At 71.0% G+C, this 43,706-nt stretch carries 31 protein-coding genes (1 of these 31 only partly in view); 17 read left to right on the forward strand and 14 right to left on the reverse strand.

The features are described from left to right. A protein-coding gene (locus ACFFRH_RS24175; protein ID WP_386159662.1) for an acyltransferase family protein crosses the window boundary here: on the forward strand, positions 1-477 show its 3' portion. Its footprint begins 735 nt before the window's first position; only the last 477 of its 1,212 coding nucleotides appear in the window; its start codon lies beyond the left edge, outside the window; it ends in the stop codon at positions 475-477. 9 nt (positions 478-486) lie between these two features. Here ACFFRH_RS24175 and ACFFRH_RS24180 read toward each other — a convergent pair whose 3' ends face one another. Further along, positions 487-1,323 carry a polysaccharide deacetylase family protein gene (locus ACFFRH_RS24180; RefSeq protein WP_344748303.1) on the reverse strand — a complete coding sequence of 279 codons (837 nt, stop codon included), beginning with the start codon at positions 1,321-1,323 and terminating at the stop codon, positions 487-489. A gap of 368 nt (positions 1,324-1,691) precedes the next feature. Here ACFFRH_RS24180 and ACFFRH_RS24185 point away from each other — a divergent pair, with 368 nt between their 5' ends. Then, complete coding sequence (locus ACFFRH_RS24185) at positions 1,692-3,323, forward strand: hypothetical protein (RefSeq protein ID WP_344748304.1); 1,632 nt, start codon at positions 1,692-1,694, stop codon at positions 3,321-3,323. A 99-nt stretch (positions 3,324-3,422) separates the two neighbouring features. Here ACFFRH_RS24185 and ACFFRH_RS24190 read toward each other — a convergent pair whose 3' ends face one another. From ACFFRH_RS24190 to ACFFRH_RS24200, 3 genes are all read right to left on the reverse strand, one after another. Further along, positions 3,423-4,550, reverse strand: coding sequence for a glycosyltransferase (locus ACFFRH_RS24190; RefSeq protein ID WP_386159666.1), 1,128 nt, complete (start codon positions 4,548-4,550; stop codon positions 3,423-3,425). Between the two features lie 206 nt (positions 4,551-4,756). Further along, a complete protein-coding gene (locus tag ACFFRH_RS24195) occupies positions 4,757-7,639 on the reverse strand; it encodes a CDP-glycerol:glycerophosphate glycerophosphotransferase (RefSeq protein ID WP_386159669.1) in 2,883 nt (960 codons plus the stop codon). 177 nt (positions 7,640-7,816) lie between these two features. Continuing rightward, the gene (locus ACFFRH_RS24200; RefSeq protein ID WP_386159672.1) at positions 7,817-9,433 is read right to left on the reverse strand and encodes an NAD(P)/FAD-dependent oxidoreductase; all 1,617 of its coding nucleotides are present in this window, start codon (positions 9,431-9,433) and stop codon (positions 7,817-7,819) included. A gap of 531 nt (positions 9,434-9,964) precedes the next feature. Between ACFFRH_RS24200 and ACFFRH_RS24205 the strand changes: the two genes are divergently transcribed. The 4 genes from ACFFRH_RS24205 to ACFFRH_RS24220 all read left to right on the forward strand — a co-directional run bounded on the left by ACFFRH_RS24205 (position 9,965) and on the right by ACFFRH_RS24220 (position 16,834). Beyond that, complete coding sequence (locus ACFFRH_RS24205) at positions 9,965-13,477, forward strand: bifunctional glycosyltransferase/CDP-glycerol:glycerophosphate glycerophosphotransferase (protein WP_386159675.1); 3,513 nt, start codon at positions 9,965-9,967, stop codon at positions 13,475-13,477. 271 nt (positions 13,478-13,748) lie between these two features. Further along, the gene (locus tag ACFFRH_RS24210) at positions 13,749-14,753 is read left to right on the forward strand and encodes a CDP-alcohol phosphatidyltransferase family protein (RefSeq protein WP_386159678.1); all 1,005 of its coding nucleotides are present in this window, start codon (positions 13,749-13,751) and stop codon (positions 14,751-14,753) included. 25 nt (positions 14,754-14,778) lie between these two features. Beyond that, positions 14,779-15,789: a sulfotransferase family protein gene (locus ACFFRH_RS24215; RefSeq protein ID WP_386159681.1), complete on the forward strand. Its 1,011-nt coding sequence runs from the start codon at positions 14,779-14,781 to the stop codon at positions 15,787-15,789. Between the two features lies 1 nt (position 15,790). Beyond that, entirely contained in the window at positions 15,791-16,834 is a 1,044-nt protein-coding gene (locus ACFFRH_RS24220) for a sulfotransferase family protein (protein WP_386159684.1), read from the forward strand. 62 nt (positions 16,835-16,896) lie between these two features. On the opposite strand, the gene ACFFRH_RS24225 is transcribed toward ACFFRH_RS24220, so the two are convergent. Next, complete coding sequence (locus ACFFRH_RS24225) at positions 16,897-18,015, reverse strand: glycosyltransferase (protein WP_386159687.1); 1,119 nt, start codon at positions 18,013-18,015, stop codon at positions 16,897-16,899. Between the two features lie 50 nt (positions 18,016-18,065). After that, a complete protein-coding gene (locus ACFFRH_RS24230; protein WP_386159690.1) occupies positions 18,066-20,885 on the reverse strand; it encodes a bifunctional glycosyltransferase/CDP-glycerol:glycerophosphate glycerophosphotransferase in 2,820 nt (939 codons plus the stop codon). A 297-nt stretch (positions 20,886-21,182) separates the two neighbouring features. Between ACFFRH_RS24230 and ACFFRH_RS24235 the strand changes: the two genes are divergently transcribed. Further along, the gene (locus tag ACFFRH_RS24235; protein ID WP_344746260.1) at positions 21,183-23,597 is read left to right on the forward strand and encodes an FdhF/YdeP family oxidoreductase; all 2,415 of its coding nucleotides are present in this window, start codon (positions 21,183-21,185) and stop codon (positions 23,595-23,597) included. Positions 23,598-23,643: 46 nt separating this feature from the next. Here the strand turns inward: ACFFRH_RS24235 and ACFFRH_RS24240 are convergent, their stop codons facing one another. The 4 genes from ACFFRH_RS24240 to ACFFRH_RS24255 form a co-directional block, all read right to left on the reverse strand. Beyond that, positions 23,644-24,786: an SRPBCC family protein gene (locus tag ACFFRH_RS24240; RefSeq protein ID WP_344746261.1), complete on the reverse strand. Its 1,143-nt coding sequence runs from the start codon at positions 24,784-24,786 to the stop codon at positions 23,644-23,646. A 697-nt stretch (positions 24,787-25,483) separates the two neighbouring features. Further along, the gene (locus ACFFRH_RS24245) at positions 25,484-25,993 is read right to left on the reverse strand and encodes an SSI family serine proteinase inhibitor (RefSeq protein ID WP_386159695.1); all 510 of its coding nucleotides are present in this window, start codon (positions 25,991-25,993) and stop codon (positions 25,484-25,486) included. Positions 25,994-26,340: 347 nt separating this feature from the next. Beyond that, entirely contained in the window at positions 26,341-26,547 is a 207-nt protein-coding gene (locus ACFFRH_RS24250) for a hypothetical protein (RefSeq protein ID WP_344746251.1), read from the reverse strand. Further along, positions 26,537-28,153, reverse strand: a complete 1,617-nt coding sequence (locus tag ACFFRH_RS24255) for a PspC domain-containing protein (RefSeq protein WP_344746250.1) — start codon at positions 28,151-28,153, stop codon at positions 26,537-26,539. The genes ACFFRH_RS24250 and ACFFRH_RS24255 overlap by 11 nt, the downstream gene beginning before the upstream one ends. A 141-nt stretch (positions 28,154-28,294) precedes the next feature. Here ACFFRH_RS24255 and ACFFRH_RS24260 point away from each other — a divergent pair, with 141 nt between their 5' ends. The 6 genes from ACFFRH_RS24260 to ACFFRH_RS24285 all read left to right on the forward strand — a co-directional run bounded on the left by ACFFRH_RS24260 (position 28,295) and on the right by ACFFRH_RS24285 (position 34,532). Then, on the forward strand, positions 28,295-29,509 hold the full coding sequence (locus ACFFRH_RS24260) for an ATP-binding protein (protein ID WP_386159699.1): 1,215 nt from the start codon (positions 28,295-28,297) through the stop codon (positions 29,507-29,509). Between the two features lie 139 nt (positions 29,510-29,648). After that, positions 29,649-30,287, forward strand: coding sequence for a response regulator (locus ACFFRH_RS24265; RefSeq protein ID WP_350970858.1), 639 nt, complete (start codon positions 29,649-29,651; stop codon positions 30,285-30,287). A gap of 66 nt (positions 30,288-30,353) precedes the next feature. Next, entirely contained in the window at positions 30,354-31,823 is a 1,470-nt protein-coding gene (locus ACFFRH_RS24270; RefSeq protein ID WP_386159703.1) for a glutamate-cysteine ligase family protein, read from the forward strand. A gap of 256 nt (positions 31,824-32,079) precedes the next feature. Further along, positions 32,080-32,754 (forward strand): neutral zinc metallopeptidase, encoded by a 675-nt coding sequence (locus tag ACFFRH_RS24275; protein WP_386159706.1) that lies wholly within the window; start codon positions 32,080-32,082, stop codon positions 32,752-32,754. A 328-nt stretch (positions 32,755-33,082) separates the two neighbouring features. Then, the gene (locus ACFFRH_RS24280; protein ID WP_386159709.1) at positions 33,083-33,346 is read left to right on the forward strand and encodes a WhiB family transcriptional regulator; all 264 of its coding nucleotides are present in this window, start codon (positions 33,083-33,085) and stop codon (positions 33,344-33,346) included. A gap of 118 nt (positions 33,347-33,464) precedes the next feature. Further along, positions 33,465-34,532 (forward strand): CPBP family intramembrane glutamic endopeptidase, encoded by a 1,068-nt coding sequence (locus tag ACFFRH_RS24285; protein ID WP_386159744.1) that lies wholly within the window; start codon positions 33,465-33,467, stop codon positions 34,530-34,532. On the opposite strand, the gene ACFFRH_RS24290 is transcribed toward ACFFRH_RS24285, so the two are convergent. Both ACFFRH_RS24290 and ACFFRH_RS24295 read right to left on the reverse strand, forming a co-directional pair. Next, on the reverse strand, positions 34,421-35,266 hold the full coding sequence (locus ACFFRH_RS24290; protein WP_386159712.1) for an ABC transporter permease: 846 nt from the start codon (positions 35,264-35,266) through the stop codon (positions 34,421-34,423). The genes ACFFRH_RS24285 and ACFFRH_RS24290 overlap by 112 nt on opposite strands. A 286-nt stretch (positions 35,267-35,552) precedes the next feature. Further along, a complete protein-coding gene (locus tag ACFFRH_RS24295; protein ID WP_344746242.1) occupies positions 35,553-36,272 on the reverse strand; it encodes a PIG-L deacetylase family protein in 720 nt (239 codons plus the stop codon). A 116-nt stretch (positions 36,273-36,388) separates the two neighbouring features. On the opposite strand from ACFFRH_RS24295, the gene pcrA reads away from it, so the two are divergent. Continuing rightward, complete coding sequence (gene pcrA, locus ACFFRH_RS24300; protein ID WP_386159715.1) at positions 36,389-38,653, forward strand: DNA helicase PcrA; 2,265 nt, start codon at positions 36,389-36,391, stop codon at positions 38,651-38,653. A 64-nt stretch (positions 38,654-38,717) separates the two neighbouring features. On the opposite strand, the gene ACFFRH_RS24305 is transcribed toward pcrA, so the two are convergent. Both ACFFRH_RS24305 and ACFFRH_RS24310 read right to left on the reverse strand, forming a co-directional pair. Then, on the reverse strand, positions 38,718-39,629 hold the full coding sequence (locus ACFFRH_RS24305) for a hypothetical protein (protein WP_344746241.1): 912 nt from the start codon (positions 39,627-39,629) through the stop codon (positions 38,718-38,720). Positions 39,630-39,904: 275 nt separating this feature from the next. Continuing rightward, positions 39,905-40,900, reverse strand: coding sequence for a hypothetical protein (locus ACFFRH_RS24310; protein WP_344746240.1), 996 nt, complete (start codon positions 40,898-40,900; stop codon positions 39,905-39,907). A 343-nt stretch (positions 40,901-41,243) separates the two neighbouring features. Here ACFFRH_RS24310 and icmB point away from each other — a divergent pair, with 343 nt between their 5' ends. The 3 genes from icmB to ACFFRH_RS24325 form a co-directional block, all read left to right on the forward strand. After that, positions 41,244-41,651: a coenzyme B12-dependent isobutyryl CoA mutase small subunit gene (gene icmB / locus ACFFRH_RS24315; RefSeq protein ID WP_344746239.1), complete on the forward strand. Its 408-nt coding sequence runs from the start codon at positions 41,244-41,246 to the stop codon at positions 41,649-41,651. Between the two features lie 384 nt (positions 41,652-42,035). After that, positions 42,036-43,217 (forward strand): ADP-forming succinate--CoA ligase subunit beta, encoded by a 1,182-nt coding sequence (gene sucC / locus ACFFRH_RS24320; RefSeq protein WP_344746238.1) that lies wholly within the window; start codon positions 42,036-42,038, stop codon positions 43,215-43,217. Then, a partial coding sequence (locus ACFFRH_RS24325; RefSeq protein WP_386159720.1) for a CoA-binding protein occupies positions 43,217-43,706 on the forward strand: 490 nt, incomplete at its 3' end. The genes sucC and ACFFRH_RS24325, both read left to right, overlap by 1 nt.

A 43,706-nucleotide genomic window follows, 5' to 3' on the forward strand; every position in this document is an offset into this window, starting at 1 on the left:
GTGATGTTCGCCGGGACCGCGATCCGCCGCTGGGAGCAGGGCGCGGGCGGGCTCTGGCCGGTGGCGGCGGCGACCGTGCTGGTGGCCCTGGCCCCGGTCTGGTCGGAGCAGGCGGGCTGGTGGTGGGTGCGGCCGGGGCCGTGGTTCGCGACCATGGCGCTGGCCGGCGTGACGTTCGCGGTCGCGATGGCCCTGCGCGAGCGCCGGCTGCCCCGGTTCCTCGTCTGGCTGGGCCTGGTGAGTTACTCGATCTACCTGCTGCACCACCCGCTGCTGCGGCTCACGCACGCCGTTGTCGGTGACGTACGGGACGCGGGGCAGGTGGTGCAGCTGTCACTGTCGGCAGCGTTCGTGCTGGTGGTGCTCGGCCTGAGCCTGCTCACCCACCGCTACGTGGAGCTTCCCATGCAGCGGCTGGGCAGGCGGCTGGCCCGAAGGCCGTCCTCCGGCTCCCGTGAGGTCGCATCCTCACGGTGAGGTGGTCGTTCAGAGACCGTCCGAGGGTGACTGGGCGTAGTCTTCCGGGTCGCCGGTGGGCGACTCGGAGGACAGGTCCTCGTCCTTCTCGGAGCCGACCGGGTAGACGTCCCCGGCCTTGGTGGTCTTGGCGCCGCGCAGCGAGGAGACCGCCACCACGTGGTATCCCTGCTTCTGCAGGGCGGCCAGCAGCTTCGGCATCACCGTGACGGTCTGCGCCACCCAGTCGTGCATGAGGATGACCCCGTCACGCTTGGCGTTCTTGAGCACCTCGTCGTAGATGGCCTTCTCGTTCTTGGTCGCCCAGTCCCGCGAACCGCCGTTCCACAGGACGATCGGCATGCCCATCTGGGTGGCGATCGCCGCGACCCGCTCGTCGAACTCGCCGTAGGGCGGGCGGATCGTCGTCGGGTACTTCCCGGTGGACTTCTTGACGATGTCCTGGGTCTTGGTCAGCTCCTCGCGGATCTTGTCCTCCGACAGCTCCCGCAGGTGCGGGTGGCTGTAGCTGTGGTTACCGATGTCATGGCCTTCGGTGACCATCCGCTTGGCGAACGCGGGGCGGGACTTCACGTACTGGCCCTCAAGGAAGAACGTCGCCTTGGACTTGTACTTCTTGAAGGTGTCGAGCAGCTTGTCCGCGTACTTGCCGGGGCCGTCGTCGAAGGTGAGCGCGATGCACTTCACCTTCGTGCAGTCCACGGGCACGGGCTTGGGGGTGGTGGTGGCCTTGGGGGCGGGCTTGGCCTTGCCCGCCGTCGTGGCCGTCGTTTTGGGCTGGTCCGCACTCCACGCGGTGGTCGGGATGGCGATCATGGCCAGCGCGCAGGATGCGGCCAGCAACATTCGGACAGGAGACTTCATGAGGGGAGCTCCGGGTCAAATCGACGTCGGTCGAATGGGTATCCTATCGAGATGCTTGATGCCTTCCGGGGCTAAAGTGTCACGATGTCCTGTCAGCTTCTCGGCCCTGAGGGCCGAGCTTGCAGCTCCTCACCGTGCGTGGGGTACACGGGTCAGGCCGCGTCGTCGGCAGCGTGACTCACTGTCCTGCGACCGACGTTGCTCGCGGCGTTGTGGTCGGCGGGGCCCGCAAACTTGACGTTTTCCCAGGTCATGGGTGTGTATAACGGGCCGGGTCGGCCCCTCGCGTGCTCGATGATGGCATCGGCCCCCTGCCGGAGCACGCTGGGAAGACCATGATGATCAGTACGGTGAGCCCGAAACCGGTCGAGGGGGAGCGGGGGGAGACCGGTGGGGCGCCGGCCCACGAGCGGTGGTTCACCCTCGCCTGCTACGCGACCGCCCAGCTCGCGCTGCTCGGCTGGTGGCTCGCCTTCCATCCCGGACTGATGAGTCCCGACTCCGTCACCTACGTCGCGCACGTCACGACGGGCCCGTGGGTGGCCGGGCAGTCGGTCGCCTACGACGCCCTGCTCGGGTTCTCCCTGAGGGTGACCGGCGACCTGTCCCCGGTCACCCTCCTGCAGACGGTGGCGATGGCCGCCGCGCTCACCCACCTCGCGGGCGCGATCAGGTCGCTGGGGGTACGGGGGCGTCCGCTGCTCGTGGCGGTGGGGTGCGCGGCGCTGTCGCCGCCACTCGGCGCCTTCACGGTGGCGATGTGGAAGGACGTGCCGTTCACCGTGTGCGCGGTACTGGCCGCGGGCACCGCCGTGCGGCTCGCGACCCGGCCCGGCGCGCGGGGCGGTGCCCGGTCCAGGGGACGTGGCGCGGCCAGGGCGGTTGTGTGGGACGAGGACCGGGTGGGAGGCGCGGCCGGGACCGTTGTGTGGGACGAGGACCGGGTGGGAGGCGCGGCCGGGACCGTTGTGCGGGACGCGGACGGGAAGCGTGGCGGGGCCGGGCGTGGGGATGGCCGGTGGGGCTGGGATCCGCGCTTCGCCGCGCTCGGGGCGGAGCTGCTCGGGCTGGGGCTCTTCCGCAACAACGGCTTCCTCGTGGCGTCGATCGCCGCCGCACTGCTGGTCGCGCTCCTGTCCGGCCGCCCGGGGGCTCGCCGGTGGGTCGCGGCGCTGGCGGCCGGGGCGGTGGCGGCGCCCCTGCTCCTGCTGGGCATCGGTTACCCGGCGATGGGCATCGCACCGCCGTCCCGCTCGTTCGCCTACCAGACGGTGTTCGGCGACCTCGCCGTGGCGTACGAGCGAAGACCCCGGCTCTTCGACCGCGAGCAGCGGGCGCTCCTGGCGGGGATCGCCCCACTCGACGTCTGGCGGCGGGGGGCGACCTGCCAGACCATGGCGGGCGTCTTCTTCGACCCCGGGTTCGGCCACGCGCGGGCCGAGGAGCGGATCTCCGACGTCCTGGAGCTCTGGCGGGGGCTGCTGGTCCGCGCCCCGGGCATGATGCTGGGCACCCGGATCTGCCGCGCCGCGCTCGCCTGGCAGGTCGGCTCGACCTCGGGCGAACCCGGCGGTGAGCTCTACCGCTTCTCGCTGAGGGACCCCCGGCTGCCCGAAGGCTGGCAGGGCACCCCGGCGGCCTCGGTGATGCGGCAGCGGCCGATCTCCGACGGGCTGCTGGCCGCCGGGGTGTTCGCGCTGGACGCGAGCACGGTCAGGCAGCTCGAATGGCTGCTCTGGCGGGCGCCCTTCTGGTGTTACCTCGCCTACGCCACCGCCGCGCTCGTGTGGTGGCGGACGGGAAGCCGGGCGGCGCTCGCCGGGGCGGCGGTGGTCGCGGGGCAGCAGATCGGGGTGATCCTCACCAACACCGCGCCGGACTTCCGGTTCATGGTGACGCCGATCTTCGTCGGGGTCCTGTTCGTTCCCCTGCTCCTGCGGGAGGTACGGCCCTCGCGGCCCGTCGATGAACGGGACCTCTGAACCGTTCCCGAGCCATCCGGCGGCGGACCGGGGACCCCGGGGTGTCCCGGGAGTCTCCCGCCGGTGCCGGGCGGTCCGATGCGGGCGCGCGCCCGGCCCTCAGCGGTCGAGCTCGTCGAACAGCGCCTCCCACCGGTCCAGGACGCGGGGCAGCCGGTACTCCCTCATCCGTTCCCTGCCCCTCGACCCCATCCTCTGGCGCAGCTCGGCGTCGGACATGAGGCGCTCCAGCGCGGCGGCGAAACTCCCGGCGTTGCCCGGCTCGGCCAGTATGCCGTTGTCCCCGTCCTCGACCAGGGTCCGCACCCCCGCCGAGGCGTCGCAGGCCACGGCGGGCAGCCCGCAGGCCGCGCCCTCGGCGAGGACGAGTCCCCACCCCTCGAAGTCGCTGCTCAGGGTGACGATGGAGGCGTCCAGGTACTCGGCCTCGATGTTCTCGACCTGCCCGCGGAAGACGATCCGGTCGCCGAGCCCGGTCCGCGCGGCCTGCGCCTCCAGGGCCGCCCGGAGCGGCCCGCCGCCGATGATGTGCAGCTCCCACGGCTCGGCGACGGCCGGGGCCGCGGCGGCAAAGGCGTCGATGAGCAGGTCGATCCGCTTCACCCTGACCAGCCGCCCCGCCGAGACGATCCGCGGGTTGCGCAGCGGGGCCGCCTTCTCGGGGAAGACGCTGACCGGGTTCAGCATGGTCCCGCAGTTGGCGAGCCGGTGTCCGGTGAAGGACGCGGCGTAGTCGTCGCAGAGGAAGAGCGCCTTGTCGAAGTGCGCGTAGTGCTTCTTGATCAGCCTGAGGTTCGGGGAGTCCACCGCCTCGGTGTACGACTGGTGGTACTGGCCGACCTTGGCGATGTGCGGCATGGGCAGGTCGGCGATCCAGTGGGCCGCCCAGGGCGAGGCGATGACCAGGTAGCCGTCGCGGGTCCGGTCCGTCAGCCGCAGCAGCTTCCGCCGGGCGGCGGCGACCTCCTCCGGGGTCCTCCGCAGCCTGCCCCTGCGCCACGGCAGTGCGCGGCCGGTGGACTCGGGGGCGGGCGTGTCGTACAGCGTGGTGTGCCGGTAGACGGGGTCGGCGACGTAGGTCTGCGGCTGCCGGGAGGGGTTGATGCTGATCAGGGTCACATTGTGCCCGCGCGAGCCGAGGCCCTGGGCGAGGGTGTGGATGACCCGCTGGGACCCGCCCATCGAGTCGCCGTCGGTGCTGAGGAAGAAGACGTTGCGCGATCTCACCGCGTGACCTCCGGGAAGAAGCGATCTCACTGCACGGCCTTCGGGGAGAGGTGATGTCACCGCACGGGCTTCGGGAAGAGGCGACTTCACCGCATGGCTTTCGGGGAGAGGTGACTTCACCGCATGGCTTTCGGGGAGAGGTGACTTCACCGCATGGCTTTCGGGGAGAGGTGACTTCACCGCACGGCCTCCGGGAAGAGGTGACTTCACCGCACGGCCTCCGGGAAGAACGCGTCCACGACCCTGCCGCTCGCCTGTCCGTCGTCGAGGCCGCACCAGCGGTCGCGGAACTCCGCGTAGCGTCGCCCGTACCGCTCGGTGATCTCGGTGAGCCCGTCCAGTGCCACGGCCAGCTCGCCGGGGTCGCGCAGCAGCGGCCCGGGGGCGACCTCGGCGAGGTCGAAGCAGACCCCCCGCTGGGTGGAGGCGTAGCGCTCGTAGTCGTCGACGTAGTAGAGGATCGGCCTGCCGAGGCAGGCGTAGTCGAACATGATCGAGGAGTAGTCCGTCACCAGCACGTCCGAGGCGAGCATCAGGTCGTTGACCTCGGGGAACGCCGAGGCGTCCCGGACGAGCCAGCCGAGCGGGTCGGGCACCGAGAAGCGGTCGTACTGGTGGGCGCGGACGAGGATCACCCAGTCCGGGGGCAGCGTGCCGGCGAGGGCGGGCAGGTCGAGCCGGATCGAGTCGCCGCTGAAGCGCCTGCTGTCGCGGTAGGTGGGCGCGTAGAGGATCACGTGCTTTCCCGCGGGGATCTCGAAGAACTCCCTGACCCGCCGCGCCCGCTCGCGCTGCGCCGGTTCCATGTGCCGCACCAGCACGTCGGTACGCGGGTAGCCGGCGTGCAGCAGCTCGCCCCTGAACCCGCTGGCCTCCGCGAAGTCGCGGCGGAAGTCGGGGCCCGGCGTGAGCAGCGTGTCCCAGCGCGCGACCGCCTCGGCGTACTTCTTGGCCAGGGCCGGCTGCGCCCGGTGCCGGGGCTCGTCCAGTCCCATCTTCTTGAGCACCTGCCCGTGCCAGGTCTGCAGGTAGCGGGTGCTCCCGCGCTTGCGGTAGCAGTAGGGCAGGTTGTGGCTGTCCACCCAGTACCCGGCGCGCGCCAGGGTCCAGGCGTAGCGGAAGGTGCCGCGCCGGACGAGGTCGACGTCCTCGGGGAAGCGTTCGGGGACGTCCGCGTGGGACCAGACCGCCCGCAGGCCCGTGGCGCGCCGCTGCAACTCCTCGTGGACGTAGCGCGGGTTGCCGGTGTAGCCGGTGCCCTCGGCCGACTCGAACAGCACCAGGCGGCGGTTCACCGGCACCGTCGCGCTGACCAGCCGGTAGAAGCGGCCCAGGTTGCGGGGGGTGGCGAGGTCGGACAGCAGGGTCCGCCAGAGTTCCGCCACGTTCGGGAGACGCCGCCTGGACGCGGGGCCGAGCCTGCGCGCCGTGAGGCGGAACGGGATGTCGGCCGACGCCTCCAGGACCAGACGGCCCGAGCCCACCGCGCCCAGGGAGGTGAACGACAGCCCTGGTGCCGCGAGGAGGGGCCTGAGGTTGCGGCGCTCGCCCTCGTGGAGCGAGATCATGACCGCCTGCGGCCTCACGGCGTTGTCCGGCCACTCCAGGTCGGGCAGGAAGATCGACACCGCCCCCTCCAGGATGCCCGTCCCCTCGGGGGGAGCTCCCGTCATCCGGGGGATCATCGTCCTCTCCGGTTCCTCCGGGTCCCACTGCCCTTCGAGTCCCCTCGGGACCTGTTTCTCCCGCTCCCCGGGCGACTCGATCACGACGGGTGTCATCTGGACGGGGATCGAGGCGATCGTCCTCTTCCTGCCGCCGATGCGGAGCCACGCGGTCAGCGTGCGGCCGTCGAGCACCCGGCCCGGGTCGTAGGTCCGCAGGCGCAGCCGGATCTCGTCCCTCGACGCCTGCAACTCGACGAGCTCGTGCCGGAGCAGCGCTCCGGACAGCGGCTGCTCCGCCAGGCGCAGCTCGGTGACGTCCAGCTCGCTCCGCCCCTGCTCGCTCCGCGGGAGTGTCGTCCCCCAGAACACCCGCTCGCCGTCCGCGGTGACCGCCCGGGGCGGGACCGAGTGCCTGCCCCCCAGCTCGACGGCGGCGAGCGCCGCCTCCGCTCCGCGCCGCTCGCGGACGAGCTGGATGCACACCCGCTCCGCCCGGGTCAGCCGCTCGATCGCGGCGGGGTCGAGCGTGTCCACGTACGGGATGACGATGTCGGCGAACTCGGAGATCCACGCCGGGTCGCGCTGGGGCAGGTCCCCCAGGTAGAGGCGGAGGTCGTGGGAGAGGAAGCGGAAGTCCTTGTCCTCCTTCAGGTCGAGGGAGTGGGTGCTCGCCAGGACGTGGTCGCTCAGGACGGCGGCCGTGACGCGCTGGCGCACGTTCTCCAGCTCGTGCCGCCGGGACGAGATCGACCTGGTGGCGGGGGTGGCCGCGAGCAGCCAGCGGTAGACCGGCCACGGCACGATGGCGAACAGCTTGCTGCGGCAGAACAGCTCCGTCGACCAGACGATGTCCTCGTGGTGGATCTCCTCGGGGAAGCGGATGCCGGTGCCGTCGAGGAAGGTCCGCCGGTACAGCTTGTTGGTGGCCAGGCAGTTGAAGAGCAGCTCGGGCTCCGCGCGGATGCCGTCGACGACCCGCCGTTCCGCGAACAGCTGGGGGTACCAGAGGGTGATGGCGCCGGTCGCCTCGTCGACGCGCTCCACGGTGCCCATGACGAAGTCGGCGCCGGTCGCCTCCGCCTCCAGCAGGAGGCTCTTGCAGGCGTGCCTGGGCAGCTCGTCGTCGCTGTCGAGGAACATCAGGAAGGGCGCGCGCGAGGCGTCCATGCCCGCGTTGCGCGGCGCGCCGCAGCCGCCGCTGTTGGCGGGCAGCCGTACGTAGCGGACCCGGCCGTCCTCCTCGGTGAGCGCCTTGGCCACCGCGGGGGTGTCGTCGCCGGAACAGTCGTCCACGATGATCACTTCGAGGTTCTTGAGCGTCTGGCTGAGCACGGAGCGCACGGCCCGGGGTAACCGGGCCGCGTCGTCGAAGGTGATGACGATCACGCTGACGTCCGGGATCGTGTGTGGCTGTGTTGTCATGTGCGCAACTCCAAGGCGGCTGGGAGGAGAGCCTTGACCCGCGGTGGCTCGGGCCCGACGGGCACGAGCCAGGCAAGGCGTCATGGGATCGCTGGTGTTGGTCGGGGCTTTCAGGTCGGGCTTTCAGGTCGAGGCGCTCAGGCTGGGGGCTCAGGTCGAGGCCCTCAGGTCAGAGGCTCAGGCTGAGGCGGGCGCGTCCGAGAGGAGGACGGGGGCGTCACGGCCGGTGCCGCTCGCGGACCGCTTCCGGTCCGCGCGCTCCTCGTGGTACTCCGCGTCGACGTTGACCTCCCAGACGTCGTGCCGGGCTCCGTCGACGATGTTCTCCACGGTCAGCATCGCGGTGAGCATGGAGTGGTCCTGGTTGTTGTACCGGTGCATGCCGTTGCGGCCGACCGGGTGGATCTCCGGCCACTCCACGTCGAGATACTTCCTGAGCACCTCGACGTTCCCGGCGTAACCGGCGTCGTAGACCGGGTAGGCCTTCGGCATCCGCACCACGTAGCCCCCCTGCACCGAGCCGGGCGTCACCAGGCCCAGCTGCTCCAGCTCCCGGGTGCCGAACGCGACGAGCTCGTCGTCCGGGGCGCGCCACAGGTCGTCGCCCTCGTTGACGAAGTACTCCAGGCCGAGACAGGTCCGCCCGGCCTGCACGAGGTAGGGCGACCAGGAGCCGTAGTTCTGCACCCGGCCGAGCCGTACCTCGGGGGAGTGGATGTAGATCCAGTTGTCGGGGAAGGAGAACCGCTCGGGGACGACCAGCGCGACCGTGAGGAAGTCGCGGTACCTCAACCCCGCGGCGGCCTCGGCGACGGCGTCGGGCACGTCGGGCCCGAGCGCGCGGATCAGGGCGGTGAGCGGCATCGAGGAGACGAGGTTCCCGCAGAACACCTCGCGGGTGACGCTCCCGCCGTACGGGCGGTCGAGGTCGTCCTCCGGGCGGGCGGTTCCGCCGTCGTACGGGTCAACGGCACCGGTCCCGCCGTCGTACGGGCGAACGGTGCCGGTCCCGCCCTCGGTGCCGGTACCGGTACCGGTAGCGCCGTCCGAGCGGACGGTGACGGCGAGGCGGCCGTGGTGGCGGCGGATGCGTTCGACCCGGGTGCCGAGGTGCACGGTGGAGCCCCGCTCGCGGACCCGGTCGGCGCAGGTCTCCCACATCATGCCCGGCCCCAGCTTGGGGTAGCGGAACTCCTCGATGAGGCTCGTGATCTCCTTCCGGTTCCTCCCGGTCGTCAGCGCGCCGGCGATGGCCTTTCCCAGGGAGAGGTTCCTGATCCGCTGCGCGGCCCAGTCGGCCTGGATGCTCGCGGCGGGAACGCCCCACACCTTCTCCGTGTAGGTCTTGAAGAAGATCCCGTAGAGCCGTCGGCCGAACCTGGCCGCGACCCAGCCCTCGAAGGTGGACTGGTCGGCGGGCGGCCGGATCCGGGCCCAGGCGTACGAGCCGACGCACCTCAGGGATTCGAGGACACCGAGGTTGAGCAGGGCGTTGGACGCCCTGAGCGGGTAGTCGTAGAAACGGCCCTTGTAGTGGATGCGGCTCATCCTCGGGCGGAGCAGGAAGTCGTCCTCGCCGAGGATCTCGTTCCAGAAGTCCTCCACCCGCGACACCTTCGTGAAGAAGCGGTGCCCGCCGATGTCGAAGCGCCAGCCGTCGCGTTCCTCCGTCCGGCTGATCCCGCCCACCACGCGGTCGGCTTCGAAGACCTCGCACGGATGTCCGCGCCTGGCCAGCTCGTAGGCCGCGGTGAGCCCGGCGGGCCCCGCCCCCACGACCACTGTCGAATCCATGCGCTTCCCCCCGTGAATGCCGTTTCCCGCGATCTCGCCCGTCTCGGTCACACGATGGTGTCGGACGGCCAGGGGGGATCGAAGGGTCATCACGTCTTACTAGGACGTGTGCATTCCCAGCCTTGACCTGGGCTTGGGGAAGGCGTTGCCGCGCCACGGGCCCGGAGCCGGACGAGCGGCCCGCGGGAGACGCGCGTGCACCGGAGACGCGGGGGAGATGTGCGGAAGATGGTCAAGTCTCGGTCAGCTCACTCCATCGCGGTCATGTTTTGGGGCCGCCCGCCTGCCGGGCGAAGCCATGCTGCTGACGTGACGTCTACGTCGCGCTCATGGCCGCCAGGTTGTGTCGACGGTCGTGTCGACGGGCACACGGGCCCCTTCCGCCGCTTTCCGGCGACCGCTGGGCCTCCCGCCGCGCGCCCGTGACGTCTTCCACGATGAGTGGATCTTCGCCTGTGTGCCGTGCCCGGCGTTCACGCCGACGGACCGGACTGTGAGCTTTCGACTACCGGAGGACCGATCGTGGCCCCAGTGAGCATCATCGTGCCCATCTACGACGTGGAACCGTACCTTGAGGCGTGTCTGGAGTCGTTGGTCGCGCAGACCTGGAGTGACATCGAGGTCGTCATGGTGGACGACGGTTCTCCCGACTCCAGCGCGGAGATCGCCGGGGCCTTCGCCGAGCGTGACGACCGGTTCCGGTTGATCCGGCAGGAGAACGGGGGCCTCGGCACCGCGCGCAACACCGGGATAAGGCACGCCACCGGTGATTTCCTCGCCTTCCTGGACAGCGACGACATGCTCCCGCTGACGGCCGTCGAGACGATGGTGTGCAGCCTGAAGGAGAGCGGGTCCGATCTCGTCACGGGCAACGTCCTCCGCTTCAGCGGCCAGGGGGTGCGCCAGTCCGCGATGCACAGGGCGATCTTCGCCAACTCCGCCAGGCGCACCCACGTGACCGGCGACGAGATCCTGCTCAAGGACCGGCTGGTCACGAACAAGCTGTGGCGCCGTTCCTTCTGGGACGAGCAGGGGCTGAGCTTTCCCGAGGGGGTGCTGTGGGAGGACATCGCCGTCTCCCTGCCCGCCCACTTCATGGCCGGGGCGGTGGACGTGCTGTCCACCCCGGTCTACCTGTGGCGGGAGCGGGAGGGGGAGAGCGTCTCGATCACGCAGAACCGGGGGCACGTCAAGGGGATCGAGGACCGGTTCGCCGCCGTCAACTCGGTGCGGAGCTTCCTCTCCGGCACCGGGCGGGCCCAGCACCTGAGGGCGTGGGACCGGATGGTCCTCGACAGCGACCTGCCGAACTTCCTGCAGGTGCTCGACCAGGCGGGGGAGGAGTTCCGGAGCCGTTTCCTCGACCTGGCGTGCGCCTACCTCGACCAGGCCGGGCCGAAGGTCCTCTCGCTCATCCCCGCGCAGCGCCGGGCGAAGTGGGCTCTGGTACGGGAACGCCGGGTCGACGACCTCCTCCAGCTGCTGGAGTGGGACAGGACGGTGAAGCCGACCGCCCGCGTCGTCGGCGGCGGCCTGCGCGGGTACCACCTCAACAGCCCGGTGCAGGTCGACCGGGCGACCACGCGGATGCGCGAGGAACTGGACCTGCGGCAGCGGGTGGACAGCCTGGACTGGAAGGACGACAGGCTGGTCGTCGAGGGCCGGGTCTCGCTGCGCTACCTGCGTCCCCGCAGGCGGATCCAGCAGCACGTCCTCGCCTGGCTGGTCCCCGAGGGCCCGGGGAGCCCCGAGGGCCGCAGCCGCAGGATCCGGCTCCCGGTCACGATCCGGCGCGGCCTGTCGCTGGTCGACACCGGCCCGCGCAGGCGCAAGGACTGGTGCGGGTTCCGGCTCTCCATCGACCCGGCCACGCTTCCGGCCGGCTCGACCTGGCGGATCGACCTGTGCGTGCTGTCCCGGGGCCTCGTACGCAGGGGCAGGCTGTCGCAGCCGAGCCCGGCCGCGCGGCGGCTGGAGTTCGCCGAGCGCGAGTCGGGGACCGTGGCGTGGACGGAGTGGACGCCCGCCGAGGAGTTCAGGCTCCGGGTGGAGCGGCCGGGCGGGCGGGTCACCGGCCACCGGGTGGCCGAGGGCAGGCTGCGGATCAGCGGCCGGTGCGACGGCGACCTCGGCGCCGCGCCGGCCCTGCGGCTCACCCGGCCGCAGGGCGGGCGCGACCGGCGCTACCCGATGACCGTGACGGACGGCGCCTTCGAGGCGGTGATCGACCTCGACGAGGTGCTGTCCGAGCGCTGGCCGGGTCTCGACCCGGCGGGACTGGAGATGAGCGCGCTCAACCCCGGCGCCGAATGGCACTTCGACGTCGTCCAGGAAAGCCCCGAGCACCGGGAACCCCCGAAGACCCCGAAGAATCCGGAGACCGCGGAGAACCCGGAGAACCCGGAGCGGCGGCAGGCCCGGCCGCTGCTCGTCGGCCGCGACGTGGAGCGCGGCCTCTACCGGCTCCGCGGCCGGGACGTGGTGCTGGACCGGTCGCAGGCGGGCGGGCTCGTGCTGCGCGAGCAGCGGCCGACGTTCTACGTCGAGCGGGTGGAGTGGACCGACCAGGGGCACCTCAAGGTGACCGGGGCCCCGATGCGCCCGATCGACGGCCCGGCGTGGCTGGTCGTCACCTCGCGCAACCGGCTCAACGAGCGGCTCTTCCCGCTCGTCGACGGCAGCGCCACGGTGACGCCCGAGGGGAGCGACACGCTCGGCGGCCGGCTGCCGCTGCCGGCGGGCACGCACGGCTTCGCGATCCGTACCGGCACCGGTGACATGCGCATGGAGTTCCGGCTGTCCGCGCCGCTGGAGCACATCTCCGCCACCCGTACGTTCACCTTCGACACCGACCTGATGGACGAGGCCGTCTTCACCGTGAGCGACGACCTGCGCGCCTCGGGCAGGCCGAAGCAGCAGCGGCTGCTGCGCGAGGACTTCTACCCCGCGAGGTGCCAGGAGCCGCTGCGGCCCGCCGTCCTCTTCGACAGCTACGGCGGCAGGCAGTTCTCCGACAGCCCGAAGGCGATCTACGAGGAGCTCGTGCGGCGCGGCTCCGACCTGGAGTTCATGTGGATCGTGCGGGACGGGCAGGTGGAGCTGCCCGAGGGGGTGACGCCGATCCGGCGGTACGGGCGGGAGTTCTTCGACGCGCTGGCCCGCTGCCGGTACATCGTCACCAACAGCCACCTGCCCTCCTGGTTCGAGCGCAGGGAGGGCCAGACGGTGCTGCAGACCTGGCGCGGCACCCCGTTGAAGCGCGTCGGCTTCGACGTCGAGAAGGCGCCGCCGGCCAGGTCCGACCACCACGAGCGGCTGGCCAGGGCCGTCGCCAGGTGGAGCCACCTGATCTCGCCGAGTCCCTGGTGCACCTCGGTCCTGGACGGCGCCCTGCGGTTCGAGGGGGAGGTCCTGGAGATCGGCTCTCCCCGCGACGACCTGCTGCGCCGCGCCGGAGCCGCCACGCGCACCCGGGAGATCCGGGAACGGCTCGGCCTGCCCGAGGGCAGGAAGGTCGTGCTGTACGCCCCGACCTGGCGCGACGACAAGTTCTACAGCAAGGGGCGCTACCGGCTCGACCTGCGGCTGGACCTCCGGCTCATGGACGAGGAACTGGGCGGGGACCACGTGCTCATGATCCGCAAGCATCCGAGCGTCACGGACAGGCTGCCCAGGGTCGGCACGGACTTCGTCCTCGACGTCTCGGCGTATCCGGACATCCAGGAGCTCTACCTGGTGGCGGACATGCTGATCACGGACTACTCGTCGGCGATGTTCGACTTCGCGGTGACCGGTAAGCCGATGCTCTTCTACACCTACGACCTGGAGCGCTACCGCGACGAGGTGCGCGGCTTCTACTTCGACTTCGAGGCCGAGGCCCCCGGGCCGCTGCTGCGCACGACCGAGGAGGTCGTGGCGGCCGTGCGCGACGCCGACGAGGTGCACGCCAAGTACCGGAAGCTGTACGACGCCTTCACCGCGAGGTTCTGCCCGCTGGAGGACGGCGGCGCGTCGGCGAGGGCCGTGGACCGGATCTTCCGGTAACCCGCCCGCCTGGCGAAGGCGAAGGCAGAAAGCAGAAGAAGCCCTTGGCCGGTGAGCCGCCCGCCCCGCGAGGACGAAAGGCCGGGGACGCGAAAGGCCGGGGGACGCGAAAGGCCGGGGAGGCGAAAGGCCGGGCAGGCCCTTCTCGGCCTTTCGCGTCCCCAAAGCCCCCGATCGCTGTGGCGCGGGTCGGTCAAGAAGTGGCATGGAGATCTTCTAGTAGTTACAGAGCGTAGATGAGAGGAGACTCCGCGTGGCCATGCTGGAACGCATGAGGGCCTATTCGTTGGACGACGTTCACGCGACCCGGAAACGAAAAGACTCCTGGTGGACCGTTTTCCTGGTCGACCCGGTGGCGTGCAGGCTCACCCTGCTCGTCGCCAACCACACGTCCATCACCCCCAACGGGCTCACCCGTTTCTCCCTGATCCTCGGGATGTGCGCGGCGATCTGCTTCGCGTCCGGACGGCTGGCCGCGGGGGCCCTGCTGTTCTACGTGAGCTTCATGGTCGACTGCATGGACGGGAAGATCGCGCGGCTCAAGGGGACGGGGACCGCGTTCGGGCTCTGGCTCGACTACGTGGGCGACCGCATCAGGGTGGTCTGCTGCGCGGCGGGCCTCGCCTCCGGGCAGTACGTGGCGACGGGGGACGTCTCCTACATCCTGCTCGGCGCCGGGGTGGCCGTCCTCGACCTGTTCCGCTACGTGAACGCGCCGCAGATGAAGCGCGTGCGCGAGGTGGTCAAGGAGAACCGGCTCGGCCGCCTCGCGCCCGTCGAGTCCGTGGTGACCGTGGGCCACCCCAGGCCCGGCGAGGCGACGGTGCCCGCCGGTCACACCGTCCACGCGGGACACCCGGGGCACGCGGGGCACGTCAGGCCCGTCGAGGTCATCACGCCCCGCGAGCCGCTGCGGGTCGCCGGGTTCGAGGACCGGGACGAGAACCCGGGCGAGGGCCGCGACGGGGATCGGGGCGGGAGCCGGGCCGGGCGGCCGGGCGGCCGGGGGGGCCGGCGCCCGAAGCTGCCCCGCAGGTTCGGCCGCCTGCTGGCCCGCCACCGGGTGCGGACCCACCTGATCAGCGGCATCGAGTTCCACGCCGCGGTGTTCGTGGTCGCCCCGCTGATCGGGCCGGTCGCCCTGGTGCCCCTCTCGGTCGCGGCCGGTGTGCTGCTTCTGCTGAACGAGGTCGTCCTGATCTATCGAATGTGGCTCTTCGCCCGGGTGGTGCCCGTCATGCCGCTCGTGCAGAAGGCGCCACGCGTATCTGTTTGACCAAGCTTTACGGGGGTTCGTTGTCATGCAGTCCGACCGTCCGATCTTCGTGATCGGTTGTCCGCGTTCCGGCACCACGATGTTGCAGCTGATGCTGCACTCGCACCCGCGCATCGCGGTGCCTCCGGAGACACGGTTCGTGGTGCCCGGCTACTACCGCAGGTTCTCCTTCGGGGACCTGCGCGAGGAACGCAACCGGCGCAGGGTCGGCCGGTGGATCGTGAGCGACAAGGACACCAAGTTCAAGGAGCTCAAGCTCGACGGGGACAGGCTGATCGACGACATCGTCGCGGGACCGCCCACGCTGGGGTCGGCGATGGGCATCACCTTCCGCTCGTACGCCGAGCAGTACGGCAAGAGCCGCTGGGGCGACAAGCGGCCCAGCTACTACCACCACGTGGACCTGCTGACGCGGTTGTTCCCCGACGCCCAGTTCGTGCACCTGATCCGGGACGGCCGTGACTGCGTGGCGTCGCTGAAGGAGATGCCCTGGTACACCAAGGACGTCTTCCACGCGGCGGTCAACTGGAGCGAGGCGATCGACTACGGCCGCCGGCACGCGAAGAAGCTCCCTGCCGACAGCTACTACGAGCTGCGCTACGAGGACCTGACGGCCTACCCGGAGACCGAGCTGAGCAAGCTCTGCGACTTCCTCGGCGAGGACTACGACCCGGCGATGACCGAGCCGTACCACGTCGCCAGGGTGGCGATCCCGCAGCACAAGGTCTGGCACAGCAACACCCACGGCGACGTCACGACCGCGCGGGCGGGCTCGTGGAAGGCGAGGCTGGAGCCCTGGGAGATCTCGGTGTGCGAGACCGTGCTGGCCGACCGGCTCGTCGCCAACGGCTACGAGCTGAGCGGCGCGCCCAAGGCGAGCAAGACCCACGTCCAGGCGTGTGAGAAGGCGGCCTCCAAGCGGCGCTGGGCGCGCAGGCGCAAGGAGATCCGCGACCGCCTCAACCGGTTCCGCGAGCCGAGCCCGGTGGCCGCGAGGCTCACCAGCCGGCAGCTCGGCGAGCTTGCGAAGGTCTGACATGAAGCCCGATCGCCCGATCTTCGTCCTGGGCTGTCCCCGCTCGGGGACGACGATGCTGCAGCTCATGCTGCACGCCCACCCGCGCGTCGCCATCCCGCCGGAGACCCGGTTCATGGTCTCCACCTACCAGCGGCGGCTCCAGTTCGGCGATCTCAACGACGCCGGACACCGGCGCGAGCTGGGCGAGTGGGTGGTCGACCGGCGCCAGTCGCGCTTCCACGAGCTGGACCTGAACCGCGACGAGGTGCTGGAGCAGATCGTCGACGGGCCGCCGACGCTCGGCTCCGCGCTGGGCATCGTGCTGCGCGCGTACGCGGCCAGGCACGGCAAGCCGCGCTGGGGCGACAAGCGGCCCTCGTACTTCCAGTACACCGACGTGCTGCTGCGGTTGTTCCCCGACGCCCAGTTCGTGCACCTGATCAGGGACGGCCGTGACTGCGTGGCGTCGCTGAAGGAGATGCCCTGGTACAACGGGACCGTCTACAGCGCGGTGTCCGCCTGGGCCGAGGCGATCGACTTCGCCAGGCACGGCGCGCCGAAGCTCCCCGAGGGCAGCTACCACGAGCTGCGCTACGAGGACCTGACCACGGAGCCCGAGGCCCACCTGCGCAGGCTGTGCGAGTTCCTCGGCGAGGACTTCGACCCCGCCATGTGCGATCCGGGCGCGGTGGCCGACATCGCCGTACCCGCGCGCAAGACCTGGCACGCACGCACCTTCGGAGAGGTGACCACCGCGCGGACCGGCTCCTGGCGCGACCGGCTCGACCCCGGCGAGGTCTCGCTGTGCGAGAGCGTGCTCGGGGACCGGCTGGAGATGTACGGGTACGAGCTCACCGGGGCGCCGAAGGTCGAGACCTCGCGGATGGTCTCCTACGAGCGGACCGCGGCGAAGCGGAAGCTGGCCCGCGTCAAGCGGGTCGCGTTCGACCGGCTGATCCGGCTCCGCGAGCCGAACCCGCTGGGGGCACGGCTCACCTCCGCCCAGATCGTGCTGGCGGGAGTGCCGCTGCCGCGCAACGAGCCCGTCACGGTCAACGGTTGACCTGCCCGCGCGAACCGGTGACGGCCGACGGGTGACCCGCCGAACGAGCCCGTGACGCTCGTTCAGCGGGTGACCTGCTCGAACAGTGCCTCCCACCGGTCCAGGACGCGGTCCGGGCGGAACGCCTCGACGTGCGCGCGGGCGGCGGCTCCCAGCCGCCGCCGCTCCTCGGCCGAGGCCATCAGCGCGGCGAGCGCGGCGCCGAGCGCGGTCACGTCGGCCGGGGGCACCAGCACCCCGGTCCGCCCGTCCAGGACGAGTGACCTGAGCCCGCCCGACACGTCGAACGCCACCGAGGGCACCCCGTAGGACGCCGCCTCGCCGACCACCAGGGGCAGTCCCTCGTGCTCGCTGGACAGCGCCAGCACCGACCCGCCCAGGTACTCGTCCGCCATCCGGGCCGCGGGCACCGCGCCGCGGAACACCACCCGGTCGCTCACCTCGCACGCCGCCGCGTGCGACATGAGCCGCCCCCGCTCGGCCCCCTCGCCGATCAGGTGCAGCTCCCAGTCCTCACCGGCCTCGCGACGGGCCTCCATGAGATCCGTGTCATGACAGGCCCCTCCGGGACCCGGGCGTCCGCACGCCTCCGCGAAGGCCGAGATCAGCCGGTCGAACCGCTTCACGCCCTCCAGCCTGCCGACCCCGAGCACCCGGCGGGCGGTCAGCTCCGCGGTCCGCGACGGCCAGGCGGGCAGCGGGTTCGGGATGGACCAGGTGTTGGGCAGCAGCGCGTGCTCGGAGAACAGCCAGGCGTCCTCCTCGCTGAGGAACACCGCCTTCTCCAGGGTGCCGTAGTGGCCGCGGACCGAGCCGAGGTGCCAGGAGCCCCGCGCGTGCTCGTACGAGCCGTGGTACTGCCCGATCGGCAGCAACCCCTCGGGCAGCAGGTTCCCGATCCGGGTGACCACACCGGGCGAGGCGAGCACCGCGAACCCCGGCCCCACCTCTCGCAGCAGCCTGCCGAGCGCCCGCCGCTCGCGGCGCCTGCCCAGCCGCGAGAGCCTGCCCACCGGCGTGCGGTGGATCACATGGCTGGTGTAACGCGGCCTCTCCACGTACCGGAACGGCTTCTCCGCCCGGTGCAGCCCGATCACGTGCACCTCGCGGCCCCGCTCGGCGAGGCCCTGCGCCATGGTGTGGGTGACCCGCTGGACGCCGCCGAGAGTGTCGGCGTCCATGCACGCGAACACCACCGCCCCCGTACGCCCGCCCCCCGCACGCCCGCCGCTCACCGCGGCCGTCCCAGCAGCGGCAGGCGGCTCAGCTGCCGCACCCTGGCCGGGAGACGTTCCGGCGCGTCGGCGGGGCGGGGGGCCTGGGCGTGGGCGGCAGGGAAGAAGGCGTCCACCACCCTCGCCGAGGCGTGGCCCTTCTCGTCGGCGCACCACGTCCTGCGGAACGCGATGTACCTGGAGGCGAAAGACGCCGACAGACCGTCGAGATCGCGCAGCGCCTCGATCAGCTCCTCGGTCGTGGTGAGGCAGGGGCCGGGGGCGATCGCGGGCAGGTCGTGGTAGACCCCGCGTTCCACCCTGCGGTACTCGTCCCAGTCGTCGATCAGGAACAGCATCGGCCGCCCGGTGACCGCGTAGTCGCACATCAGCGACGAGTAGTCGGTCAGCAGCGCGTCCGAGAGCAGGATCAGGTCGTTGACCTCGGGATACGATCCCGCGTGCCGGACGAAGTGGCGCAGGTGCTCGGGCACCTCGAACCGTTCGACCGGATGGGTCCGCAGGATCACCGTCCAGTCGCCCGACAGGGCGTCGGCCATCGCGGCCAGGTCGGCCCTGACCGACTGCCCCGACCCCTTGGCCCGGTCGCGGTAGGTGGGGGCGTACAGCAGCACCCTGGACCAGTGCGGGATCTCCAGTTCCTCCCTCGCCCGCCTGACCGCCTCCTGGTCGCCGTGCACGAGCACGTCGCAGCGGGGCGAGCCGTGCCGCAGCAGCCGTCCCCGGTAGCCGTTGGAGGGCACGAAGACCCGCTCGAACTCGGCGCTGGGCGAGACCAGCGCGTCCCACCGCTCCACCGCGGCCCGCCAGGTCGCCCTCGGCCCGTCGAAGTCGGCGCGCAGGTCGGGCGCGTCGAAGCCGACCGACTTGATGCCCTGGCCGTGCCAGGTCTGCAGGTAGCGGGTGCCGGGCGGTTTCGGGTAGGCCAGCGGCATGCCGTGGCTGTCGACCCAGTAGGCCGCCCTGGCCATGGTCCAGATGTGACGCCAGCTCATCCGCCGCACCGGCCTGACGTCGGAGGGGAGGTTCCCCCGGGCCTCGGCGATCGACCACACCACCTTCAGCGGCGCGTTCCGGCGCCTGAGCTCCTCGTAGATGTAGCGCGGGTTCCCGGTGTACCCGGCGCCGACGTCGGACTCGAAGAGGGCTAAGTCCGCGCGGGGCGGCAGCACCGAGATCAGCCCCTTGTAGACGCGGAGCTTCACCTCGGGCCCGCCCACCCTCCGCAGCAGGCCGGTGGCGGCCCGCTTGAGCCGGGGCAGCTGCCGCAGCACCCCCTGGCGGCGCCAGAGCACCCGCAGGAACGCGGCGTTCCCCTCCGGCTTGACGATGACCTCGTGACACAGGATGGTCATGCCGAACGGCTTGGAGGACGGGTCGACGAGCAACCGGTCCGAGGTGACCCTCCCTTCGGGGTTGACGATCTCGACCACCGGGTCGTAGCGACTCTCGAAGCCCAGGCGGCCGTGGCGGATCGCGGCGAGATCGATCGTCGCCTCGCTCAGGTAACCGCCGTCACCGGCGTTACCGCCGCCGCTGCCCTCCCGCGGGCGCGGCTCCAGCCGTACCCGATGGTTCCTGAACCGCAGGAACGCGGTCCAGCCGGGCGTGGCGGTGAGCACCCCGAACGGGTCGTACGTCGTGATCTCCAGCCTGACCAGCGTGCCCTCGCCGGTGACGACCGCCTCGTGGCGCAGCCGGGAGGCGGTGTAGGGAAGCTCGGCCATCCGGAGCGAGGTGATGTCCCGCCTCTCGTCGGCGACCGTCCCCCAGTAGGTGCGCCCGCCCTCCCGTACGGCGGCGCGCGGCGGGGCCTTCGGCCCGTTCAGCGACCGGGCGGCCACCAGGAGCTCGTCGGGCCTGTTGTCGAGGATGAAGCTGCAGCAGACCCGCAGGAGCGGGTCGACCGTCTCGAACACCACCGGGTCGAGCTCCGCCAGGTAGGGGCGGATCACCGAGACGAACTCCTCGATCCACGCCGGGTCGCGCGAGGGCAGCGGGTTGAGGTAGACCCTCAGGTCCTGGCGGATGAAGCGGCGCTGCCGCTCGTGCACCAGGTCGCCGAGGCCGTTGTCCCGCAGGATGTCGTCGCTCAGCCGGGCCGCCCTGATCCGGGAGCGGACGTTGGCCATGTCCGTCAGGCACAGCGAGATCGACAGCCGCTCGTCGCCCTCCGCCGAGGCCCGGTGCCAGAGGTAGACCACCCAGGGGACCACGGCGAACCGCCGCGCCGCGCAGTACAGGGCGGTGCTGAAGACGTGGTCCTCGTAGTGCATGTCCTCGCGGAACGGCACCCGCCGCAGCAGCTCGGCCCGGTAGAGCTTGTTGGTGCTGAAGGAGTCGAGGAACATCTCCGGCTCCCGCGCGATCCCCTCGACCGTCCGGCGCCTGGCGAACAGGGCGGGATAGTAGCGCGCGGTCTTCCCCGTCCGCTCGTACAGCCGGGAGATCTGCCCGGTGACGAAGTCCGCCCCGGTCCGCTCGATCTCCAGCAGCATGCTCTTGCAGGCGTGCCTCGTCAGCTCGTCGTCGCTGTCCAGGAACATCACGTACGGCGCCCGCGCCGCCGCCACCCCCCTGTTGCGGGGCACCCCGCAGCCCCCGCTGTTGACCTCCCCGCGCAGGTAGCGGACCCTCGGGTCCTTGCGCTGGAACTCCCTGACCACCTTCTCCGTGCCGTCGGTGCTCGCGTCGTCCGCGATGATCACCTCGATGTCGCGCAGGGACTGCCGGAGCACGGACCGCACGGCCCTCGCCAGCCGCGCGGCATCGTTGTAGGTGATGACCACAACGCTGCATTCCGGGATATTGATCACGATCCGAGGTATTCCCGGGAAAAAGTAGGCAGTTGTCCTACTTGTGCAGTGATGACACTTTTTTTGGGGTTGTGGGAAGTGGGGTAGCGGCCGGTCCCGCCTCCCCGGCCGCTGGAAATCGGTGCTCTGGGGGGCATGGCCGGATTCGAGAGGCCGTCGCGGGCCGGTTGGCGGTCCAAGCTTGGTCAAGGCCAGGGGGCTGTTTGACCTTGGTACGGGATCGGGGGCGGTAGACCGGAAATATTGCAGCATGTGCTCGCATATCGGGTATGGCTGCGCGATCTGGGGAGACCGCTGATGGCCGACGACAACGTTCCAGAGGAGATGCTCGGGCAGGGGCGTCCGGGGGTTCCGGCGCGGGGGCGGGGCCCCAACACCGGGGAGCCCTTCTCCAGGCGCGACTACCGGCACCCGGCGGCGGGCTGGGGGGCGGCGTTCAGCGTCGGGAAGGTGCTGGCCAGGACGCGGGAGCCGGTCGACGGGACGCGGGCGATCTTCCGGATGAACCACGAGAACTACGGCTTCGACTGCCCGGGGTGCGCGTGGCCGGACAGCACGAAGGGCCTGCGCCTGGACATCTGCGAGAACGGCATCAAACACGTCACCTGGGAGATGACTCCCAAACGGGTCGGACGCGCGTTCTTCGCCGCGCACACCGTCACCGAGCTGTCGGGCTGGAGCGACTTCGCGCTGGAGGACCAGGGCAGGCTGACCGAGCCGATGGTCTACGACCCGTCCTCCGACAAATATCTGCCGATCTCCTGGCCGGACGCGTTCGAGCTGGTCGGCGCGGAGCTCAGGAAGCTGGACAGCCCGGACGAGGCGTCGTTCTACACCTCGGGGCGGCTGAGCAACGAGGCCACGTTCCTCTACCAGCTGTGGGCCCGCGAGTTCGGCACCAACAACCTGCCCGACTGCTCGAACATGTGCCACGAGGCGAGCGGCCGGGCGCTCACCGCCGCGCTGGGCACCGGCAAGGGGACCGTCGACCTGGACGACTGGGGCAAGACGGACGCGCTGTTCATCATCGGCGCCAACGCGGCCTCCAACGCGCCGCGCATGCTCACCTCGCTGGCCGAGGCGTACCGCCGGGGCGCCCAGCTCGTGCACATCAACCCGATGGTCGAGGCCGCGGCCCGGAGCACGATCGTGCCGCACGACTTCCTGGCGATGGCGACCTTCCACGCCACCAGGACCGGCACCCTCAACGTGCGGCCGAGGATCGGCGGCGACCTGGCCCTGCTGCGCGGGGTCGGGAAGGTCGTGCTGGAGGCGGCGGAGACCGACCCGAAGGCGATCGACCGGGAGTTCGTCGACCGGTACACGCACGGCTTCGAGGACTACCGGCGGGCGTGCGCCGAGGCCACCTGGCCGGAGCTGGAGTTCCAGTCAGGGGTGGACGAGGCCCGGATCCGCGAACTCGCCGGCGTCTACATGCGGTCCGACCGCACCATCGTCAGCTGGTGCCTCGGCATCACCCAGCAGGAACACGGCGTCGACACCGTACGCGAGATCGTCAACCTGCTGCTGCTGCGCGGCAACATCGGCCGCGAGGGCGCGGGCCCGTGCCCCATCCGGGGGCACAGCAACGTCCAGGGCAACCGCACCTGCGGCGTCACCCACCGCCCGAGCGAGCACCTGCTGTCCCGGCTGGCCGAGGTGTGCGGCATCGACCCGCCACGGGCCCACGGCCTGGACACCGTCGGCACCATCGCGGCGATGCACCGTGGCGACGTCAAGGTGTTCGTGGGCATGGGCGGCAACTTCGCGCTGGCCGCGCCCGACACCGCGTACACCTTCCAGGCGCTTCGCAACTGCGAGCTGACCGTGCAGGTCAGCACCAAGCTCAACCGCGGCCACCTGGTGCACGGCAGGAAGGCGCTGATCCTGCCCTGCCTCGGCCGCACCGAGAAGGACCGGCAGCGCGGCGGACTGCAGGGCGTCACGGTCGAGGACTCGATGAGCATGGTGCACATGTCGCTCGGCATGCGGAACCCCGCCTCACGGCACCTGCTGTCGGAACCGGCGATCATCGCCGGGATGGCGCGGGCGACCCTGCCGCACAGCGCCACGCCCTGGCAGGGGTACGTCGACGACTACGACCGCGTCCGCGACACCATGGCCCAGGTCCTCGACGGGTTCGAGGACTTCAACCGCCGGGCCAGGCTCCCGCTGGGCTTCCGGATCCACCAGCCGGCCCGCGAGCTGGTCTTCCTCACCGAGTCCGGCCGCGCCGAGTTCTCGAACGTCCCGGTACCGGACGTCGTCCCGGCGGCGGGCCGCCTGACGCTGGGCACGATGCGCTCCCACGACCAGTGGAACACCACCATCTACTCCGACGACGACCGCTACCGGGGGGTCAAGAACCTGCGCACCCTGGTCCTGATGAACCGTGACGACATGCGCGAGCGGGGCCTCGCCGAGGCGGACCTCGTCGACATCACGAGCATCGCCAGGGACGGCAGCAGGCGCACCGTCCACGGCTACCGCGCCTTCGGCTACGACATCCCGCGCGGCAGCGCGGCCGGATACATGCCCGAGCTGAACCTGCTCTGCGGGATCGGCGACTTCAGCCCGCAGAGCGGGCAGCCGCTGACCAAGCACCTCACCGTCGAGATCACCCCGGTGACGGCCCGCGTGGCGGGCACCGACCGGCGCGGGACGAGGCGGGAACGGGTGCCCCGACGGGGCGGCGGTGCCGCGGACGGCTGAGCGGGACCGGACACGGTCGAGCGGGGCCGGACACGGCCGAGTGCGGCTAGCGCCGCAGGGCGCGGCGGATCAGCCAGGCGAGCAGGACGATGCCCGTCAGGGCGGCGACCAGGGGGGCGACGCGCTTGAGCAGCGGCAGGCCCGCCACCTCCAGGAGGTTCAGGGCCTCCTCGTCGGGGCTGAGCGAGGTGCGCGAGGTGCCCGCCGGGTGGCTCTGGCGGGACGCCGCCTCCTCGCCGACGGCGAGACCGGGCGGCGTCGGCACCGCGCTGAGGTGACGGCCCGGCCCACCCGGGATGCCGGGACCGTCCAGGCCCTCCGGGCCACCGGGACCGCCCAGCCCGAACGCCGCCGCACCCGGGGCCATGCCCTCGCGGCCCTCGCGGCCCTCGCGGCCCCCGTGGTCCTCGCCGCCCTCGTGGCCCTCCGAACCGTGGCCCTCCGAACCGTGTCCCGTCGAGCCGGCCGGGCCGGGGAACGCCGAGGCGGTGGTGCCGGGGCTCTCCGCGCCGGAGGCCGTCGAACCCGCGGGACCGGTGGACGCGGCGGGTGCGGGGGACACGGCCGCGGGGCCGGTGGACTCGGGTGAGCCGTCCGCATCGGCCGGGCGTGCCGGGCCGGGGCCCCAGGTCTCCGAGATCGCCGGAACGTCGTCGTCCGGCGCCTGGGCCGGGGGCGCGCTCCAGCCGCCCACGCCGGCCGTCCCGGAGGTCGTCTCGGCGGCCGTCTCCACGCCGGGGCCCTCGCCCAGCAGGCGGGAGAGGTTGGCCGCGAACCTGTCGATCAGCTTCCCGCCGACCTCGGCCATCACGCCCCGGCCGAACTGGGCCGGGCGGCCGGTCACGTCGAAGGAGGTGTCTACGGTGACCCGGGTGTTCCGGCCGTCGGGGTGCAGGCGCGCGACGACCGTGGCACCCGCCGTGCCCGGTCCCCTGGCCTCCTTGCCGGAGGCCCTGACGGTCATGGAGCGGGTGTCCTCGTCCACCTTCTCGAAGGCGGCCCGGCCCTGGTACGTCACCGTGATCGGCCCGATCCTCATCTTCATCCGGCCGGTGAAGGAGTCACCCTCGACCTTGTCCACGGCCGCTCCGGGCAGGCAGGGCGCGATCCGCTCGACATCGAGCAGCACCGGCCACGCCTGGTCGACAGGCACCGGAACCGTGAACTCGTGCTCGAATCGCATCGCCATCGCTCCGCTCCTCACGGTCGGCCGCTGTCGCGACATTGCGACTACACGGGGGCGTATTGCCAGTATGCCGCCCTGGAGGCCGATCGAGCCTTCCGCAGCGGTCCGTGACGGTCCGTGGCGGTCCGTGTCCGTGCGGTCCGCCAAGGTTCCACGGTCCGCACGGTCCCACGGTCCGCACGCCGGATCTGTGCCCGCTCTTGGTACTGCCCTCGTTGGCGGGGACGATGCGCGGATCCGCGTCGCGCCCCCATGCGGGGCGTCGTCCTCTCCCGGCCGAGGAAGAGCGGGCCGCAGCCGTCGTCCGGCTCCAGGTTTCCCGACATCATGTACATGGAGTTGCCCGGCTCCTGATTGAGGCCTTCTTTCGCCGCGAAATCAGATCTACCAGCAGGGGTACGGACGAATGGGTGAGTACGGAGCGCCAAGGTAAGACATACGTGACGCGACGGACAGTATGCCCAAGCGTGCGGTGATCTATGTCCGGATCTCCTGAGACAAGGGCGAAGGCGGCCTGGACGAGGGTGCGGGAGTCGCCGACCAGGAACGGCCGTGCCGGGAGCGGGTGACGGTCGCCCGCGAACGGCAGGCCGGGCAGGGCAAGGCAGGCAAGGCAGGGCAAGGCAGGTTCGGCGGAGGCCGCAGACCCTACGGGTTCAAGCGGGGGGCGGCGCTCTGCGCCACCGCCTGCCGGAGACGCTCACGGCCTTCCCACGGGCCCGCCATGGGAGACCTCGGAACTCGGGGCCAAAGATGCGAAGCCGGCCACCGCCCCGAGTGAACTGCTTAGCAGGCAAGAATTCCCGAAGGTCTGAGACGACAAGCTGAACCGGTCATCCCACACACCGACCGCCGATATTGTCACCGGCTCATACAGCCATGGACAGAACGTCCGCGCCGGAGGCGTGAATTTACCTACGTCGCCGTCCTTGGGCGCCAGGGCCACGCACGCCTCCCGCGCCTTCGGGTGCGTCCCTCCAACAAGCGGCGAACACTGCAACACCGCCACCTGAGTAGGTGGTGAAATGGTCGGTCCCCGCACGATCGTCAGCACCAGCGCCCGAGCTGACAGGTCTCTTACAGATACATCCGACGCATCCGGCGCTGGTTCACCCGGCGAACCGGCGCTCGCAGGCAACACTCCGAGCCCACCCATCAGGCCGAAGAACACCGCGCCAGAAAGCATCCACTTCGTAAGCCGCTTGTCCATGCCGTCCCCCAGCAGGCGAAACTCAACGCTCTAAGCGTGATCAAGAGCAACATAAAAACCAAGCACCGACATCTGGGACATAGGTCAAGACCTTGCAATCAGATAAGTCCTGGGAGCGGTAGCGCACCGCGCCGCCGTACGCCGCGGCACGCGCGTCCGCGCCGGGCAGACGTCTCCAGCCGCGCGACCGGCGGAACGTCCGGAGGCGTGGCGTTGACCAGGTCGGGTGACTCGGCGAACCCGGGAAGGCGGTGCGCGTCCGCGCCGCTCGCGGCACCCGGCCCCGCCGCCCCGGCGAAGAGCGCCCGTACGACCTCGTTCGGGCGGGCGACGCGAGGCTCGCGGCCCTAGCGCCGGATGACCCTGGCCAGGATGGCGACCAGGCCCGCGAAGCCCAGGCCGCTCACCAGGAGCGTGAGCATGACCAGCGGCTGGACGGACGGCTCGCTGATGAAGACGATGCCGGCCGCGATGAACACCATTCCGCTGAGCAGGGCCATCCAGTCGGTGCGGTGCGCGAGACGGCGCTCGGTCCTGTCGACGTCAGGCCGCACGGCGCACCTCCACGTCCCCGATGCCGGCCTTGATGTTCAGCACGATCGTCGCCACGTCGCCCTTGGGGGCCACCTCGGGCTCCAGGATCTTGTTGTGCTCGATGTCGGCCCCGCCCTCCACCACATGGTCGATCTTGACGTCCCCGAACTTGGTGGAGCCGTTCACCTCGACCCTGGCCGTCGAGGGCAGGATCACGCTGATCTCGCCGACCGAGACCGAGGCGTCCACGATGGTCCTCGAGCCCGGTGGCAGGACCAGGTCGCCCAGGTCGAGCCTGCCCTCTCCCACGCCCACCGAGTAGGTGCGGGCCACCTCGGACAGGGTGGCGGGCTCCCAGGTGTAGTTGCCGAACCTCTTCGGCATGCCGCCCAGCATGGACCCCGCGATCAGGGCGATCGACAGGACGGTGCCGGTCGCGACCAGTCCCGCTCCCCGGCCGAACCAGGTGGCGATCAGCAGGCCGGCGCCGATGACGACGAGCGCCGCGCCGCCGACGACCGTCATGTTGACCGGTCCCGATGCCGACTGGATCGCCACGATGATCCCTCCAACGATGATGGCCAGACAGATGGTGAAGCTCCCGACGAGCGACCTGCGCCGCCGCGGTCCGGGCGGCGCCACCACCGTTCCTCCGTACGCGGACGGGTCGTAGGGGGAGTACGGCTGCTGCCGCCTCCGGGGATCCAGAGGCTGGTAGGGGCCGTACGGCGAGAAGGGCTCGCCGGAGGAGTCGAACGACGGCCTCGCGGCGCCGTACGGGCCGTAGGGGCCGGGCGGGGCGTCCCTCGGCCCGTGCTCCGGTGACGCGGCGGGCCCCTGGGGCCTGCCGGGCGCCTGCTCCGCACGGTTCCCGGAGGCGGACATGGCCTGGGTCCAGGGGGTGGAGGGCGGGGGGGCCGTCGCGGCTCCCGGTCCGGCCGCGGGCGCGTACGGCTCCGTGACCGTCTCGGCGCCCGGCTGGGCGGCCGCGTGGATGGTGGGAGACGCGGCGGCGTGGGCGGCCGGATCCCGCTCGCCGACGGGCCGCTGCCCGGCGGCGGTGCCCGGCGCCGGGGCGGCCGGGCCGGGCCACTGACCGGCGGGGGACGGGGACGGGGGGCGGCGCCTGCGCAGCCGTTCGGGCAGCGACCTCGCCACGGCCAGCAGGTCGACCCCGCGGGAATGGGCGGCGAGCAGGGCGATGGCGAACACCGTGCCGACCACGACCGTGCCGGTGCCGATGCCGTCCGAGGAGACGTTGACGATCAACCCGAGGGCGAACAGGCCGGTCAGCAGGGTCAGGACCGTCTCGCTGTCGAAGTCGCGCCGGATCCACTGCTCCAGGTAGCCGGGGCTGCCGTCGGTCTCGCGCATGAGCAGGAACGCCGCGACGTAGAGCATGATCCCGATTCCGGAGCCGAGCACCAGCACCGCGAAACCGACCCGGAGCACCACGGGATCGATCCGGGCGTATCTCCCCAGACCTGCGCAGACGCCCGTGAGCATGCGCCCCTCGTTGCTGCGCTTCAGGCCGCGCTCCTCGGAACGCTCCCGGGAGCGCTCCTCGAAGGGGGAGGAGGCGGACGGCGAGCTCGCCGGATCCTGGGCCCGCCCGGTGTCGTTCATGTCCTCATCGTGGCCTTTCCCGGTCCGAGATGCATCCGGGAGACCCCTGAGTCGTCCCGGAGAGGGTACGTCTCTCTCAGGGTCGCTTCAGGGGAACGCCTGATGCACTGGCAGGCTGGTTCATGTGACGATGCTGACGATATGGCTGACCGACAGACAGTTCGTGACGCGGCGCCCGTGATGACCGAGGACGCCCCCTTCCCCCGCCTGGTGAGACCGGTGGAGGGGCGGCTCGTCGCCGGGGTGGCCCAGGGGGCCGCCGCCCAGCTCCGGCTCGACCCGGTCGTGCTGCGGCTGGCCTTCGTGCTGCTCACCGTCCTGAACGGGTTCGGAGCCCTGGCGTACGCCGCCCTGTGGATGTTCACCCCGCGCGAGCCGTACGAGGGCAGGGAGCCTGGGAGAGACTGGAGCCAGCTCGTCGCGTACGGCGCGATCGCGATGGCGCTGATGGCCCTGGGCTGGCTCACCGGCACCTCGGACACCGGGATCGGGGCCTGGCCGATCGCGGTGGGCGGCATCGGCTCGCTGATCCTGTGGCAGCAGGCCGACCCCGACCGGCGGCAGCGCTGGATGAGCAACACCGTCGGGCAGGTCCGCCAGAACCGGGTCCGTACCTTCCTCGGGCTCGTGCTCGTCGTGGTCGGCGCGATCGGCTTCCTGGTGGCCAACGACGAGCTGGGCAACGCCCGTCCGGGCATCGTGTTCACCCTGGTGGTCGTGGGGGGTGTCGCGCTGATCGCGGCGCCCTGGCTGGCCGCCCTGTGGAAGGAGCTGCAGCGCGAGCGCCGCGAGCGCATCCGGCAGGAGGAACGCGCCGAGGTGGCCGCGCACGTGCACGACTCGGTGCTGCACACGCTCACGCTCATCCAGCGCAACGCCCAGGACCCGCGCGAGGTGATGCGGCTGGCCCGCTCCCAGGAGCGGGAGCTGCGCAACTGGCTCTACCAGCCCCAGCAGGACGCCGACGCGTCGGTGGCCGCGGCCGTGCGGCGGGTCGCGGCCGAGGAGGAGGACGCGCACGGGGTGCCGATCGAGGTCGTCTGCGTCGGCGACGGCCCGCTCACCCCCGAACTGTCCGCGATGATGCAGGCCGCGAGGCAGGCCATGGTCAACGCCGCGAAATACTCCGGGTCCGAGGTCGTCTCCGTGTACGCCGAGACGGAGCCGGATGAGGTCACCGTTTTCATCCGAGATCGGGGAATCGGGTTCGACATGGGCGATGTGCCCGAGGATCGTATGGGTATCCGCCAGTCGATCATCGGCAGGATGGAGCGCCACGGGGGCAGCGCCCGGGTGCGGACCGAGCCCGGCGAGGGCACGGAAGTGATGCTGACCATGAAACTGGAGAAGACGTGAGCGGCGAGCGGGCCACGACACGGCGAACCGGGGCCCCGCCCTCGGGCTCGCGGCGGGCCGGAGTCCTGCGCGTAGGATCACGGCGAGGATCGCGGCAGGCCGGAGAGCGGCCCCCGGGACCGCGAGGGGAAGAAGTCCGATGAGTGTGGTGAAGGTCCTGATCGTCGACGACCACCGTCTGTTCCGCTCCGGCGTGCGGGCCGAGCTGGGCGACTCCATCGAGGTGATCGGGGAGGCCGAGGACGTGGAGTCCGCGGTCAAGGCGATCGCCGCGCTGGGGCCCGACGTGGTCCTGCTCGACGTGCACATGCCCGGAGGCGGCGGCCAGGAGGTGCTGCGCCGGGTGCTCGGCGCCGGTTCCACGGTCCGCTTCCTCGCCCTGTCGGTCTCCGACGCGGCGGAGGACGTCATCGGCGTGATCCGGGGCGGTGCCAGGGGATACGTGACCAAGAACATCAGCGGGCGCGAGCTCACCGACGCGATCCGCCGGGTGGCCGAGGGCGACGCGGTCTTCTCCCCGAGGCTGGCCGGGTTCGTGCTGGACGCGTTCGCCTCCAGCGAGGCCCCGCCGATCGACCCCGAGCTCGACTCGCTCACCCAGCGCGAGCGCGAGGTGCTGCGGCTGATCGCCCGCGGTTACGCGTACAAGGAGATCGCCAAGGAGCTGTTCATCTCGGTGAAGACGGTGGAGACCCACGTCTCGTCCGTGCTGCGCAAGCTGCAGCTCTCCAACCGCCACGAGCTGTCCCGCTGGGCCACGGCGCGGCGCCTGGTCTGAGCCTCCGCGCTTTCGCATCCCGCGTGCTTCTGTACGAGTAGTTACTTCTGTGCGACTCTGCGAAGTATGGGACGCGATGTGCCTGCGATGGTGTTCAGCCGCGAGGACCGGCGGCGCTACCGGGACAAGGTCCGCCGGTGCCTTGACGTCTTCGCGCAGATGCTGCGCGAGTCCAGATTCGAGTTCGAGGAGCCCAAGGCCGGGCTGGAGATCGAACTCAACCTCGTGGACGAGCGCGGCGAGGCGGCCATGAAGAACATCGAGGTGCTGGAGGCGATCGCCCAGCCCGACTGGGCGACGGAGCTGGGCCAGTTCAACGTGGAGATCAACGTCCTGCCCGAGTCCCTGGACGGCGACGGCGCGGCCCGGCTGGAGAGGGTGATCAGGGACCGGCTCAACCACGCCGAGGAACGGGCCCGCACCGTCGGCGGGCACATGATGATGGTCGGCATCCTGCCCACGCTGCGAGAGAGCGACGTACACGAGGGCACGCTGTCGGCCAACCCCCGCTACAGGCTCCTCAACGAGCAGATCTTCGCGGCGAGGGGCGAGGACCTGCACCTCTCGATCGAGGGCGAGGAGTTCCTGGAGGCCTACGCCGACAGCATCACGCCCGAGGCCGCCTGCACGAGTCTCCAGCTCCACCTCCAGGTCAGCCCGGAGGCGTTCGCCGCCAACTGGAACGCCGCCCAGGCCATCGCGGGCCCCCAGGTGGCGCTGGCGGCCAACTCGCCGTTCCTGTTCGGCCGCAGGCTCTGGCAGGAGACCAGGATCCCGCTGTTCGAGCAGGCCACCGACACCCGCCCGGTGGAGCTGAAGACCCAGGGGGTACGGCCCAGGGTGTGGTTCGGCGAGCGGTGGATCACCTCGGTCTTCGACCTCTTCGAGGAGAACGCCCGCTACTTCCCCGCGCTGCTGCCCCTGTGCGACGAGGAGGACCCGCGCGAGGAGCTGGCGCGCGGGATCACCCCGCAGCTCGGCGAGCTGACCCTGCACAACGGCACCGTCTACCGGTGGAACCGGCCGGTCTACGCGGTCGTGGACGGCACCCCGCACCTGCGGGTGGAGAACCGGGTGCTGCCCGCGGGGCCCTCGGTGGCCGACGTCGCCGCCAACGCCGCCTTCTACTACGGGCTCATGCGCGTCCTGCCCTACGCGGAACGCCCGGTGTGGACGCGCATGTCGTTCGCCGCGGCCGAGGACAACCTGCACGCCGCCGCCCGGTACGGCCTGGACGCCCGGCTCTTCTGGCCGGGGCTCGGCGAGGTGGTCGCGTCCGAGCTGGTCCTGCGCCGCCTGCTGCCGCTCGCCCACGAGGGACTCGACCTGTGGGGGGTGGACCCCGGGGTCAGGGACCGGCTGCTGGGGATCGTCGAGCAGCGCTGCCTGACGGGCACGACCGGGGCGAGCTGGCAGATCGACGCGGTGAACGCGCTCGGTGACCTCGACAGGCACGAGGCGCTGCGCCGGATGACCCTGCGCTACATCGAGAACATGCACACCAACGAGCCCGTCCACACCTGGCCGTCCCTGTGAGATCGCCTACGGGATCGCCACGGGACCGCCGGGGGGCGTCGCCGGAATCGCGTCCGGGACCGCCAGGGCCGCCTGTGAGGTCCTCGCCAGGAGCGCCGGGACAGGCTGTGAGGCCCCCATCGGGAGCGCCGGGACCGCGCCTGAGGTCGCCGGGGCCGCTGATGAGGCCCGCCGCGAGCCCCCGCCCCCGTGCCCGCCGGTCCCCGGTGGCGCCGATCCCTCGCGCGGGAGCCTTGGACTCCGTCACGATGGGCCCATGAGAGCGTTCTCCCTTTGCCTGGCCTTGGTCCTGGCCGCCGTCACCGCCTGCGGGAGCGTGGGGGAGGGCACGGAACCGGAGGCGGCCCCCACCGGTGAGGAGGCCACACCCAGCGCGCGCGGGCAGACGTTCGAGTCGGACGTCGAGCTGGCCAGGGAACTCACCGAGGCCTACTGGAAGCAGACCTTCTCCGCGGCCGGGCTGACCTACCGCCCGGTCACCGAGTTCGTCGCCTACCGGGGAGAGGACGGGCCCGACTGCGGCGGGCAGCCGTCGGTGCCGAACAACGCCTTCTACTGCCCGGTGGGACACTTCATCGCCTACGACGAGAAGTGGATGAACGGCCTCTACGAGGAGATGGGCGACGGCTCGGTCTACGTGATCATCCCGCACGAGTTCGGGCACGCGGTACAGGCGCAGCTGAACACGACGTTCCGCCTGAACGTCGAGCAGGAGCTCCAGGCCGACTGCTACGCCGGGGGAACCCTGGGGGCACTCGTCAAGGGCGGCTCGCTGCAGACCGAGCCCGGCGACGAGGACGAGCTCCTGATCAACCTCGCCGCCGCGGGCGACCCCACCGACGACTGGCTGCGCCCGGACGCCCACGGCACGGCGGGACAGCGCCAGGAGCTGTTCGCCAAGGGATACGACCAGGGGACGACCGCCTGCTGAGACCCCGCCCGCTTCGCCTCCGCGCTTCGTCCCGGTGCCTCGTCCCGGCGCTTCGGCGCGCGGTGGCGGGCACCGAAGCGGGCCCCGGCGGCGCGGGGTGTCGCGGAGGTGTCACCGCAACGGGCCACGGGGACGCGGGACGTGGCGGGGGCTCGGCGGGAGCGACGCACCCCCGGAGTACGCCCTGATGGGGATCCTGATGGGGGATTACGCCGCGACGGGGCAGTAAGCCGCGATGAGTACGTGTGAATCCGTCAAGAGGCTGATGTCCCGCCGTCGAGGTCGACCTAGTCTGGCTGAGGACGGTGAGTCACCAGGGGGCGGTGTCATGCGGATGATGATGCGGGATATCGGCTGGGCCGTGCGGGGTGCCTGCGGTACGAGCGACCCCGAGCTGTTCTTCCCGTTGACACAGTCACCCGAGCACGAGGCGCGGGCGAAGGCGGTCTGCGAGCGGTGCCCGGTGCTGAAGGAGTGCCGGGCCTACGCGCTCCGCGCGGCCGAGCCCGAGGGGATCTGGGGCGGCCTGACGGTGCGGGAACGCCGCAGCCTGCGCTTCCCCGCCGGCTGGCGTCAGGCCGCCGCGAGCTGAGCCCTGATCACGTAGCCTCGAACCGGACTCCAGGGGATCTCGAAGATCGAGATCCCCGGCGCGACCCGGCACGCGGGGCGCGGGACGGCGTCCGAGGGAGTCGGGGGCAGTCGTGAGCATGGAGCGCGAGCCGGGGCGAGCCGCCCGCACCGGACTCCAGGTGGTGCCGGGTGCGGGCGCGGTCGTGCCGGCGGGGCGAGGTGTGTCCGCGGGCGTGCCGGCGAGCGCGGTGGCCGTGCTGGTGGCGGCCAACGTGCTCAACAACCGCCTGGCGCCGAGGCTGGCACCGCTGACCTCGGCCGCGGCCACCGGCGCGCTGGTCGTGATGGCCCGCCGTTCCGGCCTCTCCTGGGCCGAGCTGGGATTCCACCGGCGCGCGCGGGGCCTGCGGATCGGTGGTGCGCTCGCCTCCGCCGTGGCCGCGGCCTACACCGTGGGCATCGCCGTCCCGGCCACCCGCCGGTTCTTCCGCGACGAGCGCGCCCTGTCCCTGTCTCGCGCCCGCGCGCTGGAGGAGGCCCTGCTCCAGGTGCCGGTCGGCACGGTCCTGCTGGAGGAGGTCGGTTTCCGAGGGGTGCTGCACGCCCTCGTCGCCCGCTCCCACGGCCACGGTACGGCGACCGCGGTCTCCTCGGTTCTCTTCGGACTCTGGCACATCCTGCCCGCCGTCGACATGATGGCCGCCAACCCCGCCCTGAGCCGCCTGGCCGCGGGGGAGGCCCTCGACGCTCCGGCCGCCCGTGCCCCCGGTACGGAGGGCGCGGGGAACGGATCGGCGAGCGAGCACACCCCCGGCGCGTCGGAAACGCCCACCGGATCGGACGCGCAGGGCGCGCAGAGCGCACAAGGCGCGCAGGGCACGCAGGGCGCTCCGGATATGCAGGCCACGCAGGCCACGCGGGGTGTGCCGGGCGGATCCGGGATCCCCGGGAAGGCGCCCGCGTGGCAGGTGGCGCGTGTCGTGTCCGGGTCGGTGGTCACGACGGGCCTCGCCGGGATGCTCTTCACCGAGCTGCGCAGGAGGGGAGGTCTGGCCGCTCCCGCGATGTTCCACGTCGCGACCAACTCCCTGGGCTACCTGTTCGCCCGCCTGGCCCCGCCGGACCGCGCCCACCCGGTCCACCCGGTCCACCGGGCCCATCTGACCCGCCCGGCCCCGCCGGAGGAGCCCGCCCCGGGCCGCTGACCGCCGCCGAAGAGGCCGCGGGCGGCGAGCTCGACCGTGACGACTACGGCCACCGCCTCCGCGGCCAGCAGCGCGACCAGCACGACGAGCTGCACCACCCCGGCCTGGAGTGGGCCGGCCCCGCCCAGGAGCATCCCCACGAAGGCGCCGGGCAACGTGACCAGGCCCACGGTTCCCGTCTGGTCCAGCGCGGGCACCAGCGCCTGCGCCGCGGGCGGCCGGCAGATCTCCAGCGCCGCGTCCCGCTCGGAGAAGCCCAGCGAGAGCGCCGCCTCCACCTCACCGCGCCGGTGGGCCAGCTCGTCCAGGGCCCGCCGTCCCGCGAGGGCCGTGGCCGTCAGGCACCCGCCCAGCAGGATGCCCGCGATGGGGATCAGCGTGATGCCCAGGGGCGGGACGACGCCGCTGCCGAACAGCAGCGCCAGGACCGGTACGGTCCCGGCCGCGATGGGCGCCGCGGCCCACCGGACGGCGGGACCCGAGGTGATCCTGCGTCCCGCGGTCACGCTCGCCACCGCGTACATGACCAGCACGAAGACCGTCACCGCGAGCGCGCGCTCGACTGCCCACACGATGATCAGGGACACCGCGCCGAGCTGGGCGGCGGCCCGCAGGCACGCCACGAGCACCGCGGACGCGTGCCCGAGGCTGCCGAGCCGGGCGACGGCGGCGGCTCCGATCGCCAGCAGGAGGACGACGACGGAGGTGGCGAGCGACAGATGGATGCTGTTCAACGGCGCGGACTTCCCGTCGGGTGCCTTCCGGGTTCCCAGGTTCCCAGATCTCGGGTTCCTGATGCTGACCGGATTGCCGGGTTCCCGACGATGGCTGGATTCCCGGGTTTCCAATGGTGACCGCTTCCCGGGTTCCGGGTTCCCGACAGTGACCGCGCTCTCAGGTCCCGATGGGGATTGTGAGGAGGGCCAGGCTCCGGCTTCTCCCTCCGGATGCCCTCAGGGCTCCCGGTGGAGCGGCGGTCCGGTCGTGGCCCTTCCCCGGCGGTGGTTCGCCGCTCGGGGGTCAGGCGGTGGGGACCCGCTGGAAGGCCTCGACGTAGCGGCCCTCGCCGAAGCCCGCCTCGGCGGCGATCTGCGAGAAGCGGCCCCGCAGGAAGTCCTCGAAGTCCTCCAGGTGGCCGATCTGGCTGGCGTGGGCGCGCAGGGCGGCGAGCTTGCGGTCGAAGGTGTCGGTGATGTCCACGTGGTGGTCGGGCGTCGGGCCGCCGTTGAGCCAGACCTCGCGGACGGTCCACGCCTCCAGGCCCTCGTCGAGCAGCAGCGACGGGAAGGTGTACGGGTTGCGCGCGTCGGGATAGACGGCGTCGAGGGCACAGCCGCCCACCGCGCGGTGGTCGGGGTGGCTGGGGGCGATGAACCGGTGGTTGCGCTCGGGACTGTGGGTGATCACCAGGTCGGGTCTGACCTGACGGATGACCCGGGTGATGTCGCGCCGCAGGTCCAGGCTCTGCACCACGGTCCCGTCGTGGTGGCCGAGATAGCGCACGTCGGTCACGCCGACGGCCTTGGCGGCGTTGGACTGCTCGGTCCGGCGCAGCTCGGCCATGCCGCCGTTGTCCAGCTCGCGGTCGAAGCCGCCCGCGTCACCGTCGGTGACCACGCAGTAGGTCACCTCGACGCCTCGGTCGGTGAACAGCGCGATCGTGCCCGCGGCGGCGAAGTCGACGTCGTCGGGGTGTGCGGTGACCGCCAGTACGCGGCTGATCTCGTTCTCAGAAAGCATGGAAGCCCCTCCGTTGTCCCCGTACCGCTTCGTCATCACAACCGTGAGCGGGTCCGCCCGCATTCCTTCGCGGTGGCTGGACCCGGTTGTCGGTCGGTCGTTCTAACCTAGGGGACGTGTCGATCCCAGCCTCTTCCCTGACCCATCCGTTGCTCGACGGGCTCAACCCCCAGCAGCGCGAGGCCGTCGTGCACCACGGCAGCCCCCTGCTCATCGTCGCGGGCGCGGGTTCCGGCAAGACCCGGGTGCTGACCCACCGCATCGCCTACCTGCTGGGCGAGCGGGGCGTGCAGCCGCAGGAGATCCTGGCGATCACCTTCACCAACAAGGCCGCGAGGGAGATGAAGGACCGGGTCGACCGGCTCATCGGCCCGCGCTCGGCGGCGATGTGGGTGATGACCTTCCACAGCGCGTGCGTGCGGATCCTGCGCCGCGAGGCCAAGCGCCTGGGCTTCCCCACCAGCTTCTCCATCTACGACCAGGCCGACTCCCAGCGGCTGATGGCGATGGTCTGCCGCGAGATGGACCTCGATCCCAAGCGCTACCCGCCGAGATCGTTCTCCGCCCAGGTCAGCAACTTCAAGAACGAGCTGATCGACTACGAGACGGCGTCGGCCCAGGCGTCCACCCACCTGGAGCGCAAGCTCGCCGAGGCGTACCGCAACTACCAGCAGAAGCTCACCGAGGCCGGAGCGATGGACTTCGACGACCTCATCATGCTGACGGTGACGCTGTTCCAGATCTTCCCCGACGTGGCCGAGCACTACCGGCTCCGCTGGCGCCACATCATGGTCGACGAGTACCAGGACACCAACCACGCCCAGTACACCCTGATCCGCGAGATCGCGGGCCGTCCCGAGCCGCGCACCGCCGACGGGGGCCTGGTCAGGGAGGGCGGGGAGGGCGGGGTCGCCCCGGCCGAGCTGTGCGTGGTCGGTGACGCCGACCAGTCGATCTACGCCTTCCGCGGCGCGACGATCCGCAACATCCTGGAGTTCGAGCGTGACTACCCGGAGGCGAGGACGATCCTGCTGGAGCAGAACTACCGCTCCACCCAGACGATCCTGTCCGCCGCCAACGCGGTGATCTCGCGCAACGCGAGCCGCAAGCCCAAGAACCTCTGGTCCGACCAGGGCGCCGGGGCGAAGATCATCGGCTATGTCGCCGACAACGAGCACGACGAGGCCATGTTCGTCGCGCAGGAGGTCGACAGGCTCACCGACCACGAGGACGTCGTGCCCGGCCAGGTCGCGGTGTTCTACCGGACCAACGCCGCCTCCCGGGTGTTCGAGGAGATCTTCATCCGGACCGGCCTGCCGTACAAGGTGGTGGGCGGGGTGCGCTTCTACGAGCGCAAGGAGGTCCGCGACCTGCTCGCCTACCTGCGCTTCCTGTCCAACCCGAACGACGTGGTGTCGCTGCGCCGCATCCTCAACGTGCCCAAGCGCGGCATCGGCGAGCGCGCCGAGGCGATGGTCGAGGCGTTCGCGGCCAGGGAGCGGATCCCCTACTGGGAGGGGCTCCGCCGGGCGGACGACGCGCCGGGCATGGCCACCCGCTCGCTCAAGGCGATCAAGGAGTTCGTCGCGCTGATGGACGAGCTCATGGTGAAGGCCGACGACATGACGCCCTCGGAGCTCGCCCAGGAGGTGCTGGCGAGCACCGGCTACCGCCTGGAGCTCACGGCCTCCAACGACCCGCAGGACGAGAGCCGCCTGGAGAACCTGGACGAGATGGTCTCGGTCGCCTCCGAGTTCGAGGAGGCCAACCCCGAGGGCACGCTGGTGGAGTTCCTGGAGCAGGTCTCCCTGGTCGCCGACGCCGACCAGATCCCGGCGGCCGACGGGGGCCAGGGCGTGGTGACGCTGATGACGCTGCACACCGCGAAGGGTCTGGAGTTCCCGGTGGTGTTCCTCACCGGCATGGAAGACGGCGTCTTCCCGCACATGCGCTCGCTCGGCGAGCCCAAGGAGCTGGAGGAGGAGCGCCGCCTGGCCTACGTCGGCATCACCCGGGCCGAGCAGCGTCTGTACATCTCCAGGGCGGCCGTCCGCAGCTCCTGGGGCTCACCCGCGTTCAACCCGGCCTCCCGGTTCGTCGCAGAGATCCCGTCCGACCTGGTCGACTGGCGCAGCGACCCGGAGAAGAGCGCCTGGAGCGCCGCCACCCGCCGCGACTCCCGCCCCGCCCCGGCGAGGAAGCCCGGCGGCAGGCAGATCCCCAACCTCACCCCCGGCGACCGGATCACCCACGACCAGTTCGGCCTGGGCACGGTCGTGTCCGTGGACGGCGTCGCGGAGAAGACCAAGGTCAAGATCGACTTCGGCGGCGGGGGCGAGAAGACCCTGCTGCTGGCGTACGCGCCCCTTGAGAAGCTCTGACCTCCACGGATGAGCGTCCGGCGCCCGGGTCGTTCGGGCGCCGGCCACTCGGGCCGTGTGCCGTTCAGCCCTTGAAGATCTCCCCGATGGGGTCCTCCGGCTGGGTGGTGTCACCGATGAGCTCGTCGAAGTCGGCCACCTGGTCGGCGGGCGGCGCCTTGATCGTGACCTTGGTGCCCCAGCCGGTGTAGCGGGTGTCGTTGACGTAGGTCAGCTCGGTGCTGTTGAGGCCCCGGGTGGACTCCGTGTACGACGACACGACCCGGCGGACCAGCTGGTCGGAGCCGAGATAGATCTTCCAGGTCACCGGAAGCGTCGCGGACCTGCCGGTGGGCTTCCTGCCCAGCAGCGTGCGGACCGCGGGGGAGACCTTGAAGAGCTCGGCCAGCGTGATCGTGCCCGAGTGGACCGTGGTCCGGGTGCCGTCCCACGTCCCGCCGGGACGCTTGGCGCGGGTGTGGGCCAGGGTCGTCCTGAGCGTGCCGGGCTCGACGGTGCTGATGATCTGCTGGACGGCGCTGACCAGGGAGAGTGTGTCACCGGGCGTGCGCAGCCACTTCTTGCCCTCGGGCATGGACTCGGCGAAGACACCGCCCGAGGTGTAGCTGACGCCCTTCAGCGAGAGCGTCCGTGACGGGGTGAACAGGCCCTTGAGCTCGTCGCTGTCCGGGAGGGGCAGGCTGAACTTGGTGGTCAGGTCCGAGGCGACCAGGCCGGTCCTCCCGAACTCCAGCACACCGCTCCGCCGGGTGAAGATCGCCCGGTTCTTCTTGCCCTCACCGACGATTTTCGTGTTCTCGGCGAGCTTCACGCCCCGGTGGGTCCTGAACTGGCGCTTCAGCGCCGAGACCGGGTCGGCCGCGGTGGCCTGGGTGGTCCGGACGGCCTTGGCGCTCGCCGGGGCGACGGTCACCAGCGTGGGAACGATCAGGGCTGCCATGGTGGCGCCGGTCAGGGTGGCGATGATTCGCCTCATCGAGGGGGTCCTCCCGTATGGGTCCTCGCGTCGTCGCGGAGGGTGGACCAAGATTCTTACCTAAATCCCGAAATGTCGGATCAAGAATCGACAGAGGCGTCGGGATCGGGAGCCATGGGGTCGGCCGTTCCGGGCGGCGGGGATTCCCCGACGGGACAGGTCCCGTGCGGGGCGGAGAACGCCGCGAGCCGCGCCCGGCGGGTGAGGCCCGCCGGGCGCGGCTCGGGTGATTCGGGTATTTCGGGTGGTTCGAGGGGGCGATCAGCGCGGAAGGATCACTTGACCGTGAGCAGCGGAATGGGCGTGTCGGCCGCGAACCGCTCGTTCAGTTCCTTCATCGTGGAGATCTGGTCGGCGGGCGGGGCGTCGATCGTGACCTTCGAGCCCCAGCCGCTGTAGCGGGTGTCGATCGTGGAGGTGGGCCCGTTCGCGAAATCCGAGGACGAGGTCGTCAGTCGTACGGGGAGGCGGTCGGCGTTGAGGAACAGCCGCCAGTTGACCACGAGCTTCGCCTGCTGCTTGGACAGGGGGGCTTCGTGCGCGACGCGGAACCACGGTGAGACCTTGTGGAGCTCACCAAAAGTGATCTTTCCCGAGTAGGCGGTCGGGCGCTTGACCGTGGCGTGCGCGAGAAGAGCCTTGAGGGTCGCGGGTTCGGTGGGGTTGACGAACTGGCCCAGCGAGCCGGTCAGGCCGAACGTGTCCTGCGGGTACACGAGCCAGGGCTTGTCCTGCGGCAGGAACTGGCCGAATGCCCCGCCCCAGATATACGCCTTGTTCTTGACCCGCACGACTCGTTCGGGCTCGGTCAGCCCGGAGAACAGCCTGTCGAGGTCCTTCTCCGTCTCGGTCTTTTCGATGTCGTCCTCTTCCGCGCCGAAGGTATTCTCTTCGGTGTCGAATGCGAGGAGGTCCTCCTCGAACCGCAACTGGGTGGTGTGGTCCGACGCCTCGACTCCGGAGGCACCGAACTGCAATTCACCCTTGCGGTGGGCGAGAATCGTGCTCTTCTTGCCGCTTCGAATCTTGAGGGTGTCGACGAACGCGACGCCGTTGCCGCTTTTGAGCTGGCTCTTCAGCGCGCTGATCGGATCGGCGGCCTGCGCGTGCGCGGTCGATGCCAGCGCCGGAACGCCCAGCACTGCCGTGGCGGCGCACGCCAACCCGGCGATGTATCGCTTCAAGGGGAAGTCCTCCTGATTGACCCCTCCGCCCCGACGAGGGAGGGGAGGAATAGTCTTGCAGAGCAAGATCACGAAATAGTAGCGCATTTGGAGGATTGCCTTGAATTAATTGTGCATATTTGGTGCAGGGGCATCCTCCAGGCTTTTGGGGGCTGTCGTCCGGCCACGCCCGGGGACAGGAGTTTGTTTCCGGACAACCACGGACGGTTAGTTTCCCTTTTTCGTTGATCTTCGATTCCGCCGCGCATTCCGGCGCCTTTGGCCGAGGTGCGGCCGACGGGGAGACGGGCCGTGACGCCGTATGGAAAGGCGGTGAGGTTTGTGCCGCTGTACCGTGGTTCGCGGTGGCCCGCCGAGCCCGGCGCGGCGCGGCCGGTTACGCTGCGGACAGCTCCCACGTCGCGAGGGGAGCGCAGACAAGGAGGTCTGGATGGATGCCGTGTCAAGGATCCGCGTCGTCATCGCCAAGCCGGGGCTGGACGGTCACGACCGGGGCGTGAAGATCGTGGCGCGGGCGCTGCGGGACGCCGGGATGGAGGTCGTCTACACCGGCCTGCACCAGACGCCCGAGCAGATCGTGCGCACCGCGATCCAGGAGGACGCCGCGGCGATCGGGCTGTCCATCCTGTCCGGCGCGCACATGACGCTCTTCGCCAAGGTGCTGGAGCTGCTGAAGGAGAACGACGCGGGCGACATCGTGGTGTTCGGCGGCGGGATCATCCCCGAGGCCGACATGCCCGCGCTCCAGGAGATGGGCGTCGCGCGCGTCTTCACCCCGGGGGCCACCACCCAGGAGATCGTCGACTGGGTGCGGAGCGCGATCCCCTCGCCCGTCTGACGATCCCCTCACCGGCCGGACGGTCTTCCCGCCCGTCCGGCGATCCCCGCTTCCACCTGCCGGTTCTCCCGCCCGCCTGACGGTCCCCGCTCGTCCGACGGGTCCCGCCGTACCTCTCGCCGGTGCTCCGGCCGCCTCTCGCCTGTCTGACGAACCTCTGACAGATCACCCGCCGACCCGGTGAACCGGCTCGCGGGACCGGCGGCCGGGCCGGCCGGTTCGGCGCGAACAGCATTCGGGGCGTACGATCTGGAACCCGGTTACCTGGTCATGCCATGAGGCGGGCTAGGCTTCATTGGCGCAAAACCGCCGGGCTCCCCCTTGGATCATGGAGTCGGCCCGCTCACATCTATACACCAGCCGGACAAGCAAGGACGGACCCTCGTGGACCTGTTCGAACATCAGGCGAAGGAGCTCTTCGCGGAGTACGGCATCCCGGTGCCGCGCGGCGTGGTCGCGCACACCGTGGAGGAGGCACGGGCGGCAGCCGAGCAGCTGACCGGCCGTGTCGTTGTCAAGGCCCAGGTCAAGACCGGTGGTCGAGGCAAGGCCGGTGGCGTGAAGGTCGCCGACGACGCCGACGACGCCGAGCGCAAGGCCACCGACATCCTCGGCATGGACATCAAGGGCCACACGGTCCACAAGGTCCTGATCGAGGAGGCCAGCGCGATCGCGGAGGAGTACTACTTCTCCTTCCTGCTCGACCGCGCCAACCGTACGTTCCTCGCCATCTGCTCGGCGGCGGGCGGCATGGACATCGAAGAGGTCGCGCACAGCGCCCCCGAGAAGGTGGCCAAGGTCCCGATCTCCCCCCTGGACGGCGTCGACCGGGCCAAGGCCCGTGAGATCGCCCAGGCCGGAGGGCTGCCGGAGGCCGCGCTCGACGGCGCCGCCGAGCTCATCGAGAAGCTCTGGTGCGCCTTCGTCGACGAGGACGCCTCCCTCGTCGAGGTCAACCCGATGATCCTGTCCGCCGACGGCCAGGTGAAGGCCCTCGACGGCAAGGTCACCCTCGACGACAACGCCTCCTTCCGCCAGACGGACCACGCGGCCTTCGAGGACAAGGCCGCCGAGGACCCGCTGGAGGCCGCGGCCAAGGCCAAGGACCTCAACTACGTCAAGCTCGACGGTTCCGTCGGCATCATCGGCAACGGCGCCGGCCTGGTCATGTCGACCCTGGACGTCGTCGCCTACGCGGGCGAGGCGTTCCCCGGCCGGCCCAAGCCCGCCAACTTCCTCGACATCGGCGGCGGCGCCTCGGCCGAGGTGATGGCGGCCGGCCTGGAGATCATCATCTCCGACCCCGCGGTGAAGTCGATCTTCGTCAACGTCTTCGGCGGCATCACCGCCTGTGACGCGGTCGCCAACGGCATCGTCTCGGCGTTCCAGCTGCTGGACGCCCGCGGTGAGAGCGTGAGCCGCCCGCTCGTCGTCCGTCTGGACGGCAACAACGCCGAACTCGGGCGTCAGATTCTCTCCGACGCCAAGCTCTCCGGCGTCGAACTGGTGGACACCATGGACGATGCGGCCAAGCGCGCCGCCGAGCTCGCCGCGGTAGGTGCGTAATGGCCATCTGGCTGAACGAGAACAGCAAGATCATCGTCCAGGGCATGACCGGCGGTGAGGGCACCAAGCACACCCGCCGGATGCTCGCCTCCGGCGCCCGCGTCGTCGGCGGCGTGAACGCCCGCAAGGCGGGCACCGTCCACGAGGGCCTGCCCGTCTTCGGCACCGTCGCCGAGGCGATCAAGGAGACCGGCGCCGACGTGTCGGTCGTCTTCGTGCCCCCGGCGTTCACCAAGGACGCCGTCAAGGAGGCCGTCGACGCCGAGATCCCGCTCTGCGTGGTCATCACCGAGGGCGTCCCGATCCACGACACCACCGAGTTCTGGGCGTACGCGATCGCCAAGGGCGGAAAGACCCGGATCATCGGGCCCAACTGCCCCGGCATCGCCTCGCCCGGCGCCTCCAACGCGGGGATCATCCCGGCCGACATCACCAGCGCGGGCCGCATCGGCCTGGTCTCGAAGTCGGGCACGCTCACCTACCAGCTCA

Origin of the sequence: Streptosporangium vulgare (assembly GCF_042428775.1) — a bacterium.
In the GTDB taxonomy this organism is placed as follows: domain Bacteria; phylum Actinomycetota; class Actinomycetes; order Streptosporangiales; family Streptosporangiaceae; genus Streptosporangium; species Streptosporangium vulgare.

Excerpts from the sequence above, each read along its gene's own strand:
- ACFFRH_RS24180 (WP_344748303.1), bottom strand. The coding sequence starts at position 1,323 with ATGTTGCTGGCCGCATCCTGCGCGCTGGCCATGATCGCCATCCCGACC.
- ACFFRH_RS24195 (WP_386159669.1), bottom strand. The coding sequence starts at position 7,639 with ATGACAACACAGCCACACACGATCCCGGACGTCAGCGTGATCGTCATC.
- ACFFRH_RS24200 (WP_386159672.1), bottom strand. The coding sequence starts at position 9,433 with ATGGATTCGACAGTGGTCGTGGGGGCGGGGCCCGCCGGGCTCACCGCG.
- ACFFRH_RS24210 (WP_386159678.1), top strand. The coding sequence starts at position 13,749 with ATGAGGGCCTATTCGTTGGACGACGTTCACGCGACCCGGAAACGAAAA.
- ACFFRH_RS24215 (WP_386159681.1), top strand. The coding sequence starts at position 14,779 with ATGCAGTCCGACCGTCCGATCTTCGTGATCGGTTGTCCGCGTTCCGGC.
- ACFFRH_RS24220 (WP_386159684.1), top strand. The coding sequence starts at position 15,791 with ATGAAGCCCGATCGCCCGATCTTCGTCCTGGGCTGTCCCCGCTCGGGG.
- ACFFRH_RS24225 (WP_386159687.1), bottom strand. The coding sequence starts at position 18,015 with ATGGACGCCGACACTCTCGGCGGCGTCCAGCGGGTCACCCACACCATG.
- ACFFRH_RS24235 (WP_344746260.1), top strand. The coding sequence starts at position 21,183 with ATGGCCGACGACAACGTTCCAGAGGAGATGCTCGGGCAGGGGCGTCCG.
- ACFFRH_RS24240 (WP_344746261.1), bottom strand. The coding sequence starts at position 24,786 with ATGGCGATGCGATTCGAGCACGAGTTCACGGTTCCGGTGCCTGTCGAC.
- ACFFRH_RS24245 (WP_386159695.1), bottom strand. The coding sequence starts at position 25,993 with ATGGACAAGCGGCTTACGAAGTGGATGCTTTCTGGCGCGGTGTTCTTC.
- ACFFRH_RS24255 (WP_344746250.1), bottom strand. The coding sequence starts at position 28,153 with ATGAACGACACCGGGCGGGCCCAGGATCCGGCGAGCTCGCCGTCCGCC.
- ACFFRH_RS24260 (WP_386159699.1), top strand. The coding sequence starts at position 28,295 with ATGGCTGACCGACAGACAGTTCGTGACGCGGCGCCCGTGATGACCGAG.
- ACFFRH_RS24265 (WP_350970858.1), top strand. The coding sequence starts at position 29,649 with ATGAGTGTGGTGAAGGTCCTGATCGTCGACGACCACCGTCTGTTCCGC.
- ACFFRH_RS24270 (WP_386159703.1), top strand. The coding sequence starts at position 30,354 with ATGGGACGCGATGTGCCTGCGATGGTGTTCAGCCGCGAGGACCGGCGG.
- ACFFRH_RS24275 (WP_386159706.1), top strand. The coding sequence starts at position 32,080 with ATGAGAGCGTTCTCCCTTTGCCTGGCCTTGGTCCTGGCCGCCGTCACC.
- ACFFRH_RS24280 (WP_386159709.1), top strand. The coding sequence starts at position 33,083 with ATGCGGATGATGATGCGGGATATCGGCTGGGCCGTGCGGGGTGCCTGC.
- ACFFRH_RS24285 (WP_386159744.1), top strand. The coding sequence starts at position 33,465 with ATGGAGCGCGAGCCGGGGCGAGCCGCCCGCACCGGACTCCAGGTGGTG.
- ACFFRH_RS24295 (WP_344746242.1), bottom strand. The coding sequence starts at position 36,272 with ATGCTTTCTGAGAACGAGATCAGCCGCGTACTGGCGGTCACCGCACAC.
- ACFFRH_RS24305 (WP_344746241.1), bottom strand. The coding sequence starts at position 39,629 with ATGAGGCGAATCATCGCCACCCTGACCGGCGCCACCATGGCAGCCCTG.
- ACFFRH_RS24310 (WP_344746240.1), bottom strand. The coding sequence starts at position 40,900 with ATGCGCTACTATTTCGTGATCTTGCTCTGCAAGACTATTCCTCCCCTC.
- icmB (WP_344746239.1), top strand. The coding sequence starts at position 41,244 with ATGGATGCCGTGTCAAGGATCCGCGTCGTCATCGCCAAGCCGGGGCTG.